Genomic DNA, 55707 nt, shown 5'->3' with positions numbered 1-55707 from the left:
CGAGGCGTCGTACCGGGTGACCGATGAGATGATCTCCGACGTCCGTGCCGCGACCGGGTCCGATCGGGCTGCGTTCGAGGTCGTGATGTCGGCGAGCATCGGAGCGGCCCTGCGACGTTGGGACGCCGCGCTCGCCGCGATCGAGGAGGCCTCAGATGCGGCTCGCTGAGGTCGAGCGCGGTGACACCCTCGCGCATCGCCTGCTGATCCGGATGATCTCGCGGATGGCCGGGTACCGGCTTCCGGATGCGGCGCGCGTCGCGTTCTACGACAAGGCGTTCGCCGGTCCCGCCCTCGGCCGCTGGACGCAGCGCGCCATGCGCGGACCGAGTCCGTGGTCGGTGGCGGAGCGGGAGCTGATGGCCGCGATGGTCGCCTCGTGGAACACCTGCCCGTTCTGCGTCGGCGCGCATCGCGCGATCGCGGTGCGGGGCATGGATCCGGCGCTGGCGGATGCCGTGCTCGCCGACTACCGCACGGCGCCGGTCGGTGAACGGTTGCGCGCCGCGCTGGAATTTCTGGAGCGCATGACCACCGATCCCGACGGACTCACCCCCGCCGACGCGCGCGCCGCGCTCGACGCCGGGCTCACCCCCGCGGAACTCGAGGACGCTGCCGCTGTCGGTGCCGTGTTCGCGGTCATCACCCGAAACGCCAACGCCCTCGACTTCGAGATCCCGTCCGAGGCGGACTTCGACAGCGCCGCGGTCATGCTGCTGCGCCGCGGGTACGCCTGATCCCGGCATCCGGATCGGGGTACCGCGCCGCGCGCTGCGCGCCTACGCTCGGGCACGAGGACAGGGAGACTCCGATGCAGAGACTGACGATCGACTTCATCATCTCGCTCGACGGCTACGGCTCCGCGAAGGGCTGGCCGGGCTGGTGGGGCCTGGAGGGGCCCGAGTACCTGGGGTGGCTCGAGGAGCTGCCCGAGCAGGATCATCCGGTGCTCATGGGTGCGAACACCTATCGCGTGATGTCCGCGCTCACCGCCGGCGGCGAACCGGGCACCGACGCGCTGAACGACGTGCAGAAGTACGTGTTCTCGTCGACCCTCGCAGAGCCGCTCGGCTGGCAGAACTCCACACTGGTCCGCACGGATGCCGTGGAGTACGTGCGCCGGCTGAAGGAGGAGTCCGACAGGCCGCTTCGCACGCTCGGCAGCGTCTCACTGTGCCGGTCGCTGCTGAAGGCGGGCCTGGCCGATCGCTTCCGGGTCGTGGTGTTCCCTGTGATCACCGGTGCCACCGGGAGCGAGCGCATCTTCGACGGATACCCCGACGTGCGCCTCGAGCTGGTCGAGGCGCGCACCTTCGACAACCGCAGTCAGCTTCTGGAGTACGTGCCCACCGTGATCGCTGCCCCGCCTCAGGTCTGATACCTGAGACGGCGCCGAACAGTCAATCGAGTTTGAGCAGCTGCTCCAGCTTCTCTACGGGTGAGATGTCGTTGATTCGCCCGGCGAAGCGGAGCGTCACGTGATCAAGCTTTCCGGTGAAGGCGAACTTCCCGCTGTCCGCCGGGTAGCGGTCGCTGACCGGCGACAGTGTGAAGCGTCCGACGTCCATGCATCCCCCGCCGAATCTGGCGCGATTCTGGTGAGCGATCTCGCCTTCGGCGATCAGACTGTCGTCGACGTACAGCCGGATCCTCGCTCCGCCCCCCGGAACCGTACTCGTGTTCTCGAAAGCGAGCTGAAGCAGGTGATCTCCACGAGGGACGGGCTCCGCGGAGACGATCTCGGTGCGCTCGATGTCGAACCAGTTGTAGTGGTAGACCAGGTGACCGTCCTGGAGATGGAATGACCATCCTCCAGCGTCGCCACCTACGCAGATCAGCACACCCTCGGCTCCCTCATCCGGAATCTCGACCATCGCGGAGACCGTGTGGTCGACGTTCGTCGTCTTGGGCGCGCTGCCCTCCGGCAGGCGCACCATCCCTGGTCGGAACGTGACGGTGTCCCGCCCGAAGAAGTAGCTGGGGCGCAGGCGCGGATCGCCTCGCTCGATGAACCGGTCGTCCAGCGGGAAGACGTTGTGCTTCGCGGCCTCCTGCATGAAGATGTCCTGCAGCTCCCGGAGCTTGGCAGGGTGCTGGCCGGCGAGGTCGACGCCCTGACTGAAGTCGTTGCGCAGGTCGTACAGTTCCCAGGAGTCGTCGTCGAACGACGCCGAGCCGATATTCACCCAGGGCAGTCGTCCGTGGCGGCAGGAGGCGATCCAGCCGTCGTGATACAGCGCGCGATGCCCGAACATCTCGAAGTACTGGGTGATGCGCGTCGTCGGAGCACTCGCGGCATCGGCGGCGAAGGTGTACGCCATGCTTGTGCCTTCGACCGGCTTCTGGGCGACTCCGTCGATGGAGGACGGCTGCGCGATGCCGGCGACCTCGAGGATGGTCGGCATGACGTCGATCACGTGGTGGAACTGCGCGCGAAGCGTGCCATGGTCCTTGATGTGAGCGGGCCACGAGATCAGCATGCCGTTGCGAGTTCCGCCGAAGTGCGACGCGATCTGCTTCGTCCACTGGAAGGGGGTGTCCCCCGCCCATGCCCAGCCCACCGCGTAGTGGGGCGCCGTGCCCGGCAGCCCCCACCTGTCGATCTCGGGTAGCAGCTGCGCGAAGTCACCAGCGTTCCCGTCGAGGCCGACCATCTCATTCAGGAGACCGGTGAGAGTGCCTTCCGCACTCGATCCGTTGTCACCGATGATGTAGATGATCAGAGTGTTCTCGAGCTGATCGAGGGCCTCGAACGCGTCCACGACGCGACCCACCTCATGGTCGGCGTGCTCGAGGAAGTCGGCATAGTTCTCGGCCTGACGCGCGAGAAGAGCCTTCTGTTCGTCGGTGTGATCGTCCCAAGCGGGGATCTCGTCGGGGCGCGGCGTGAGCTTGGTCCCCTCAGGAAGGATGCCGTCGGCGAGCTGCTGGCGCCAGACCTGCTCGCGGTAGGCGTCCCAGCCCATGTCGAACCGTCCGGTGTTGCGTCCCCGCCAGTCCAGCGGAGGTTGGTGCGGTGCGTGTGCGGCACCGGGGGCGAAGTACGCGAACACCGGCCGATCGGGTGCGATCGACTTCTGTCGGTTGATCCACGAGATGCAGTCGTCGGCGAGGTCTCGGGTGAGCTGGTACCCGTCCTCCGCGGTGCCGGGGATGTCCACTGGTGTGGTCCCACGATAGAGCGAGGGGAAGAACTGATTGGTCTCGCCCGCGATGAATCCGTAGAAGTAGTCGAAGCCCATCTGCGTGGGCCAGTTCGTGAACGGTCCCGCGTCGCTGGTCATGTTGTCCGGCACGTTGTGGTTCTTGCCGAACCACGCGGTGGCGTAACCGTTGTCACTCAGAGTCTTTGCGACGGTGCCGCAGCTCTTCGGGATGATCCCGTCGTAACCGGGGAAGCCCGTGGCGAGCTCGCCGATGTTGCCCGTGTGCGCGGTGTGATGGTTGCGCCCGGTGAGGAGGGCAGCACGGGTGGGCGAGCACAGCGCGGTGGTATGGAACTGGTTGTACTTCAGTCCCTGCGCGGCGACGCGCTCCGCCGTCGGCATCCGCACCATTCCGCCGAAGGCGCTCGACCAGCCGAAACCGACGTCGTCCAGTAGCACGAGGAGCACGTTCGGCGCGCCGTCCGGCGCAGCGTCGGGCGGTGGGAAGTCGGCAATCGAGTCCGCATACGTCGTCGAGATCCGTCCGTGGGGATAGGTCCATGCCGGCCGGGGGTAAGTTTCCCGATCCACGACCTCGGGAAACACCCTCTCCGCGTTCTGCTCTGACATGCATGCTCCCATCATCGGGTCGCCGGCGCCGACACGCCTGCCTGCGGTCAGCGTAGTCCACGGAAGCCTGCAGGTATCAGGCCAGCCGCACTGTCTGCTGCAGCCGGGTGCGCACGTCGAACAGTTCCTTGCCGCCGATCACCCGCGTGCCCGGGATGCCGGTGCGCAGCACCGTGCGCAGCACGCTGCGCCGCACCACCACGACCGGCACTCCGCGCACGGAGCCGAGCGGCACGGCGGCCTCGGCGAGATCGTCGTCGGGGAAGACGAAGATCGCGGCGCTGAACCGCACCCGCGCGGCGCGCGAGATCAGCCGGATGCGGGCGAGCAGATCCGCGACCGGCGCATCCCGCCCAGCGATCTCGCCACTGCGGAACCGCACGTCCGTGCCGAGATCGGCCGACATCACGCCGTAGAGGCCCGACGGACCGAGAACCACGTGGTCGACCTTGCCGTCGTCCCCTGGACCCGCCGGGGCGGCGACGTCATGCCACACCGTGAAGCCCATGCCGAGGTCGGCGAGGATGCGCGACGTCGCCTCCTCGGCGAGGGCGTTGGCCAGCAGCATCCGCAGCTCGACCGGGATCGTGCGCACGAACGCCGGGTCGTAGGGATCGGCGGCATCCGGCGCGAGATCGCGCACCCGCGCGACGTACTGCCGGCGCAGCCATCCGCCCGCCTCACCGTGGAACCGCGCGCGCGGCCGGGTGTCGGTGCGCACGGGTTCGCGCCATCCGCTCCATCCCGAGTCGCCGGCGAAGCCGTGCCCGCGGTCGTACGCGGCGCGGTCGGCAGGAGTGCCGACCAGCTCCCAGGCGCGCTGCACCCGGATGAACACGGCGGCGTCGCCGCCCGTGTCGGGGTGCGTGCGCCGCAGCTGAAGCCGGAACGCGCGGCGCAGGTCGTCGTCGGATGCGTCGGGTGCGACTCCGAGCACCTCGTACGCCGACGCGGAGAGCGGGCTGTCGAACATGCTTCTCCTCGGGTCGGCGGGGGGGGTGTGGAGACGGACACATCAGGCTAACCGGCGGCGCCGTCTAGATTGGAACGGTGAACAAGACCAGCATCTGGACCGTGCTCGGAGTGATCGTCGCCGTGGTGATCGCCTGGTGGATCGTGAGTGCGCTGTTCTCCGTGCTCTGGTTCATCGCGAAGCTCGCGGTGGTCGCCGTCGTCGCGGTGATCGTGTTCCTCGTGCTGCGCAGCCTCACCCGCTCGAGCGGCGACTGATCAGCCGAGCCCGCCGGTCAGCAGCACGACGAACAGCACCAGCCCGAACGCGACGATCGACCAGCGCAGGGGAGTGGGCGGGATGCGCCGGCCGACTCCGGCGCCGATCCAGCCGCCGACCAGACCACTGATCGCCATGATGATCGCCGCCGGCCAGGCCACGGTCGCGAATGCGACGAAGAAGATCAGCGAGACCACGCTCGCGACCGCCGACATCACGCTCTTGAGGGCGTTCAGCCGCTGGATGCCGTCGTTCAGCGTCATCCCCATCACGCCCAGCATCATGATGCCGAGGCCGGCGTTGAAGTAGCCGCCGTAGACGCCGACGCCGAGCTGCCCGAGGCTCGCCCAGGTCAGCCGCTCCGGGCCATCCGATCGCTTCGTCGTGAGGCACGCGATCGCCGGCTGCACGGCCAGCAGCAGCGTGGAGGCGAGGATCAGCCACGGCACGACCGCCGTGAACGTCCCCTCGGAGCCGAGCAGCAGGAGCGCCGAGCCCGCCACTGCGCCCACGGCCGTGACGATCGCCAGGGGCAGGATGCGACGGCGCTGACCGCGCAGCTCGGCGCGGTACCCCCACGCGCCGCCGACGTAGCCGGGGAATGCCGCGACCGTATTGGTGACGTTCGCGAGCACGGGCGGATAGCCCAGCGCGAGGAGCGTGGGGAAGGTCACGAGCGAGCCGCCGCCGGCGAGGGCGTTGATCGCGCCTGCCGCGGTTCCGGCTCCCGCGATCAGCACGCCCTCGAGCACGTCCATATGCCACCACTATTTCATCTCGTGCGGTACACCTGAGGAGACGGGTCCGATCGGGAGAGGGGCGAGTGTGCACACCACGTTTCGCGACAGAGTGCGGATGGAGTCGGTCGCCACCCGCTGGGCGGTCTCGGCGTTCGCGATCTCGGCGACCCTGACGATCGTCGTGATGTGGGGCGATCACTGGCCGCTCGCCGTCGAGACGAAGTCGGTCGGCAACCTCGGGGCGTGGGTCGCCTCCGCCTTCGCGGGCATCGCGTTCGGCACCTCCTTCATCATCGAGTCACGGCGTGGCTACGACTCGTGGCGACAGCGGATGCCGTTGATCAAGCGCATCATCGACGTCGGCGCGATGACCGCCGCGATGGCGATGCTGTCGTACCTGGCGGTGCTTGCGGTGGCCAACCTCTTCCAGCAGGGGTTCCGCGGCATGTTCATCGACCCGCTCGGCGGCGGGGCGCTGGTCGGCGCGGCAACAGCCGCGTTCACCTACGCCGCGTTCCTGTCCGGTTCGCGGGTCACCGCCGACGGCCTGGCCATGCTCGCCACGCTGGTACTGTTCACCGGCACGATGGCCAGCATGCTCAGCACGCCGGACGCGTCCTGGTGGCAGCTGCACTTCTCGCAGCTCGGCAACAGCAGCCAGAGCGCCGGCTACAAGTTCAACCTCGCGCTCATCTTCACCGGCCTGGTGGTCACGGTGCTCGCCAACTACGTCGGCCGTGACGTCGAGCTCGGGCTGATCGCCCGCGGCGCCGACCCGAAGACGCGCACCAGGCAGTTGTCCTGGCTGTTCGCCGGCATCGGCATCTGCCTGATGATCGCCGGACTGGTGCCCGACGCGGTGAGCTTCCCGATCCACGTCGGCGCGGCATCCGGCATGGTCGTGCTGTTCGGGGTGTTCGTGCTCTGCGCGCTGCGCTTCCTGCCCGGACTGCCGAAGGAGGTCTCGGGCTTCTCGCTCCTGGTGATCATCGGGATCGTCGTGGCCATCGCGCTGTGGATCCCGATCGGCTACTACAACCTCACCGGCATGGAGTTCATCGCTGCCGGTCTGCTGTTCGCCTGGCTGCTGTACTTCGTGCGGGCGATCGGCGTGTACGCCAGGACGGATGCCCCGACCGTCGCTCGCAGCGACGCCGGGGCCACGGCGGGGCGCTGACCGCGCCGACCTCACCGGTCGTCCGGATCCTCGCCCTCGGCCTGCGACGGATGCCCTTCGGTGTCCGGGTCGCGCCCGTGCTCCTCCTCGGGATCCTCGCCCTCCGCCTGCGACGGGTGGCCCTGCTGGGCGCGCGCAGCCACCTCCTGGTCGGTGCGCGGCCAGCGCAGGACGGCGATCGGCGGTGCGGCGGTCCGGTCCGGCCGCTCCTCGGCATCCGCCAGATCCTCCTCATCGAACAGCACCCGCGCGCCGGTCATGATGGCGGCGCGGGCGAGCGCCTCCGTGGAGGCCACACGTGTGCCCTCCACATCGAAGTCCTCCGCGCTCGAGAGGGCGATCCACGGCTCGGAGGTCAGCGCGATCAGCTCGGTCCCGGATTCCGTCATGCGGGGATCAAGGACCATGACCTCCACCCGCCCCTGCTGCAGCGCCTCGACGACCTCGGCGACGCCGGTGGCGCCGTCCCGGCCGCCACCGGCGGCGCTGCGATCGCGTGCATCGACTATCAGCTGCCGGCCCGCATCGGCCACGCTCTCGTCGATCGCGCGATCCAGCGCCGTGTCGTCGGAGCCCGCCGCCAGGGTGTCGGCGTCGACCTCGACGATGCGCTCCGGATCGGTCACGTGAAGGTCGCCGATCAGCATCGTGCGCGCCCGTACATCGCCCGTCACGAAGATGCGGTCGGGGCGGCGCTCCTCGATCAACTGGTTCGCGGCGTCGGCCACCTCTGACTGGTTGCGCCGCCACACCTCCTCAGCGTGCCGCTGGTAGCCGGCGTGCGACCAGCCGCCGGCCTGCACCTTCGTGATCTGGGCCGTCTCGCCGTCGACGACCTCCGCGGTGCGGCGGTCTGCGCGGCCGACCTGCTCGGTGCTCAGGCGCGCACCGGCCCGCTCGGTCTCGATGATGAGGATGCGACGCTCGGTGGACAGGTGCCGCAGCAGCGGGGCGACCTCGGGGAAGGCGCCCTGCACCACCCGCTCAGGACCGAGGCGCGCTCCGGTGAACGAGGCCGCCGCCTCCACCCGTCCGTCCCGCACCGCGAGCCACCGCGACGAGGGGAAGGCGGGCGTGTCGCCGTCCGTGCCGAGCGCCGAGGCGATCACCCTCCTGTCGGCCTCCGGCGCACCGGCGTCCTCCAGGCGCCGTTCCAGAGCATCCATCCGCTGCTCGACCGTGCCAGGCGGTTCTCCTGCAGGGCCGTCGATGTACACCGTCGTCCACGTGTCCGGCCGGTGCAGCACGAACTCCAGGTCATCGATGCGCACCCCGCCACGCTGCTGGTCGTTCATGGCGTTCTCCTCCTGCTCGTCGTCTCGTCCTCTGTGTCGTCGGCGACGTTAGGAGGGTGGCGTTCAGGAGCACACCGGGTTGACCGCCCGCCATCCGCTCGCTAGGCGGTGATCCTGCCCGTACCCCTGGCGATTCCCCGAATCGATTCGATACAATCGTTTCACCGGCGCCGTGACCCTTTTCGCGGTGCCGGTGTCGTCTTCCGGCATCCGTCCCCGCAGCCCGCCTCCCTCTCCTCCTGGATCCCGCATGTCCACCACCCTCACCACGGGACGCCCCTGGCGCGTCATCCTGGCCTTCTCCGTGCCCCTGCTGATCGGCAACGTCGTGCAGCAGCTGTACCAGTTCACGGACGCCGTCGTCGTCGGCCGGCATCTCGGGGTGAACTCGCTCGCAGCAGTGGGGGCGACGGGCAGCCTGATCTTCCTGCTGATGGGCTTCGCCTGGGGCATGTCGAGCGGCTTCGCGATTCCGACGGCCCAGGCGTTCGGCGCCAAGGATCATGCCGGCGTCCGCCGATCGGTGGCGACGGGCACGCTGCTCACGGCGGCGGCGAGCATCCTGCTCACGATCGCGGGTCCGCTGATCGCCGAACCCCTGCTGGTGCTGATGCAGACGCCGCCCGAGCTGCTCGCCGAGGCGACGGTGTTCACCCAGGTCACGCTGCTCACCGGCAGCGCGGTGATGTTCTTCAACTACCTGTCGGCCATAATCCGCGCCATCGGCGACTCCCGCACCCCGCTCATCTTCCTCATCGTCTCGTGCGCGCTGAACGTGGGCCTGGTCATCCTCATGGTCGGCACGCTGGGCTGGGGTGTCGCCGGCGCGGCCTGGGCGACCGCGGTCGCCCAGGCGATCTCGGTGCTGGCCTGTCTCGAGTACGCTCGCCGCCGGCTCCCCGCGCTGCACGTCCACCGCGCGGACTGGCGGATCAGGAAGGCGGATGCCAAGGAGCACCTGCGACTCGGCCTGCCGATGGGCTTCCAGGCGTCGATCATCGCGATCGGCCTGCTCATCGTGCAGGTCGCACTGAACACCATCGGCCCTGATGCCGTCGCCGCGTACACCGTGTTCGCCCGGATCGGCAGCCTGGCCAGCGCCCTGCTGGCATCACTGGGACTGGCCACCTCGATGTACGTCGCGCAGAACCTCGGCGCGCGCCGGCCCGACCGCATCCGCCGTGGCGTGACCCAGGCGATCTGGATGTCCATCGGCGCCTCCGTCGTCCTCGGCGCGATCCTGATCGCCTTCGGCGAGCCGGTGGTGCGGGTGTTCGTCGGGGAGGGCTCCGAGGAGGTGGTCCGGATGGCGCACCTCATGCTTGTCGTCAACGGCGTCTCCTACTCGATCCTCGGCGTGCTGTTCGTGCTGCGCGGTGCGCTGCAGGGCCTAGGCCAGGCGCTCATCCCGACGGTCACCGGAGTGCTCGAGCTGGTCATGCGAGTGGTCGCGGCGATCGTGCTGGGTCAGCTGTGGGGCTTCATCGGCGTCGCGCTGAGCGACCCGCTCGCCTGGCTCGGCGCGGTCGTGATCCTCGTGCCGGCGTACATCAGCGCGCACCGCCGTCTGAAGGCCCTTCCGGTCAACCCGGAGTTCGCCACCGAGACGTCGGCGCTGGCCGTCGTCGGCCCGCACGAGGCCGCCAACGCGGTGGACATGGTGGTCACCGGATCCATCCCCGTGGTCACGGCGAAGCCGAAGCGCCGGAGGGCACGCACCCGTAACTGACCCGACACGCATCGTTCTCGGGACTGATATCGAATCGTTCTGAAGGAGGATGCCGCACGCGCCGCGAAATGCGTACGCTTTATACCAGAGGCGCACGGGGGTGCGCACGAGGACACGGGGGGTCGTGTTATGTCGTCGTTGGCCGTTTCACACACACTGGCATCGATTTTCGTGCCGATCGGGATCGGCGGAGCCGTTCTGGCCGTGATCTGCGCGATCGTCGCGGGCGTTGCACTCGCCAGCGGCGCCGCGGGCGTCTTCGGCGGCGCCCTGGGCGTCTGGATCGTCGGAATGCTGCTCAGCCTGGCGGCATCCTTCGCCAGCGTGTGGGCTCCGGTGATCGTGTCGGGTGCTGCGCTGGTCGTCGCGCTCGTGCTCGGAGGGATCGTCCACGCCGTGATGCTCTCGGCTCCGGCGCGGATGCCGGTCGCTGAGACGGTCGAGGCAGAGGTCGACGCCGCGCCCGCCCCGGTCGCGAAGCCCCGGGCCGTCGGCGTGCAGACCTCTTCGGTTCCCGCCGTCGCATCCTGACCCGGCAGTCAGCGCTGGGTCGCTGAGCCTGTCGAAGCGCTGCGACGCCGCACGATCCGGATCTCGCTGGCGAGCGTGCCGAGCACGACCAGCGCCCCGCCGATGAGCGCGGTCAGAGGCAGGCGTTCTCCGGCGAGCCGTCCGACCACGGCCGCCCACACCGGTTCGCCGGCGTAGATGATCGTGGCGCGCGTGGGTGAGACCTGCTTCTGCGCCCAGTTCATCGTCAGCTGGATGACGCAGCTCGCCGCGCCGAGACCGAGCGCCGCGCCCAGCCAGATCCACGAGAACGACGGCAGTGCCTCGCCCACGATCGGCATGGTCGCGAGTCCCAGCAGCCCGGCGGTGAGCAGCTGCACGACCGTGATGCGACCCAGGTCGATGCGGCTCGCGAACACGCTGATCAGGATGATCTCGCCGGCGATCGGCAGGGTGCTGATCATGGTCGCGATCTCGCCCGCGCCCAGCGTGAGCGAGAAGGCGTCGGGGCCGGCGATGAGGACGAGTCCCGCGAATGCGAGTCCCGCTCCGACGAACGCCATCGCCGGTGGGCGGTGCCGGAACACCGCCCATTGCAGCAGCGGCACGAGCGGCACGTACAGCGCGGTGATGAACGCTGACGTGCTCGACTCGATCGTCTGCAGGCCGAAGGTCTGCAGACCGTAGCCGCCGTAGATCATCACCCCGATCGCGGCTCCTGCGCCGACGTCGATCCAGCGGATGCCGCGCAGCGCGCGCCGGAAGATCGCGGCGCTGATCGCCGCGGCGACCAGGAACCGGATGCCGACGAAGAACCAGGGCCCCGCGTGCTCGACGGCCCAGTGCACGAGCAGGAAGGTTCCGCCCCACACCGCAGTAATGGCGATGAGGGCGAGCTCCTGCGGGCGCAGGCGCAGGAAGCGGAGTCGGGTGGATGTCATGTGAGGCTCTTCAGGTCGCAGTTCTCGTCGGAATCAGCACGCGCGCCTCATCCAGGTCGCAATTCTCGTCGCTGCTCGGTCGCCATTCCGACACATTCTGCGACCCGGATGCTGCGCAGGGCGGCATCCGGCTGGGGGAGCGATCGCGCCGAGCTCGTCAGCGGTGGTCTCGGTCGTGGTGCTGGCCGGCGGGATCCCCGGCCGCGACGCGCTCCGCCTCGCGGGCACGCAGCTCGACGCGGCGGATCTTGCCCGAGATCGTCTTCGGCAACTCCGGCACGAACTCGATGATCCGCACCCAGAGGTGCGAGGACAGCCGCTCGCGCGAGTACGCGAAGATCGCGGATGCCGCGGCCACGGGATCCTCCTGCGCCGCGGCCGTCAGACACACGTAGGCCTTCGGCACGGCGAGGCGGGTCGGGTCGGGGCTGGGCACGACCGCCGCCTCGACGACGTCGTCATGCTCGAGCAGCACGGACTCGAGCTCGAACGGCGAGACCTTGTAGTCCGAGGCCTTGAACACGTCGTCCGCGCGGCCGATGTAGGTGAGGTAGCCGTCCTCGTCGCGCACGGCGATGTCGCCGGTGTGGTGGTAGCCGCCCTCGCGCGATTCGGCGGTCTTCTCGGGATCCTCGTAGTAGCCGGTCATGAGGCCCAGCGGCGCTTGCGACAGGTCGAGGCAGATCTCGCCTTCGCGCTCGGCGACCTCTCCGGTCGCCGGGTCGACGAGCACCACCGGGTAGCCCGGTGTCGGGCGCCCCATCGAGCCGTCCTTGACGGGCTGGCCGGGGGAGTTGCCCACGCAGCAGGTCATCTCGGTCTGGCCGTAGCCGTCGCGGATCGTGCCGCCCCAGGCATCCCGCACCCGGCTGATCACCTCGGGGTTCAGCGGCTCGCCGGCGCCGACCAGCTCGCGCGGAGGGTGGGTCAGGCGCGAGAGGTCGGCCTGGATCAGCATCCGCCACACCGTCGGCGGCGCGCAGAAGGAGCTGACGTGGTGCGTGTCCATCACCTGCATCAGGGTGTCGGCGTCGAACCGGTCGTAGTTGAACACGAACACGGTCGCCTCGGCGAGGAACGGAGAGTAGAAGTTCGACCAGGCGTGCTTCGCCCAGCCGGGGGAGGAGATGTTCAGGTGCACGTCGTCCGGGCGCACTCCCAGCCACCACATGGTCGACAGGTGCCCGATCGGGTAGGAGGCGTGCGTGTGCTGCACGAGCTTCGGCCGGCTGGTCGTGCCGGACGTGAAGTACAGCAGGCAGGTGTCGGATGCCGGGGTCGCGGCATCCGGCTCGAAATCGTCGGATGCCGCGGACGCGTCGGCGAACGCGAGCCAGCCGTCCGGCACCGCGGCGCCGACGCCGATCCGCAGGACATCGTCCGGGATGCCGGAGAGCCGGCCCTCGAGGTCGGGGGTGGTGACCACGGCGCGGGCGCGGCCGTGGGCCGCCCGGTAGGCGAGGTCGTCTGCGCTGAGCAGCGTGGAGGTGGGGATGGCGACCGCGCCGATCTTCGTGATCGCGAGCATGGTCTCCCACAGCTCGATGGTGTTGCCGAGCATCACGATGATGTGGTCGCCGCGACGGATGCCGCTGCTGCGCAGCCAGTTCGCGACCTGATCCGAGCGGCGCGAGAGCTCGCCGTAGGTCCAGCTCCTGCTGCTGAGGTCGGCGGAGACGATCTGCACGGCAGGGCGCTCGGGGTTCTCCGTCGCGATCACGTCGAACCACTCCAGCGCGAAGTTGAACTCCGCGGGGTCGGGCCAGCGGAAGCCGGCGCGTGCGCCTTCGTAGTCCGTGCCGTGCTGGAACAGGAAGTCGCGCATCTCGCGGACGGCGGCGGTGGCAGAGGTGGCGGGGCGTGTGCTCATCGGGACTCCTTCGTCGTGTTCCATCTTGCTCCCGAAATCTTTGTTGACTCGCGGTCAACAGCATTTGTGGCGTCTCTACAAGGAACTGAAGTCCGCACTCTGCGGAACTTGGTTCCAGGCGGCAAAGGTCGGGGGAGGTGCGAGCGGCGCCCATACGATCGCCCGAGGCAACGACGCCCCTTCCCTCCAGGAGTTTCTCAATGACGAGTGCACAGCCCCACGCGCATGGACTTGGCATGCGCATCGCCGTGATCGTGCTCAGCATCCTGCTGGCCGCGATGGTGATCCTGTTCTTCCTCACCACCGGCAAGATCGCGGCCGGCGCCGCAGAGCTCGCCGGCGGCACGACCACGGCCAAGGACGGCTCGACCCAGGTCGCCGCGGGCGCCACCACGCTCTCCGACGGCACCGGGGAGCTCGCCTCCGGCGCCGGAGCGCTCGCCGACGGCGCTTCCTCCGCCGAAGCGGGCGCATCGAAGCTCGCAGCCGGTGCAACCAGGGCCGCGGCTGGAGCGACCACGCTGTCGGAGGGCGCAAGCAGCCTCGCCACGGGTGCATCGAGCGCCGCCGACGGCGCAAGCCGGCTGGACGCCGGCGCGCAGACCGCACTGAGCGGCGCGCAGGACCTGCAGGCCGGTGCGGCCAGGGCGGATGACGGTGCGGAGAAGCTCGTGGCCGGCGCTCAGACTCTGCGCGGAGGTAACGCCACAGTGGATGCCGGCGCAGAAGAGCTCGTGGCGGGATCGCAGACCCTGCGCCTCGGCGCGTTCCTCGTGGATGCCGGAGCCGAGGTGGCTCGATCCGGTGCGACCACCCTCGCCGAGAAGATGGCCCTGGCGGCAGCCGGTGCGCAGCAGGCGGCCGGCGGAGCGGAGGAGCTGGCGACCGGCGCGCAGTCGGCCGCAGCCGGTGCGACCGCTCTTGATGAAGGCGTGCAGCAGGTGGCCGCCGGCGCGAAGTCCGTCGACCTCGGAGCCCAGCAGGCCATCGCCGGAGCATCCGATCTCGCCGGAGGTGCCGCGACGCTCGACAGCGGTGCCGCGCAGCTTGTCGCCGGGGCGAAGTCCCTCGCCGCCGGGGTCGACGGCGCGCACCAGATCGCCGGCAAGGTGAAGGCGGGCGCCGACGCGCTCAGCTCCGCACTGGGTGCGGCCGTCACTCCGCAGCTGCAGGCCCTGGCCGACAACGGAGCGGCCATCACGGGTGCCGCGCAGGGCGCACCCGGCAACTCGCAGAAGCTCGCCGATGCGCTCGCCCAGCTCGCCGCCGCCGACCCGGCCAACGCTCAGCTGCAGAACCTCGCGGCGCTGGCCGCCGGTCTGGACCAGCAGGTGGACGGCATCGCCGGCGCAGCCGCGGCCGCACCGCGGCTGGCCCAGGGCACCCTGCAGGCCGCCGCCGGTGCGCAGTCGGTCGCGGCAGGCTCGAACGTCCTCGTGAACGGCGACGCCGCTCAGGGATGGCCGGGCACGGTCGTCCTGGCCGATGCGAAGACCGGCGCATCCGCCTTCGCGGCGGGGGTGCAGACCCTCAAAGAGGGCACGGCCCAGGTCGCGGCGGGAGCCTCGCAGGTGACCACGGGACTGCAGACGCTGCGCACCGAAGGCACCGCGAAGGTGTCGGCGGGGGCGGCGAAGCTCGCCGAGAAGGCGCCGCTGCTCGCGGGCGGGGCCGCACAGGTCGCGGCCGGTGCGCAGAAGCTCTCCGCGGGTCTCGTCCCGCTCGCAGAGGGCACGTCGCTGCTGTCCGCCGGTGCGACCGACTTGGCGGGCGGCCTCGTCGAGCTGGAGTCCGGCACGACGCAGGTGTTCGACGGATCCACCGCGGTCACCGCCGGCCTCCTGCGACTGGAGTCCGGTACCAGCGACCTGTCCGCCGGCGCCACGAGGCTCGCCGGCAAGCTCGGCGAGCTCGAGGCCGGGACCAGCAGGCTGAGCGCCGGGTCGACGAAGCTCGCCGGCGGCCTCGAGACGCTGTCGGCCGGTGCCACATCGCTGCACGCCGGCACCATCCGTCTGGATTCCGGAGCTACTCGCCTCGACACCGGTGCGACCTCGCTGGCAGAGGGAACCGCGACGCTGCAGTCGGGAGCGACCTCGCTGTCCACCGGTCTCGGCGAATTGTCCGAGGGCGCGACTGCTCTCGCAGACGGAACCGAGAAGCTGGTCAGTGGTGGGGACAAGCTCGAGGCCGGCGCCGTGGCCCTCGCCGAGGGCAATGGCAAGATCGCAGCGGGCTCCGGCACGCTGGCTTCCGCGACAGCGGGTGCGGCTCCGTCGATGCTGCCCTGGATGCTGCTGATCGCGCTGGCCGGCCTCATCGCGATCGGCTTCTGGATCGGCCATCGCATCAGTCACAAGCGGGTGCTCGCCGCAGGCTGACGTTCCCTTCCCCCGACTGCTCCGGTCGCTCAGATGCACAGTGTGCGTACTTTCGCACTGGTCATCCGAGCGACCGGAGCAGTTCTTCGTGGATCTGCTGGGGGCAGATCTGCTGAAGGCGGATTCGAGTGCCGGGGGCAGCGGTCGCGACGCATGCTGAACTCATGACCGATGAGAAAGCAGTACCGCAGTTCGGGCCGGATGCCCGCCGGGCGCTGTATCACGAGCGCGTCCTCGTGCTCGATGGCGTGCTCGACGACGACAACGGCGCCCTGCTGATGACCCAGTTCCTCGCGCTCGCCGCAGAGGACCCCGTGACCGACATCGCGCTGTGGATCCACTCGCCCGGCGGCTCGGTGCCGTCGATGCTCGCGATCCGCGACATCATGCGCACCATCCCGAACGACGTCTCGACCGTCGCCCTCGGGCTCGCCTGCAGCGCCGGGCAGTTCCTGCTCTCGGCAGGCACGAAAGGCAAGCGCAAGGCGCTTCCGCACGCCCGCATCCTGCTGCATCAGGGATCCTCCGGCATCGGCGGCTCCGCCGTCGAGATCGAGGTGCAGGCCGACGACCTGCGGCACATGCGCGACACCGTGCTGGGGATCATCTCGGACGACACAGGCCAACCGGTGGAGAGGGTGTTCGAGGACTCGCTGCACGACCACTGGTACACCGTCGACGAAGCCCTGGAGTACGGATTCATCGACGACATCGTGGCATCCGTCGGCGACGTCTACCCGCGCAAGCGGTCACGGATCGGGCTTGGGGCGGAGGTGGCGGCATGAGCGGCTACACGATCCCCAACGTGATCTCCCAGAACCCCCGCGGCGACCGGATCATGGACGTCTACTCGAACCTGCTCGCCGAGCGGATCGTCTACCTCGGCACCGAGATCGACGCCGGCGTCGCGAACACGATCATCGCGCAGCTGCTGCATCTGGATTCGGCATCGCCCGACACCGACGTGCAGTTCACGATCAACTGCGCGGGCGGCGATCCGAGTGCGGCGCTGGCGATCTACGACACCATGCAGCACATCCGGCCGCGGGTCTCGACGACCTGCGTCGGCCAGGCGATCGGCCCCGGTGCGATCCTGCTCGCCGCCGGGGCGCCCGGATTGCGCTCGGCGCTACCGCACGCGCGGATGGTGCTGCATCAGCCCGCCGCGCAGACCCGGGGCGCGGTGCCCGACCTGATCCTCGCGGCCGACGAGGTGGTGCGGGTGCGCAGCGAGATGGAGACCGTCCTCGCCGAGCACACCGGCCGCACCGTCGCTGAGCTGCGCGCCGACACCGACCGCGACCGGGTGCTCACCGCCGCAGCCGCGATCGAGTACGGCCTCATCGACCAGGTGCTCGGCCCGCGGTAGATGTCTTGCACGTGGCGGATCGATCTGCAGGCGGCGGCGGACACGACGCGTGCGGCTCCGCCGTCCGTCGGATCGTCCGCCGTCTGCAAGTGTTGGGATGCCGCGTTTCAGGTGAGCTCGGATGCCGGGACTGCGGCGGGTCTTGCAGGTGGCGGATCGATCTGCAGGCGGCGGCGGACACGCCGCGTGTGGCTCCGCCGTCCGTCGGATCGTCCGCCGTCTGCAAGTGTTCGGATGCCGCGGCTCAGGCCGCGAGGGCGAAGGCGCTGGGTTGCTGTCGAGCCGGTGCAGCGACGGGGGCCAGCCCCTCGGCGACAGCGCTGGTGAGATCGAGCAGGCTGAGGTCGAGGGCGCCGGCGACGGCCGCCATCATCTCGCTGGACGGATCCTTCATCCCGCGCTCGATCTCGGACAGGTACTGCGGGGAGATGCCTGCGGCATCCGCCGTCTCGGTGAGCGTGTCGCCGCGCTCATGCCGTCGTCGGCGCAGCTCCGCGCCGACGAGCTGCCGCCAGAGCGGCTCCGGATCGCGCGGTGCGCGGGGCTGGGGGAACGGGACGATCTCGGCCATGCCTCACGGTACGACGCCGACCTCGCCGGGCTCCACGTTTTCCGCTCTGAGCAGAAGCCCTGCGATGCGAAAAGCGGGTGCCGGGGTCCGGCATCCGGGCCGGGCTGGCCCATAGGGTCCGCGGCGTAGACTGGTAAGGACTTTCGGAGGACCGTCATGCCCGCCCCTACGCGCACGTTCGGAGTGCGTCACCTGCAGCTGTTCCGTGCCGCTCTCGCGGCGGTCGCGGCTCTCATGGTGACGTTCTCGAACGACCACTCCGCACAGGTCGGCCTCGCGATCTTCTCGGGCTTCGCGATCTCCTCCTCCCTCGTGCTCGTCCTCGCCGCCGGGCTGGTCTACCCCGAGGGCAAGCGCTGGTGGGTCCTCACCGTCGGCGCCTTCGACTTCATCGCCGGCATGGCCGCCGGCATCCCGTCGATTCGCAGCGACGACATGTTCTTCGTCGTACTCATCTCGTGGGCGCTGATCACCGGCGCGTTCGAGCTCGGCGCCGGCTTCCGGCTCAAGGGATACGACGGCGCCCGCGACCAGATCATCACCGGCGGCCTGGGCATCCTGCTCGGCATGCTGCTGCTGATCATCCCCGCGGGGTTCCTGCAGAGCTACACCATCGCCGAAGCCGGAACCTTCCAGCTCACCGGCATCATCATCGGCGTCGGGCTGTTCGGCGGCTACGCCGCCATCGTCGCGGTGCTGCTCGGCATCGCCGGGCTCACACCGCGCCCCGCGGATGCCGAGACCCCGGCCTCCGTCACCGAGGCCGATCGCGGAGGAGTGTCATGACCGACCACAAGCCGACCCGTCGCGAGATCATGAAGCCGATGCAGCTGGTGGGCATCGCGCTCGTCGCCGGCGTGTTCGCCGGTATCGTCACCATGGTCTCCACCGGGGCGTTCACCGATCGCGTGAACCGCGCGATCTCGCAGGGCACCTATGAGGGGATGCCGCCGATCACGCTCGGTCTGGTCGTGGCCGGGGGCGCGTTCATCGTGACGCTGCTCGGCATCGCGCTGCTCATGCTCGCGGTCGACCCCGCCGACGTCGTCAAGCGTCACGACACCCCGGTGCTGTACGACCCCGAGACGCCGGACGAGCCGGCATCCGGCCCGCTGCGCAACGCCGACGGCTCCGAGGCGGACCCGTCGAAGCCGGAGACCCCCGCTCCCTGACTCTTCGTCACCCCGGCGAATCGCAGCTGCAGCAGCCTGTCGTCGCCGTCACGAGGGCTTCCACGCCCGTCAGTGTTGTTCGTGAGCAGCCAGACCATGCCATCCGGACCGGCGACCACATCGCGCAGGCGACCGTAGTCGCCGGGGAGCGTCGAGGACGCCTCGCCCTGCCCACCCGCCGGCACGACCCACAGCCTCTCGCCGCGCAGCCCCGCGACGAGGACGGTGCCGTCGATGACGGCGATCCCGCTGGGACTGGCCTCCTCAGGAGACCACTGCACCACCGGGTCGACGAACCCGTCCGCGCGCGCGATGCCCTCGTGCAGCGGCCACCCGTAGTTCTTGCCCTGTTCGATGCGGTTGAGCTCGTCCCAGGTGTTCTGTCCGAACTCGCTCGCCCACATCGTGCCGTCGGCATCCCAGGCGATTCCCTGCACGTTGCGATGTCCGAGCGAGTACACCGCGTTGCCGAAGGGGTTGCCCGGCGCTGGATCCCCATCGGGAGTGATCCGCAGGATCTTGCCGCCGAGGTAGTCCGGGTCCTGCGCGCGTTCGCGCTGTCCGGCATCCCCGGTGCCGATGTACAGCATCCCGTCCGGGCCGAACGCGATCCGGCCGCCGTCGTGGTTCGCGGCTCGCGGGATCCCGTCGAACACCGTCTCGGGTTCGTCGAGCCCTCGCGCGCCAGGCTCACCGGTGATCCGCATCCGCACCACCCGGTTGTCATCCGCGGTCGCGTGGTAGGCGTACAGCACCCCGTCGCGCACCGCCAGGCCGTTCAGACCCGCCTCGCCGCCGGAGACCACGCCCGGCACGGTGCCGGCGACGCGCTGCTGCCCCAGCGGCGACACCTCGATGATCTTCCCGTCGTCGCGCTGCGAGATCAGTGCGCTGCCGTCGTCCAGACGCACCACCGACCAGGGCGATTCGAGTCCCTGCGCGAGCGTCATCACCGTGGCCTTCGGCGTCTCCAGCACGACCGGGTTCGCCGGTTGCTCCGCCGTGCACCCGCTGAGGGCGAGCGCTGCCAGCACGGTTCCCGCGACGACCAAGCGGATGCTTCTCATGGCGGCCTCCCGGCATCCAGCATCCCTCTGCACCCGTGCCCGCGAGCGAACAGATATCCAGTCGTGACCTGGGTGCCGTGGGAGCGACGCTCACATACCGGCGTGCGTCAGCGCTCGGGCGGCGGCGTCGAGCGGGTCCCGCTCGGAGGCGTCCTCGCTGCCTCGCGCGTCGCGCCATGCCTCTTCGATCTTCACGATCGTGCGGCGCAGGGCGTCCTCGTCCGGCTCGTCCCCGCTGTCCACGGCGGCGGCGAGCCACTCGACCCATGCTGTCCAGCGTGGCAGGTAGAGATCGCGAATCAGCCCTGACCAGTGCCGTCCGGAGTAGTCATGCAGTCCGCTCGTCTGATGGCCCCACACCGAGAGCAGGCTTCGTGCGTCACGTTCCATGACGTCTCGTTCCGCCGGGGTGTCGCCCCACGATCTCGCTGCGGCGATCCACGTCGACACGCGGGAGTCCTTCCGCGTTGCGGCGAGCTCGTCGAGCGCGAGGAGGTCGTCGCGCAGGGCCTCGCCCTGCGCCCGCAACGCCGACGCATCCGCTGCGGCGAAGGCGGCCAGGATGCCGCGGATGCGGTGGCGCATGCTCTGCGCGAGCACGTGTCCGGCGAGTTCCGTGACGTCACGCTCCAGGGCCTCCCGCTGTGTGGCGCTGTCGCGCAGTCCGATCAGCAGGCGCCCCGCTTCGGCGATCGCCGGGAGCTCCTCGAGGACGGCGGGGTCGTTCTCCGCGTCGATGTTGGCGGACATCCGCGTCGACGCGGGAGGCAGGGCCTCGCCTGCGAGGCGCTGCCCTGCGAAGGGAGCGGCCGCACTCCAGGGCCGGGCGATCACCGGCGAGGGGATCGATCTGGTGCGCCCCGGTGCGTACAGGGTGTCGCCGAGCAGCTGCCAGGCCTCGGCCGCGCCGTACTCCTCGGTGCCGTACCTCTGGTGCGCGAACCGCGGCAGCCAGGCGTCGATGTCGATCGACTCCCAGGTCAGGTCGGCGGCGGCCTCGTAGAACACCGTGTTGTTCTCGATTGCCTCGGGAGCGACGCCGATGCCCTCCAGGCCCTCCGGCTGCAGCGAGGCGAGTTCTGCGATGTCGCGTGCCAGGCCGCGGAGGTCGCCGAAGAGCGCGAACCGGCCGCCGAAGTTGTGCACCGCGGTCCAGATCCACCGACGCCCGTGCATCCCGTCGCGCCACATCGGCGCGTGCTCGCCCCACAGGTCGATCAGCAGCAGACTCTCGTGCGGGATCTGCGACAGGTAGGCCGCCACCCTCTCCCGCGTCCAGAACTGACGATGGTAATGGAACGGCCAGCCCTGGAGCAGCCAGGTCGCCCGTGGGTGCACGGCGGCGACGGCGCGGTGCACCCCGGCGCCGGCGCCTGCGAGGGCGGCGAGGTCGCCCGACGGCGGCAGCGACTCGATGTAGGGGTCAACGGCGAACACCGGGGCGTCGCCGGGATCGCCGAGCAGCTCGCGCTGCACCTCGAGGAAGAGGCCGAGGAACCGGGCGTACTCGTCGGATGCCGGGTCGAGCATCGGCGTCCGCCAGCCCTGCCACTCGATCTCCGCAGCGTCCTCCCCGGCAAGCGACGAGGGCACATGCCCGCCGGGCAGCGGCAGCACCGGCGTCATACCGAGCGCTCGCGCCCTGGTCAGGATCCGGCGCGCCAGCGCGAGGCGCTTCTCCTCCCAGCGCTCCGGCAGCGGCCCGCCGAAGTCGTGCATGCCGCCCATCGACATCCAGGGGATGTGCGCGGCGCTCCCGATCCACGCACGCACGTCGGCGGGGGCGACTCCGGCGCGGCGCAGCGTTTCGGCGAGGACGGCCTCATAGCCGGTGAGGACGAGCGGATGCGTCACGCCATGCAGCGCCATCCAGTCGAGCTCCCGCTCCCACCTCGGCCAGTCCCAGAACGGCGTCGAGTATCCGTGCGTCACGACGTTCAGGTGATAGCGGATCGTGAATGGTGTCCGGATCCGGGTCATCGGGGCATCGGCCCAAGGGGCGGTGTCGATGACCGATGACTCCCAGGTGACACGCCGGCCCTGTCCCTGCAGGTACCGGGCCAGTGCGCTCGCCGCAGCCGTCGGGTCGGATCCGGACAGGGTGAGCATCCCGTCGCTCGCCTCGTAGGCCGCAGAGGCACCGGGCTCATCGATCTCATCGATCTGAATCCGCAGTCGATCAGCGTCCCCGCCGATCCTGCGCACGAGTCCGCGCAGGGCGGCCTCCGTCGTGCCGTCGTTCATGCGCTCGGCTCCGCGACCGGCACATCGAGCCGGGCCGACCATCCGGCGAAGTCGATCGGGTGCCCCGAAAGCCGGGACTCCTCGGCGCTGAACGCCATCAGGTGGCTGTCCAGTGCCGTCTCGAATGACAGCTCACCGGTTCCGACAGTCCCGTTCCGCACCGCCTCGACGAACTCCGACATCAGACCGGCATCGCCGCCGCCGTGTCCGGCATGGTCGCCGAGATCGGGGTTCGGGATCGCCACCCGGAGCGTGTGCCTCTCATGCCCCATCGGCGCCTTCCTGCTGATCTCGTGAGCCACCAGGGGCAGATGATCGGGCAGGGAGGCCTCCGGGGAGAACAGATCGACGACGATCTCGCCGCTCTCCATGTGGCCGGACAGCTGCCCCGCCGATCCCGTGATCGTCACGTTGCGGGTGTTCTCGGCCGTGAACGCCGACGCCGTCAGGGTGGCCGTGAGGCCGCCCGGGAACATCATCGTGGTCTGCTGGTGATCGGCCACGTCGTTGTCGCTGCGGTACACGCAGCGTCCGTACTCTCCTGAGCGCAGCGCCGCCATCCGCCCCGCCGGCGAGGAGTCGGCACCGAGCAGGTGCACCGGATGCCCTGTGACATCGGCGAGCGCGTCCACGTAGTAGCGCGGTGCGAAGAACGGACAGCTGTCGGCCACCGGGCAGCCCTGCACGCAGAACTCCGGGGCACCTGCGGGGGCGTTCTCCGGGCGGAACCAGGTCAGTTCACCGATGCTGTACACCGACTCGGGGGCTCGCCCTGCGAGCCAGCGGATCAGGTCGAGGTCATGCGAGGTCTTCGTCAGCACCATCGCTCCGGATGTCTCGCTGCGGCGCCAGTTGCCGCGCACATAGGAGTGCACGAAATGCCAGAAGCCGATGTTCTCGCGGATCTCGATCGTCATGGCGCGGCCGATCGCACCAGAGTCCACGATCCGCTTCACCGTGCGCCAGAACGGGGTGAAGCGCAGCACATGTCCGATGGCGAGCGCCGACGACCTGTCCCTGGCGTGGCGGGCGAGTCGCTGCAGCTCGGCGATGGTCGGCGCGGCCGGCTTCTCCAGAAGGAAGGGGAGTCCTGCATCGGCGACCGCGATCGCCACGTCGACGTGCAGCGCATCCGGAACGGCGATGATCACCGCATCCGCCTTCAGCGCTGCGAGATCGGCGACCGCTCCCTCCCAGTCGTCGTACTCGGCCGCTCCGCCGGCTGCATTCGCCAGAGCGGTGCGGCGGGCGGCGTCGGGGTCGGCCACGGCGACCACGCGCGCGCGGTCGGGGTGCTCGATCGCCCACCGGCCGTAGGCGTCGCGGCCTCGGCCGCCCGCGCCGATCACGACGATGCGCTGCGGATGCGCGGATGCGCTCATTTCTCGGCTCCTGCCGTCAGTCCCTCGACGAGGTAGCGCTGCGCGAGGAAGAAGAGGATGACGATCGGGACGGTCACGGCGATCGCGCCCGACAGCAGCACGGTCACCGGCACGTTGAAGTCGGCCAGCTGCGAGATGCCGAGTGGCGCAGTCCACAGCGCGCGGTCCTGCACGAGGAACAGCAGCGCGTAGAAGTACTCGTTCCACGCGATCATGAAGACGTAGATGGCTGTGGCGACGACGCCGGGCAGTGCGATCGGCAGCACGACGCTGCGCAGCATCTGCGGCAGTGAGGCGCCGTCGACGATCGCGGCCTCCTCGACGCTCTCGGGGAGCGCCTGGAAGTAGTTCCGCAGCATGTAGATCGACACCGGGACGGTCGCGGCCACGTAGACCAGGAACAGACCGACGAGCGAACCTGTCAGCCCCGCCTTCGCGAGCAGCACGAACAGCGGCACCGAGAGCACGATCCCGGGGAACAGGTACACCCCGAGGATGATCGCGTTCACACCGCCGCGACCGCGATAGCGCAGCCGTGCGGCGGCGTACGCGCCCAGGATCGACACCAGGATGGACAGCGCGACCGTGCCGAGCCCGACCAGCAGCGAGTTGATCACGAACCGGCCGAGGCCGAAGCCTCCCTGCGCCGGATCGAGCATCGCGGTGGTGTAGCCGGAGAAGTCCAGCTCGCTCAACGCGGGGATGAGGTTCAGCGGCTCGCGCACGATCGCGGAGTACGGCCGCACGGACAGCACGAAGCCGTACAGCACAGGGCCGATCGCGAAGATCAGTGCGAGCGCGATGAAGACGACCCGGCCGGCGGTGGCGGCCGGGCGGGGGCGGAGCGGGGAGCGGCGGCGGGTCATTCGGTCTCCACCTTCCTGCGTGAGAGCACGACGTAGACGGCCAGCAGGGCGATGAGCACGACCGACATGAGCAGGCCATATGCGGCGGCACTGCCGATGTCGGCACGGGTGACGAGCTCGGTGTACACCTTCAGCGCCATCAGCTGGGTGCCGCCGGCGCCTTCCGTGAGCAGGTACACCTCGCTGAAGCTCTGGAAGGTCCAGATGAACCGCAGCAGGCAGAGGAGCAGGATGACGCCCTTCAACTGGGGCATCACGATGCGCCAGAGGATCTGCCTGCCGTTGGCGCCGTCGAGCGCAGCGGCCTCCTCGATGCTCGGCGACACGCCCTGCAACCGGGCGGTGATGAACAGGAACGACAGCGGTGCGGACGTCCAGATCTCGAACGCGACGACGACGAGCAGCGAGAGCGGCACGCTGATGCCGAACACCTCGGCTGAGGCCGTGTTCAGGAATCCGATCGAGCGCTCCCAGCCGAGCACCTCGCGGCCGAACGCGTTCACGATGCCGTACTGGGGGTTGAGCATCGTCTGCCAGATGGTGACGGCGGCGATCAGCGGGAGCACATAGGGCACCAGCAGGAGCGCCCGCACGATGCCTCGTCCGGGGAACGGGCGCCGCAGCGCAAGAGCGAGTGCGAGACCCAGCCCGACCGATCCGACCATGGTCAGGACCGAGTACAGCAGCGTCGTGCCGAGCGCCCGCCAGAACGCCGGGTTGCTCAGTGCCCGCCGGAAGTTGTCCAGCGACCACTCGATCGGCTCGGTGCCGAGGCGCGGGATGTCGACCAGCCTGATCTCGCTGAAGGCGAAGACGATCACCATGATCAGCGGGATGATCGAGGCCAGCAGGATGACGAGGAAGGTCGGCGCTGTCAGCAGCAGGCCGTTGCGGTTGTCCCGCCGGGAGCGGCTGTTCGGCCGCCCCCGGCGCAGACGTGGCGATGCGGTGGTCACAGGCCTGCCTGGACCTCCTCGACCGCCTGCTTCATGGCGTCGGTGACCTCCTCGGGCGACGAGCCGTTGTAGAGCTGTTCGATCTGATTCGACAGCACCCCTTGGGTGAAGACGAGTCCGGCGAGCGTGGCGTCGTCCGTTCCCATGCCCCACAGGTAGACGGCGTTGATGCCGTCTGCCATGCCCGTGACGAAGTCGTCGCCGTAGATCTCGGCGGAGGTCTTCTCGTGGGCCGGGCCGATGCCGAGACCGCCCCAGGCGTCGAGGAACTCCGTCGGCTCGTCTGAGGTGCCGTTGCGCAGCGGGATGCGCCCCTCGGTCGCGACGGCGAGCGTGTCCTCGTAGCCCTCGCCCAGCACGTACTCGATGTACTGCTGGGCGGCGTCGGTGTGCGCACCGGTGGGGATGCCGTAGCCGAGGATCGCGCCGTACTGGCGAGGCTCGTCCTCGTCGAGCACGGTGATGAACTTGGTGTTGTCGGAGAGGAACGTCGGGGTCGCCGCGCACTCCGGGCACGTCGCCGGCGTGGCCGGGTCGAGGCCGGCCAGCTCGTCGAGGATGTGCGTGGAGAACAGCAGCATGGCCGCGTCGCCGTTCATGTAGGCGGCGCGAGCGCTGGTGACGTCGAAGTCGCCCGCGGTCGACGAGTTGCGCAGCCGCAGGAATTGTTCGGCCGCGTCATCGCAGGCATCCGAATCGATCGTGATCTTGCCGTCCGTGACGAGTTCGCAGCCGGCGCTCTGGAACAGAGACTGGATGCCTTCAGTCGCCGACGCCGTACCGGCCTGGGTGCCGAACGCCAGGCCGGTGATACCGAGCTTCTCCTTGATCGTGGTGGCGGCGTCAGCCAGCTCGGTCACATCTGTCGGCACGTCGACGCCCGCCTTCTCGAGCAGGTCGGTGCGGTAGGCGACCACATGAGTCCAGCCGTCGCTGGGCACGGCGGAGATCTGGTCGTCGATCGTCACGGCCTTCACCGCGTTCTGATTGAACGTGTCCTGACCGAGCGATTTGACCGTGTCGGCTGCGGCGTCGGTGTCGAGCAGACCCTGCGACGTCCAGGCGCCGGTCTGTGTCGACGCGTGCAGGATGACGTCGGGCACATCTCCGCTCGCAGCACCGGTGACGAGTGCCTGATCCTGATCGGCTCCGGCCATCGGCACGACATCCACCTTGATGCCGGTCTTCTCGGTGAAGCCCTCGGCGACCTTCTCCTGCGCGGCGAGTCGCTCCGGGGTCGTCTGCGGAGTCCAGAACACGATCTTGTCGGGCTTCTCGGTCGATCCGTCGCCGTCGCCGCCGGCGGTGCAACCGGCGAGGAGGGTCAACGCGGCGAATGCCGCGATCGGCGCCGCGATGCGCTGCGCGGAGGTTCGGGTCATGGTGCATCACTCCTCTTGTCGTGGCGCCGTGCGCCGGGGTGGGAGATCCGATGCGGCGTCGATGCCCATCGGTGGTGCGATCCTCCCGCGAAGCGAGCGATCATAATGAGATCGCACGTATCAATGCAAGAAATCCGCCTTGTAGAGGCTATCGATGAGGGTATGGTGCATGCTGTGGACGATCTCGACCGACGCATCACCGGCGCGCTCCTGGCCAGTCCGCGCGCGACCAACGCGCAGATCGCCGAAGCCGTGTTCACGTCGGAGGCGACCGCATCGCGCCGGGTGGCCCGTCTGATCCGTGAGGGGTCGGTACGCGTGATCGGCGTGCTCGACAGGGAGGCCACCGGCAGGGAGCGCTCGTTGTTCGTGCGCCTGCGCTGCCGCCCCGGTGATGCGAATCGCTCCGCGCAGCAGCTGGCCAGTTGGCCCGAGTGCGGTTCGGTGAAGCTGGTCACCGGCAGCGTGGACTGCATCGCCGAGATCAGCTACACGTCGAACGCCCATCTGCTGGCGATCACGCTCGAGCGGCTGCCGGCACTGGACGGGGTGCTGGCGGTGTGGAGCAATCAGGTGATGCGTCGGTTCGCGACGCCGCACAGCTGGCTGCCCGAGCTGCTCCCGCGCGACGTCGTCGAGCAGCTGCGGGCACAGCGCCTCGACCCGTGGAGCGATCCGCTGCCCGATGAACGGGTGCAGGTCGATCCGCTCGATCAGCGCATCGCCGCGGCGATGGCGCTGGACGGCCGCCTGGGATGGCAGCAGCTCGCGGGGCTCTGCGAGATCAGCCCTGTCACGGTGCGCCGCCGCGCGGAGGCGATGATGTCGTCCGGCGCGCTGCGGATGCGCACTGTCGTCGAGCCGGAGCGCATCGGCCTGCCGGTGAATGCGTTCGTGTCGCTGAGCGTCAACCCTACGCAGCTCGGAAAGGCGGGCGAGATGCTCGCGGAGCATCCGTCCATGCTCATGATCGCAGCGACGACGGGGGACAGGAACCTCTGCGGCGAGGTCGCGCTCGCCTCCGATCGCGAGCTGTACGAGTTCATCTCCGCGACGATCGGAGGGCTGCCGGGGCTGCAGCATGCGGATGTCGCGGTGGCGCTGCATTCCGTGAAGCGCGCGGGCCTGGCCCGCGACCTCGCGCCGGTGGTCTGAGCACCGGCGCGAGGCGGAGGTCAGATCGTCAGCCCGCGGAGGACACCGTCCTGTGCGGCGACGATCAGCTGCCCGTTCACGACGACGGGCGTCGAAAAGGTGTTCGCGGCGAACAGTTGCTGGTCGACCGTGACAGCGCCGTCGGAGGTGTCGACCGCGGCGAGCAGCCCGCCCACGGAGACCAGCCACGCCGTGCCGGTACGCGGATCGAGCACGGGGCCGGCGTTCACCACCCGCGGCACGACCTGCGAACTCCAGCGAGCCGCTCCCGTCGCCGGGTCGAGCACGGTGGCGACACCCCACTCCGTCACCATCAGCACCCCGCCGTCGTCGAGGGCGATGCTCGGGGCGAAGATGTAACTGCCGGTCGCGCGCCACAGCTCCTGGCCCGTGATCGGGTCGACGGCGATGCCGTCGGTGACCGTGCTGAACAGCACCGCGCCACCGGGCAACACCTCGATCCAGTCATCCCAGGGTCCGTAGATCAGCTGCCGGTACTTGTCGGGCCGGTCGGTGGTGAGCACCGACCACAGGGTCTTCCCGGTGCGCAGATCGTAGGCGTACCCGCGTCCGTCTCCGGCGCCGACGTACACGCGCGTACCATCGGATGCCGCGCGGCCGGCCGTGCGCACCGGAACCGAGGCCTCCCAGAGTGTGGCGCCGGTGGCGTCGAGGCAGCGCAGCCGATCCTCGGCGGTCACGAGGATACGGTCGCCGGCGTCCGAGGGCGCGACCAGGGGAGTGGTGAGCACGGGCTTGTCGAAGCGGCTGGTCCACCGGGTGCGTCCGGTTCGGGCATCCAGGGCGTACAGCCGGTGATCGGCGCTGGGAACGATCACCAGATCGCCCTCCGAAGTGAACGCGGCGCCGCGATGGACCGGCCCGAGCTGCGCGCTCCAGAGCGTCTGCGGACGTCGCCTGCGGGTCGCGGCATCGACAGCGACCACGCGACCGGAAGTCGACCCGCTCACCACGACCGATCCGTGCGCCGCGAGAGCCCCTTGCAACTGACCTCCGACCTCGATCTCCCAGGACGGCCGGGCGCGAGTGGACCCCGACTTCTCGATCGCCGCAGTCTCGTAACGGTGACCGCCGTCGGCGTCCTTCGCCCGCACCTGCACGCGGTGGTGGCCGGGCGCGAGCGCGCTCGCATCCAGTGCTCCGTGCCAGGAACCTCCCCGTTTCGTGAGCGGTGTCCAAGCCCCTGTGTCGGCGAGACCGAATACGCTCTGCGGATAGACACGGGCTTCCACCGCTGCGACCTGTCCGCGGGGCACGGCGGTCAGCGCCACGGCGGCGGATGACGACCGCGCCGCCACGTTCATGCGCTCCGCGCCGGATGCCGCCGTGTCCAGCGCGATGGTCGCCAGCTGCTGCACCGTGGGCTGTTCGGCTTCGGTCGCGCCGAGCGTCACCTGTTCGACGACCAGGGCTCGGCCCCGCGGAGTGCTGCTCTCGGTGACGCGCAGGTAGTACGGGCCGAGTCGCGAGGCGATCGCCGCCACCTGGGTGAGCCCGTTGAATGCGGTCACCTCGTTGCGGTGGATGTGACCCGCGAAGATGCCGCGCACGGGGTACGGATCGATTGCGCGCAGGAAGTCCTCGGTGTCGTTCGCGTAGTAGTTGCTCCCGCCGAGGGGGTAGTGCAGGAACATGATCGACGGGGTCTCTCCCGCGGCGTCGAGGTCGTCGCGGATCGTCTCCAGGTCCTCGGCGAACAGAGCAGGCTCCTGCAGCAGCTGGGTGGGATCAAGAGCCATGAAGTGGACGCCCCCGGCGTCGAAGCTGTAGCTGGTCGGACCGAACCAGCGCTGGAAGCGCTCGCGGCCGCTGGTGTCCCAGCGGATCTCGTGGTTGCCCGGTGCGTGCCTGATGCGATCCCACAGCGTGTCCGGGATCAGCCCGCGGTAGGTCTCGAAGCCGGCGTCGCTGCCGTAGTCGGTGATGTCTCCGCAGTGCAGCACGAACTGCGGGTCCTCCGCCTCGATAGCCGTGAAGATGCGACGCAGGTTGACCAGACGTGCCGTCTCCTCCTCGTTCGCGTGCGTGTCGGTGAGGACCGCGAAGCGCAGACCGCCGTCTGCCGCGCGCGCCGTCTCGACCGCCGCCCCTGGCCAGGGGCCCCGCGCTGCGCCGGAGAGGCCGACCCCCAGGCCGACCGCAGACAGGCCGAGGAAACCTCGTCTGCTCAGGGGGGTGCGCTCCGGCATCCGCGCGTGTGTTCCATCCGTCATGACCGCTCCTTTGCTCGTAGGGAACTCTGTAACGCACCCAACCGGGAGGCGGGGCGCACGCCAAGCACGCCCGTCGGGAATGCGAGGGAATGACATGCGCGTCGGGCGTCGCGCAAGAAAGCGGTCACCCGAGGATGGCCGAATCTCTCAGCCCACTCGACATCAGAGGCGATTCCTTGCACGGTTGGCGGCGAGTGTTGTCCTGCTCGTCGTCCGGCGGCCAGCGTCGTTCGAGACCGGTCGTTGTCGACCGGCTCTCGCGCAGACAGCTGGAGGAGTCCATGAGCATGCATCCGTCGAACCGCTTCCGCCGCGCCTCTGTGATCGCGGGCGGCGCCCTGGCGTCGCTGGGAGTCGCCGTATCGGTGGCGACCCCGGCATCCGGTGCGCCGCCGGCGGCCCATCCGGCGCCCGCCGAGCACGTCGTGCTGATCGCCCTGGACGGACTCGACGTCGACTACCTCGACGGAGGTGCGATGCCCAACCTCCGGGCGCTCGCAGGTCACGGGAGCCTCAGCACGTCCACCGGGGTGATGACCTCGATCACCAACCCGTCCTGGTCGTCGATCGCCACCGGTGCCTGGCCCTCGACGCACGGCAACACCGCCTACTGGTACGACCCCGTCGCCGGCGCGGCGGTCGGGCAGCAGCGCGATCTGGCGGTGCCCACGATCGCGGAGTCGATCCGCGATCAGGGTGGCACCGTGCTGTCATCCCAGTGGTTCATCGTGCAGAATCACGGCGCGGCCTTCGGCGACCCGAAGGGGCTGTACACCCAGCCCGGCGGCGACTGCTCGCGGCGCGCTGACGACGCCGTCGCTGTGATCAACGGCGAACCGGTGATGAGCGCGGGGAAGTCCGTGCAGATGGACGGGATCCCCGATCTGATCGCGGTGTACTGCGACCGGCTCGACGCGCTCGGACATGCCGACGGCGACCGCGCTCCGGACATGCCCGCCGCCGTCGCCGAGGTCGACGCGCAGATCGGAAGGCTCGTCCAGGCCACGAAGGATGCCGGCATCTACGGGCGCACGGCGTTCGTGGTGACCGGCGACCACGGCATGGAGACGTTCACGAAAGGCATGCGCGACGACTTCCTCGCCGCGATCTCGGATGCCGGATATCAGGCCGAGATGCTGAACGCCGGGCAGTCGCCGCAGCCGGGCACCGACGTGGTGGTCGTGGTGGGCGGGGTCGGATCGCTGCACCTGGTCGGCGAGGCCGCGGACGACCCGGACGCGGCGGCGCGGATCGAAGCCGCGGTCTCGTCCCTGCCGCACATCTCGGCGGTCTACGACAAGGCCGAGCAGGAGGCGATGCACATGTCGCCGAAGTACGGTGAGCTGATCGTGGAGCCGGAGGAGGGATGGAGCCTGGGCGCCGACCCGTCCGACGGCGTCTCCGGCCTGCACGGCACGTCCCGCGAGGCGCGCACCGCGCTCGTCATCGCAGGGTCCGGCGTGCGCTCGCACGTCGCGCCCGAGAACCCGCGGCACATCGATCTGGCACCGACGATCGCCGCGCTGCTCGGCATGGACGGCCCGTCCGGAGCAGACGGGCGTGTGCTCGGCGAGGTGGTGCGCACGCGCTGATGCTGGTCGAGCGGATGCCGCACGGGAATACCGCCCCGCGGCATCCGCTTGTCACCAGGGTGACAGTCTCTTCGGACCGCGCGTCGGTCGGCCTGCGTTCCGAGCGCGGGCCCATCCTCGGCGCCCTGATGCTGTCCACCGGACTCATCGCGATCGACGCGACCATCCTCGCCACCGCTGTGCCCAGCATCGTGCGCGACCTGGGCAGCTATCAGCAGTTCCCCTGGCTGTTCTCGGTCTACCTGCTCGCCCAGGCGGTGAGCGTGCCGATCTACTCGCGGTTCGCCGACACGATCGGGCGCAAGCCCATCATCATGATCGGCATCGGGCTGTTCCTGGTGGGGTCTGTGCTCTGCGGCTTCGCGTGGAGCATGACCGCGCTGATCGTGTTCCGTGTCGTGCAGGGTCTCGGTGCGGGCGCGGTCGCTCCGATGTCGATGACGATCGTCGGAGACATCTACACCGTCGCCGAGCGGGCGAAGGTGCAGGGCTACATCGCAAGCGTGTGGGCCGTGTCCTCGGTCGTCGGGCCGGCGCTCGGCGGTCTGTTCGCCCAACTGGACGCCTGGCGGTGGATCTTCTTCGTGAACATCCCGCTGTGCGCGCTCGCCGGATGGATGCTGCTGCGGCGGTACCACGAGCAGACCGAGAAGCGTCAGCACCGCATCGATGTCGCCGGCGCTGTGCTGCTCACTGTGGGGCTCACCGGCATGATCCTCGGGCTTCTCGAGGGTGGGAACGCCTGGGCATGGTTCTCGGCCCCGAGCCTGCTGTGCTTCGGCCTCGGCGCGGTCGCGCTGATCGCATTCGCCCTGGTGGAGCGCCGTGCCGCCGAGCCCATCATCGACTTCACGCTGTTCTCGCGCCGGCTGATCCTGACGACCACGGTGGTCTCGCTCGGTGTCGGCGCGCTGATGATCGGCGTGACGAGCTTCGCGCCGGCCTACCTTGAGGGATCGATCGGCATCGCTCCGCTGCTGTCAGGTCTGGCCGTCGCCGCGCTGACTTTGGGCTGGCCTATCGCCGCGGCCAACGTCGGCCGGCTGTATCTGCGGATCGGCTTCCGGCGCACGGCGGTGATCGGGCTCTCGATCGCCTCGGTCGGCGCGATCGCCCTGGCCCTCGTGGCACGCTGGCCGAATCCCTTCTCGATCGCCGCTATTGCGTTCGTGCTCGGCTTCGGCCTCGGTTGGAGCGCCGCGCCGACGCTGATCGCCGCACAGGCATCGGTCGGCTGGGGCGAGCGCGGTGCTGTCACCGGCATGAACGCCTTCGCCCGCTCCGCCGGCAGTGCGGTCGGCGTCGCCGTCTTCGGTGCGATCTCGAACGCGGTGATCGCCCGCGGCGCCGGACCACAGGATCCGGCCACGATCGTGTCGGCGTCGACCTGGGTGTTCATCGCCGCGGCGATCGTCGCCGTGCTGACGCTGGTCGCGGCGTCGTTCATGCCGCGCGACGGTGCGATGACCGGCGACGGGAGGCCCGTCGCGGCCGAGTGATCCGGATGCTCCGAATCAGAGCGCCCCGGTCAGCAGCATCACGATGTAGACGCCGCCGAGGATGAACGACAGGACGCCCAGGATCTTGACGACTCGGAAGCTCAGCGGATCGCGGGGCGCGTCGCGCGTCGTGGCCGTATCCGGCCCGGCATCAGGTTCGTGCCCGCGCAGCTGCACAGCGATCTTGTCGAGCAGGTCGTCGACGGCATCCGCGTCATAGCCGACCATGCCGAGACCGGCGGCAGGAAACTCTTTCAGCACGATGTCGTCGGCCTTCAGCGCTGCAGGGGTGCCGCCCTCCCAGGAGCGCAGTGCAACCGCGCACTCATCCAGGAAGGCATCGACGGGTTCGACCTTGTACCGGCTTCCTGTGCGGCGCTCCGGAAGAGTGGTGGCGACGACTCCAGCGCTGTTCACGGGGCGAGCCTATCGCCGGACGCCGCCCCCCGCGGCGTCCGGCGAAGATGCTCAGGCGAGCCAGCCGAAGCGCTGCACCAGCGGGGTGGACCGCCACCAGCGGCCGAGCCCCAGACGGTCGCCGGAGGGTGAGAACGCCAGAAGCAGGGCGGCGGCGACGGCGAAGAGGTGCTCGTCGAGGAACGGGTTGTTGGCCAGCGGGAACGACGACACCCAGAGCAGCAGCATGAACGTGGCCGCACCGAGCCCCGCGACGCGCACGCCGACGCCGAGCAGCAGGGCGATCCCGGCGCCGAGGGTTCCGAGCAGGTACAGCGCGTCGACGACCGGGTGGCCGGCGAGCGGATGCAGCGCGCCGTAGGCGATGCCAGCGGGGTCGAGCCCGAACTCCAGATACCCGCGGGTGGGCGAGAACCCGTTGATCAGGGCCTTACCGGGCTCGGTGGCCAGTCCCAGTCCGAAGACCTTGTCCAGTCCGGCCCAGAGAAGCTGCCATCCCAGCGCGATGCGCAGCACGCCCAGCAGGATGCCGGGCACCTGAGCGCGGGAGCGCTCTGTGCGGGGTGTGGTGTGCGCCGCGTCCGTGGGCGCGATGGTGACGTCCGTCATGTGTCCTCCGGTTGGTTAGGGTTACCTAACCAACGTAGGTGAGGACGTGAACCGCCTCCGAATATGACGGAAAGCGACGATGACCGGGCGCGTCAGAAGTTGCGCTCGTACTCCGCCAGCTGCGCGGCGACGCCGTCGAGGAAGTCGTCTACCGTCTTCGCGTCGTAGCCGGAGATGAAGCTGCGAGTGCGGGGGATCTCCCGCACCACGACATCCTTCGCCCGCAGCGAGGCCTCCTCGCCGCGTTCCCAGGACTCCAGCGCCGCCTGGCAGTCGTCGAGCAGTTCGTCGACCCCTTCCACGGCGTACACCGGCGTCTGCGCGGTGGCGAACAGGGTGTGCGGCAGCTGGATCGCGGCGACGTCGGTGCTGTGCACCGCCTTCATCGGGCGAGCTGCTCGGCGAGACCCGTGTAGGTCGCCGGGGTCAGCGCCAGCAGGCGCTGCTTCGCGGCATCCCCGATCTCGAGGCCCTCGACGAACGCCGCCAGCTCGGCCGCTCCGACGCGGTGGCCGCGGGTGAGCTCCTTGAGCAGCGCGTATGGGTCCTCGATCGTGGAGCGCCCGGCGACGACCTCGGCGCGGATCACGGTCTGGATCGCCTCGGCCAGCACCTCCCAGTTGGCGTCGAGATCGGCCAGCAGCACCTCGCGCGAGAGCGAGACCTCGTTCAGGCCGCGGCGCAGGTTGTCGAGAGCGAGCAGCGAGTGCCCGAGCGCGACGCCGATGTTGCGCTGCGTGGTCGAGTCGGTCAGGTCGCGCTGCATCCGGCTGGTGACCAGCGTCTGCGAGAGCGAGCCGAGCAGCGCGGCAGAGAGTTCGAGGTTCGCCTCGGCGTTCTCGAACCGGATCGGGTTGATCTTGTGCGGCATGGTCGACGAGCCGGTCGCGCCCGCGACCGGGATCTGCGCGAAATAGCCCATCGAGATGTAGGTCCACATGTCGGTGGCGAGGTTGTGCAGGATGCCGCCGGCGTGACGGATGCGGTCGTACAGCTCGACCTGCCAGTCGTGCGACTCGATCTGCGTGGTCAGCACGTTGAAGCCGATGCCCATGCCCTCGATGTACTCGCGGGCGACGGTCGGCCAGTCCACGTCGGGCTCGGCCGAGAGGTGCGCCGACCAGGTGCCGGTCGCGCCGGAGAACTTGGCGAGGTAGTCGGATGCTGCGATCTGGCCGCGCACCCGCTCCAGACGCCACGCGAAGACGGCGAGCTCCTTGCCCATGGTCGACGGCGTGGCCGGCTGACCGTGGGTGTGCGACAGCATCGGAGCATCCGCGTGCTCCACGGCCAGCTCGCGCAGCTTGGCGATCACGGCGTCGAGGGCCGGCAGCCAGACCTCTTCCACCGCGCGCTTGACGGTGAGCGCGTACGAGGCGGAGTTGACGTCCTCACTGGTGCACGCGAAGTGCGTGAGCTCAGCGATCGCGTCCAGGCCGAGCGTCGAGAGCCGGTCGCGCACCAGGTACTCGACGGCCTTGACGTCGTGACGGGTGACGGCCTCCTTGGCGGCGAGCCAGTCGATCTCGTCCTGCCCGAAGTCCAGGTAGAGCGCGCGCAGCTGCTCCTTCTGGGCGTCCGCCAGGGGGGAGGTACCGAAGATCGAGCGGTCGGTGAGCGCGATGATCCACTCCACCTCGACCTCGACCCGTGCGCGGTTCAGGCCCGCCTCGGAGAGGTAGTCGGCGAGGCCGGTCGTGGCGGCGCGGTAGCGTCCGTCGAGCGGGCTGAGCGGCTGGGCGGGAAGCTGCGTGGACAGGGGAGTACCTCCGGTAGTCAGGCCCGCGCGCGCGGAAGTCGCAGCGCCGGTTCGAGCTGTCGGAACAGGCCGCGGGTCGCGATCTCAATCATATCGAGCACCGAGTCGAACATCTCGGGGCCGGCGTAGTACGGATCCGGTACGTCCATGCTGGACGCGTGCGAATCGAAGGAGCGCAGCAGTGTGACCTTGCCCTCGTCGTCGTCGGTGCGCGCCCATTCGCGCAGGATGCGCTCGTGGGTGCGGTCCAGCGCGATCACCAGGTCGTTCTCGCGCCAGGATGCCGCGGAGAACTGCTTCGCCCGGTGCAGGGACCCGTCGTATCCGTGCCGGTCGAGGGCATCGAGGGTGCGCTGGTCGGCGCGCTCGCCGAGGTGCCAGTCGCCGGTGCCCGCGCTGCGGGACACCAGGCGCGAACCCAGCCCGTGCTCGTCGGCGAGGGCGCGCAGGACGACCTCGGCCATCGGCGAGCGGCAGATGTTGCCCGTGCACACGAAGATGACGCGGAAGGGCTCCGGGTCTGTCATCGTTCCATTCTGCTCTCCAGGCCGGTGCGGTGGGGGGCGCGACCCGCATCCCACAGGCGGAGTTCATCTCGAGTTCTGCACAGCGCCGCGCGGATCACGGGTCGGCCCGAAGAGCGGATGCCGCGACCCGAGCATCCTGGTGGGCATGATCGACATCACCGCCGCCGACGGGGCAGCACAGCAGGACGCCTGGGCGTGGGTGGTCGCGTCAGCGGCGCTGGAGGAGGCCGTGAACGGGCTGTACACGACGGGGCTTCTTCTCGATGCTCTCGCCGACACGACGGACTGGCAGGTGACAGCCGGTCAGCTCGTTCACGCACGGATCCTCGGGTTCCGGCAGCAGGTGCAGCAGGGCATCGTCGCGGTGCGTGAGCTGCACAGTCGGCTCGAGGGGGTGATGTCGTGATGGCGGGCCGGGCCGATCCCGATCTGAGAGGCGGCGCCGCCGGCTTCGACGTGCCACCGATGACCGAGCGCGCCGGCGCGGTCACGCCACACGAGGTGATCGCGGAACGCGCCGAGCTGCAGATCTTCTCGGGTGGTGCGATCGCCGTCGACACCCAGGACATGCGGGTGGTGGCAGTGCAGCTGGACGCCGTCAGCAGCGCGCTCGGGGCAGCGGTGGCCGCTCTCCGCCGGGCCTGGGCGTCGGTCGCTGACGCACCCTCGCTGCGAACCAGGGCCGACGCCGGTGCGCTCTGGGACAGCGTGGCGCGTCTTGACCGGACGCACTCGGACGCACAGGAACATGCGATGCGAGTCAGGCTCATGGCCGACGCCTTCGAGTATGCGGATCTGCGTGCGCGGCAGGAGGCAGCCGGGGCTGACTTCCCCGTCGATCTGAGGAGACGGCTGGACATGCTGGCATCCGACCCGCGCGTCGCAGAAGAAGCGGGTGCATGGCTGCGGGCCTGGGAAGGCAACAGGTACAGCGGCTCAGAGATCGCGGCGGACACCGCAAGCTGGGCCTGGTGGCTGTTCCCCATGGTCCTCGGCGGACCGCTCGGGTTCCTGACGGCCGGCGCAGTGACGGGCGGGCTGGGCTGGGGCTCCGAGTATGCGAAGCAGCGAGGCCTGGGAACGATCGAGCCGGGTGAGCGACTCACCGGCCGGGCTCCCACTGTCGCGCTGGAGCGGATCGTGACACTGGACCCGACGGCAGCGTCGGTCCGGCCGCCCAAGGGTACGAAGGAGGCCTTCCGGCGGCTCCGCGACAACGGGGAGGATCAGCAGGTCAGGATCGACAGGTACACGATGCCGGACGGCACCGCGCAGTACCAGGTGTTCATCGACGGGACGGATGACGGGCTGAACCTGAACGACAGCCCGTGGGACATGAAGTCGAATGTCGACATGTACCTCCACCGCCATATGAGCGCGTCCTACGAGGCGGTGCGGCAGGCGATGGCCGACGCCGGAATCAAGTCCGGCGACACCATCGACATCGTCGGGTACTCCCAGGGCGGGCTGATCGGCACGTTCCTCGCGGCGGAGGGCGACTTCGACGTCAGGACGTTGACGACCTACGGCAGCCCGACGACGGTGGCGCTGGGCGCACGCACGCTCGTGGCCGAACTGCGGAACACGAACGAGGTGGTCGGAGGCGCACTCTCATCCAACGGGTCCGCCGGCATGACCGGCTCGAAGGACAGCTTCATCGCGATGCGCGACACGGCGTCGTCCACTGTGGTCGGCGGACACCTGCCGAGTTCGTACGAGCACACGGCGGAACTCGTGGACGATTCCGGCGATCCCCGTGTCGAGGCCCTGCGGGAGCGCTGGGGTGAGCTCGACGCCGCGACGAAGGTCGAGTCCTTCGCGTATCGTGCGCACGAGAAGGACTGAGGTGACTCAGTGCCGCTCGGCCGCCTTGCGCTGCGGGCGCAGGATGATCGAGAAGATCCAGTTGATCAGCGAGATCACGATCGCCGCGACGACTCCCCACCAGAACGAGTTCACCTCGAGGCCCCAGCCGAAGAAGTGCGTGATCCAGGCGGTCAGCCAGAGCAGGAACCCGTTGATGATCAGGCCGATCAGCCCGAGCGTGAGGATGTACAGCGGGAACGCGATGACCTTGATCACCGTCCCGACGATGGTGTTCACCAGCGCGAAGATCAGCGCGATGCCGAGCAGCGTGATGATCATCTGCAGGTCGCGACCGGGTGGGAACGGGCGCACGCTCACCTGGAGCACCGGCATGAGGGTGACGACCCAGATGGCGAAGGCGTTGACGACGACGCGGACGAGGAATCGCATGCTCCGAGTCTGACAGCCGAACGGCCGTCAGCGCATCAGCCACGCGTGTTGCTCCGTGAGTCTGCGGCATCCTTCGCCCACGGCGGACGTGGAAGACTCGGAGCATGGCCTACGACTTCGAGACGGTGATCGACCGCACCGGCACCGGTGCCGCCAAGTGGGAGGAGATGCGCGAGGCGAACCCCGACGTTCCGCCGGGCATCTCACCCTTCTCGGTCGCCGACCTCGACCTGGCGATCGCACCCGAGATCATCGACGGACTGCGCGAGCACCTCCGCACCGCCGTGCTCGGCTACACGATCGCGACCGACGACTACTGGGACGCGGTGACCGGCTGGTTCCAGCGCCGGCACGGCTGGACCGTCGACCGCGAGCAGATCTCGCTCGCCCCCGGCATCGTGCCCGCCTTCTTCACCGCCATCCGCGCGTTCACCGAGCAGGGCGACGGCGTGATCGTGCAGACCCCGGCGTACTACCCGTTCTACCGTGGCATCCTCTCCAACGGCCGCACGGTCGTCGGCAACCCGCTGGTACTGCGCGACGGGCGGTGGCGTCTCGATCTCGAAGACCTCGAGGCCAAGGCGAAGGACCCGCGCAACAAGGTGCTGCTGTTCTGCAGCCCGCACAACCCCACCGGCCGGGTCTGGGAGCGCGACGAGCTCGAGGCTGTGGCGCGCATCGCGCTCGAGAACGACCTCATCGTGATCAGCGACGAGATCCATTTCGACCTGGTCCTTCCCGGCAGCACGCACACCGTGTTCTCCACGCTCAGCCCCGAGATCGCCGCGCGCACCGTCGTGTGCACCGCGCCGAGCAAGACCTTCAACCTCGCCGGCATGCAGACCAGCAACATCGTCATCACCGACCCCGTGCTGCGCGAGACCTACAACGACGAGCGCACCCGCACCGGCTTCTTCACGCTGAACGCGCTCGGCTTCGAGGCATGCCGTCTCGCGTACACCGAGGCGGAACCCTGGTTGGAGCACCTCATCGAGCTGGTCGCCTCGAACCACGCGCTGGTGCGTGCGTTCATGGCCGAGCGGATGCCGGAGGTCACCGTCTTCGACCTGGAGGGCACCTATCTGCAGTGGATGGACTTCCGCGCCTTCGGCCACGACGCCGAGGAGCTCAAGCGCATCAACGAGCAGGAGGCGCACGTCTTCTTCGATGAGGGGTCGATCTTCGGGCCCGAGGGTGAGGGCTTCGAGCGGATGAACCTCGCCGCCCCCGCCCACGCGATCACCGCGGCCCTGGAGCGCCTCGCCGCTGCCTACGGCCGCTGACGCCCCGGTCGCCCCGCGAGGGAGCTTGCGACCGAGACGAAACGGTCTCAGGCGGCCAGAAGGTGTCGTTCTCTCATCGCCGCACGTGCGCGGCGAAGCGTGCCGCGATCTCGGGCAGCTCCAGTCTGCTCTGCGCGACATCCAGGACGAGGTTGAACGCCTCGTCCTGCGCGAATGTCACCTCGTACCCGTTGATCTTCAGGAAGGCGAAGGTCAGGAACAGCGACAGCCTCTTGTTCCCGTCGAAAAGTGAGTGATTCTGCGCGATCGAGCTGATGAGTGCGGCGGCCTTCTCCTCGATCGTCGGATATGCGTCGACGCCGAACATGCTGGCCGCAGGTCGAGCGAGTGCGGAGAAGAGCAGTCCCTGGTCGCGGACATGCAGGCCGAGTCGAGCCACGACGGCAAGCGCCTGCTCGGGATCGATGTACTCGATCGTCATGCGTCTTCGAGTCGAGTGATCGTCTCGGCGTACTGGTCGGCGATCTCGTCGACGGCGCTGAGAACCCTGGCCGTCTTCGCCTCGCTGGACGCGAACCGCTCGGCCGCTTCGATGATCACGGCGTGCTTCGACACATGTCGGGCACGCGCGATGTCCTCGAGCTGCGCATCGAGTTCCGCAGGGAGTCGAACCGTCATAGCCATACCAAAATGGTACCACTCGGGCCATCCGCCCGGCCGATCTCGTTGGAGATCACAGACCGTACGTCCGCCGTTCGGTGTGCCGGCCACTCGGGTCGCAGAACGCGCCGCGGCCCGCGCATCCGGTCCGTGATTTCCCGCAGGATGCCCGGGATTCCACCGATCTGCCCGGCCTCTTAGACTCGTACCGTGACTGAGCCGATCCTGCCCCGCATCCGTCCCGAGATCGCGGCGCTGCCGCCGTATCGCCAGGGCAAGCAGGCGGGTGCCGACGCGTTCAAGCTGTCCAGCAACGAGAACCCGTTCGAGCCGCTGCCGTCGGTCGTCGAGGCGCTGCAGCACACGACCCCGGTGAATCGCTACCCGGATGCCACGGCCGGCGCCCTGCGGGCCCGGCTGGGGGAGAAGTACGGCGTCGCGCCGGACGCCGTGCACGTCGCCGCCGGCTCGGTGTCGATCCTGCACCAGCTCGTGCTCGGCACCTCGAGCGTGGGCGACGAGGTCGTCTACGCGTGGCGCTCCTTCGAGGCCTACCCGAGCCTGCCTCTGGTCGCGGGGGCCACCGGCGTGCAGGTGCCGCTCGCACCGGGCGCGCGGCACGACCTCGACGCCATGGCCGACGCCATCACTGACCGCACCCGCGTCGTCATCGTGTGCACCCCGAACAACCCGACCGGCCCGATCATCACCAGTGCCGAGTTCGCCGCCTTCATCGCCCGCGTCCCGCAGGACGTGCTCGTCGTCCTCGACGAGGCCTACGCCGAGTTCGTGACCGACCCCGAGGCCGTGGACGGTCTGAAGGAGCGCGTCTTCGAGAAGCATCCGAACGTCGTCGTGCTGCGGACGTTCTCCAAGGCGTACGGCCTCGCAGGGCTCCGCGTCGGGTACGCGATCGGGCATCCGCGGGTGCTCGACGCGGCCCGCACCACCGGCATTCCGCTGTCGGTCACCAGCGCCGCCGAGAACGCCGCCATCGCCAGCCTGGATGCCGAGGACGAGCTGATGGAGCGCGTGGCCGTGATCGTCGAGCGGCGCGACCGTCTCGTCGCGGCCCTGCGCGAGCTGGGCTGGAAGGTGCCGGACTCGCAGTCCAACTTCGTGTGGCTGCGCACCAAGGAGCGCACCGACGAGATCGCCGAGGCGTTCGTCGCCGCCGGCCTGATCGTCCGCCCGTTCTCGGGCGACGGCATCCGCATCTCGGTCGGCGAGGAGGAGTCGCTCTCGCGCATCCTCGAGGTCGCTGCCGCCGTCCGCTGACCGCTGACCCCCGGGTCATGGGCGAGCGGAGCGAGACGAAGGGCGCTCCGGCGTTTCGTCTCAGTCGCTGCGCTCCCTCGCTCAACGACCGGTGGGTTTCCGAGCAAGTACTAGGGCCCCCGAACTATGCGTGACCGGGCATGCGGGCGCGGGTACCGTGGAGCGGGTGACCTCTTCTGAGACCCCCCTCGTCCGCGTCCTGGACGCCGACGGACGGTTCGCTCCGACGGATGCCGCAGAGCAGTACCTGCCCCTGATCGAGGCGCTCACCGACGCCGAGCTCGAGCAGTTCTACCGCGACATGGTCGTCATCCGCGCGATCGACACCCAGGCCACCAACCTGCAGCGTCAGGGCCAACTGGCCCTTTGGCCGCCGAGCCGCGGGCAGGAGGCCGCGCAGGTCGGCTCGGCCCATGCCGCCCGCCCGCAGGACACGATCTTCCCGTCCTACCGCGAGCACGTCGTCACCCGGATCCGCGGCGTCGACCCCGTCGACATCATCAAGCTGATGCGCGGTGTCTCCCACGGCGGCTGGGACCCCACCGACCCGAAGAACGGCAACACCCGGCTCTACACGCTGGTGCTCGGCTCGCAGACGCTGCACGCGGCCGGCTTCGGCATGGGCCTCGCGTTCGATGGCAGGTGCGGCAGCGGCGACCCCGAGCGCGACGAGGCCGTCGTGGTCTACTACGGCGACGGCGCCTCCAGCCAGGGCGACGTGCACGAGGCGATGGTCTTCGCCGCGAGCTACAACGCTCCCGTGCTGTTCTTCCTGCAGAACAACCACTGGGCCATCTCGGTGCCCGTCGCCACGCAGTCGAAGGTCCCGCTGGTGGGACGCAGTGCCGGCTACGGCATCCCGTCGGTGCGTGTGGACGGCAACGACGTCCTCGCCAGCTACGCCGTCTCACGCAGGCAGCTCGACGAGGCGCGCGCCGGCGGCGGCCCCCGCGCGATCGAGGCGGTCACCTACCGAATGGGCGCGCACACCACGAGCGACGACCCCACGAAGTACCGCGGCAACGCCGAGGAGCAGGAGTGGGCGCTGCGCGACCCGATTGCGCGCATGCGAACCTACCTTCTCGGAAGGGGAGCATCGGAAGCTCTCTTCGCCGACGTGGACGCCGAGGCGGCGGATGCCGCGGAGGACCTGCGCTCCCGCAGCGTCGCGCTGCCCGAGCCCGGACCCGACGCGATCTTCCGGCACGTGTACAGCGAGCCGCATCCGCTGATGGCCGAGCAGGAGAAGTGGCTCGCCGACTACGAGGCATCCTTCGAGGAGGGCGCACAGTGACCATCGAGACCATGCCCCTCGCGAAGGCGCTGAACGCCGGCCTGCGCAAGGCCATGCAGGACGACCCGCGCGTCCTGCTCATGGGTGAGGACATCGGCCCGCTCGGCGGTGTCTTCCGCGTCACCGAGCACCTGCAGGCGGAGTTCGGCGACCGACGCGTACTGGACACCCCGCTCGCCGAGTCCGGCATCGTCGGCTCCGCGATCGGCCTCGCGATGGCCGGATTCCGTCCGGTCTGCGAGATCCAGTTCGACGGCTTCGTGTTCCCCGCGTTCGACCAGATCACGACGCAGCTCGCGAAGCTGACCAATCGGCACGAGGGCTCGCTGTCGCTGCCGGTCGTCATCCGCATCCCCTACGGCGGGCACATCGGTGCGATCGAGCACCACCAGGAGAGCCCGGAGGCGTACTTCACGCACACTCCCGGCCTGCGCGTGGTCAGCCCCTCGACGCCGAACGACGCGTACTGGATGATCCAGGAGGCGATCGCCTCGAACGACCCGGTGATCTTCCTCGAGCCGAAGAGCAAGTACTGGCAGAAGGGCGAGGTCGAGCTGGACGCCTCGGCCGCTCCGCTGCACGCGACCCGCGTCGTGCGCCGCGGCACCGACGTCACCCTCGTCGGCCATGGCGCCATGGTCACGACCCTGCTGCAGGCCGCGGCGCTCGCCGAGGCCGAGGGCACCAGCTGTGAGGTCATCGACGTGCGCTCGCTGTCGCCGGTGGACTACGGGCCCATCCTCGACTCCGTGCGCTCCACCGGGCGGATGGTCTACGCGCAGGAGGCCCCGCAGCACACCAGCGTCGGCAGCGAGATCGCTGCGACCGTGATGGAGCGCGCGTTCTACGCGCTCGAGGCTCCCGTGCTGCGCGTCTCGGGCTTCGACACCCCGTTCCCGCCGGCGAAGCTCGAGGGCGCCTACCTGCCCGACGCGGACCGCGTCCTCGAAGCCGTCGACCGCTCCCTCGCCTACTGATCCGAAGGAACCTCACATGAGCACTCAGACCTTCACCCTCCCCGACGTCGGCGAGGGCCTCACCGAGGCCGAGATCGTCAGCTGGAAGGTCGCCCCTGGCGACACCGTCGCGGTCAACGACGTCATCTGCGAGATCGAGACGGCGAAGTCGCTCGTCGAGCTGCCCTCGCCGCACGCCGGCGTGGTCGGTGAGGTGCTCGTCGAGGAGGGGAAGACGATCGACGTCGGCACCCCGATCATCAGGTTCGTCACCGAGACGGCGGATGCTGCGGCTCCTGAGCGAGCGAAGCGAGACGAAGGGCCGGCACCGGCCGCCGAGGGCGGCGGCGCCGTGCTGGTCGGCTACGGCACCGGGGGAGGAGCGACCTCGCGGCGCCGGAAGCCGGCCGAGCGCCCGGTGCGTTCGTCCGTCGGGGTGATCGCGAAGCCCCCGATCCGCAAGCTCGCCCGCGACCTGGGCGTGGATCTGGCATCCGTTACGCCGACCGGTGCCGACGGCGAGGTGACTCGCGACGACGTCATGAAGCACGCCTCGCAGGCCAGCGTCTTCCGCAACATCGAGACCCCGGAGTGGGGCGATGTGCGCGAGGAGGTCGTCCCGGCGCCGGCACCCGCGCCGGTGGGCCTCGCCCGCGGGCTGAATCCTGTTCCTGAGCGAGCGCAGCGAGACGAAGGACGCACCGAGGCGATCCCGGTGAAGGGCGTGCGCAAGGCGAGCGCCAACGCGATGGTGCAGAGTGCCTACTCGGCCCCGCATGTCACGGTGTGGAAAGAGATCGACGCCACCCGCACGATGGAGCTCGTCAAGCGGCTGAAGGCCTCGCCCGACTTCGCCGACATCAAGGTGTCGCCCCTGCTGATCATGGCGCGCGCCGTGATCTGGGCGCTGCGCCGCACTCCGATGGTCAACGCCGCCTGGGTCGACACGGCCGACGGCGCCGAGATCGCCGTGCGGCACTACGTGAACCTCGGCATCGCCGCGGCGACGCCGCGCGGGCTGATCGTGCCGAACATCAAGGATGCCCAGACGCTCGGAATGAAGGATCTCGCCCGCGCGCTGAACCGCCTGACGCTCACCGCCCGCGAGGGCAAGACCGCTCCGGCCGATCAGCAGGGCGGCACGTTCACGATCACGAACATCGGCGTCTTCGGAATGGATGCCGGCACGCCGATCATCAACCCGGGCGAGGCCGGCATCGTCGCGATGGGCACGATCGCCCAGAAGCCCTGGGTCGTCGACGGCGAGGTGCGCCCGCGCTGGGTCACCACGGTCGCCGGCTCGTTCGACCACCGCGTGATCGACGGCGACGGCATGAGCCGCTTCATCGCCGACGTCGCCGCGATCCTCGAGGAGCCCGCGCTGCTGGTGGACTGAGTCCGCTCTGCCCTTGCAGGTGGCGGACGTTTCTGCGTCCGGCGGGCGACTCGCCGCGGTCGGATCCGCCATCCGGAGTTCGGTCCGCCATCTGCAGGCGGAAGTGGATGCTGGTCTGCTGCCGGGTGCGGCGTTGGGGTTGCCACACTTGCAGGTGGCGGACGTATTTGCGTCCGGCGGGCGACTCACCGCGGTGCACTCCGCCATCCGTCATTCGGTCCGCCATCTGCAGGCGGAAGTGGATGCTGGTCTGCTGCCGGGTGCGGCGTTGGGGTTGCCACACTTGCAGGTGGCGGACGTATTTGCGTCCGGCGGGCGACTCACCGCGGTGCACTCCGCCATCCGTCATCTGGTCCGCCATCTGCGGATCAGACCTCGCGCGAGCTCAGGCCTGTAGCCGCCGCTGCGCGATCGCCGGCACAGCACGGGTGCGCGCGGCATCACGGGCGGTCGCGACCGCGCCCAGTGACACGACATCGGCGCCGAGGGCCGAGGCGATCAGCTCCGGCGCGGGCAGGTGCAGCTGCGACGGCAGGCTGCGCCGGGCCGCCGCCAGCACCGGCTCGATGCTGTCGGCGACCGCACCGCACACGATCACTCGCAACGGGTCGAAGGTGCTGCCGAGCACGCCGATGATGATGGCGACGGTCTCGCCGACCCGATCGGCGATCACTGCGGCATCCGCATCGCCGCCGGCGGCGAGCTCGAGCACGGTGCGCGGGTCGATGTCCTTGCCGTCAGCGAGCACGCCGACCGCGCCAGAGCCGGCGAAGTCGCCGGCGGCGACGGCGGCGCGCACCTCGCGTTCGATCGCGTAGCGCAGTCCGTACGCGGTACCGACACCGACGACGTGGTCGAACACGACGCCTTCACCGACGCCGCCGTGCGCGCCGTGCAGCAGATGGCCGTCGACGACGACGCCGGCGCCGAAGCGCTCGCCGGCGAGCAGGGCGACGTAGTCCTGGCATCCGATCGCGGCGCCGCCGGCGCCCTCGGCGGCGGCGGCGAGGGATGCGTCGTTCTTGACGTCGACGACGGGCGCCCAGTCGCCGAGCAGATCCGCGAGGTCGGGGTTGGTGCGTTCCCAGAACCCGTCGGGGTGCGGGGGAGAGATGCCGTCACGGTTGACCGGGGCTGCGACGCCCGCGCAGAGCGCGAGCACGCTGTCGCGCTCGACGCCGGCCTCGCCGAGCGCCGCGTCGAGCAGGCCGCCGAGCGTGCGCCGACGGGCACCCGCCGACGCGGTGCGCGGCACCTCGATGCGCCGATGCGCGAGGACCGTCTCGAACGGGTCGGCGACGGTGACCGCGAGATGCGAGAGACCGGAGTCGATCCCGATCACGACGCCGAGGTCGTCGGCGATCTCGAACCGCCGGGCGGGCCTTCCGCCGCGGTACTCCCCGGCGGAGCGGGCGTTCGGCAGTTCACGGAGGATGCCGATGCCGGCCAGCGTGTCGATCGCCTCGATCACCGTCGACCGGGTCAGGGCGGTCGACGTCATCGCGTCGGTCGCGGTGAACGCGCCCGCACTCCAGGCGAAGTCGAGGACGGCTGCGACGCTCGCGCGGCCCGCGGCGGAAATCGTCATGGGTCTTGACCCTCCTCCCACACAGAGAGTACCGTCTTGACAAGTTGATTTGGTGACTAGATTTAATCGAAGGATCTAGCACGACGGAAGGACGACGGTGTCTCGACGATTGACACGGATGCGGCGCCTGGTCGCTGCCGGGGCGGTGATGGTCCTCGGTGGGGCCCTGCTCGCCGGCTGCTCGGCCGACGGCCGCGAGACGATCCGCTTCACATTCAGCAAGCGCGAGGCGATCGCGTTCATGACCGACCTGGTGGCGAAGTACAACTCCTCGCAGGACAAGGTCCGGGTCGTGATCGACACCTCCGGCGTCGACGTGGTCTCGGCCAGTTTCGTGCGCGGGAATCCGCCGGACATCATGCTGGCGAACTACAACATGGAGGTCTCGCGCTTCGTCGAGCGCTGCGCGCTGAGCGACCTCGGCGACACCGATGCGGCATCCGAGATCAAGGACGACTACCAGCCGCTGCTCGACCAGTACGGGGTGTGCGCAGGACGCACCAGCGCCCTGCCGTACTCCGTGATGGCGGCGTCGGTGATCTACAACAAGCAGATCTTCGCCGACAACGGCATCGACGTGCCGACCACGTGGGACGAGCTGCTCGCCGCGTGCGAAGCGCTGAAGGCCGCCGGTGTCACGCCCTTCGAGGCCACGCTCAAGGACGACTGGACCGTCGGACAGGGCTGGTTCGACTACACCGTTGGCGGTTCGCTCGACGTGATCGACTTCTTCGACGCCCTCAAGGTCGAGGGCGCCGACGTCGGGCCGAGCTCCGAGACCTCGTTCTCGAAGGACTTCGCCGAGCCGATGGACCGGATGCAGCAGCTGCTGAAGTCGTACATCAACGAGGACGCCCCGAGCCGCGGCTACAACGACGGCAACCTCGCCTTCGCCCAGGGCAAGGCGGCGATGTACCTGCAGGGACCGTGGGCCTTCAGCGAGATCGCCAAGACCGCGCCCGACCTCGAACTCGGAACCTTCCCGCTGCCGATGACCGACAGCGAGGACGACCTCGCCGTGCGCGTCAACCTCGACCTCGCCGCGATGATCCCCGAGGGATCCCGGCACAAGGAGGCTGCACGCGACTTCCTGGAGTACCTGTACGAACCCGAGAACATCGAGGAGTACAACGCCTCGCAGCTCGGCTTCACGCCGACCGAGAGCGCCCCCGCGCCGGACGACCCCCGCATCGAGGGAATGATCGAGTACGTCGACTCCGGGCGCATCTACCAGGGGCCATCGGTGCTCGTGCCCAAGACCATCCCGGTCTTCAACTACGCACAGGCGATGGCGCTCGGCGCCGATCCGGCATCCGTCCTGGCGACCATGGACGCCGACTGGGCGCGCGTGGCGTTCCGTGCTCCGGTGCTGAAGAGCGAGACGAAGGAGTCCGCGAAATGACCACCACGACGACGATCGTCACCGCGGGCGACCGCACGATCCGACGGAGCAGCCGCCGGGTCGAGCCGATCTACTTCCTGTTCCTGCTGCCCAGCCTCGTGCTGTTCACGCTCGCGATCACGGTGCCCGGGGTCATCGGCATCTTCTTCAGCTTCACCGACTCCATCGGCATCGGCGACTGGAGCTTCAACGGGCTCACCAACTACATCGCCCTGTTCAGTGATCCGGCCATCCTGCAGAGCTACCTGTTCACGTTCGGCTTCTCGATCGCCACGGTCGTCGTCGTGAACGTGATCGCGTTCCTGCTCGCGGTCGGGCTCACCTCCCGCATCCGGATGAAGACCGGGCTCCGTGCGGTGTTCGTGATCCCGATGGTGATCTCGGGCATCATCATCGCCTACGTCTTCAACTTCCTGTTCTCGAACTCCCTGCCGGCCCTCGGCTCGGCGCTCGGGATCGAGTGGCTGCAGACCAGTCTGCTGGCCAATGCTGATCTGGCCTGGACGGCGATCGTCGCCGTCACCGCCTGGCAGGCGATCCCCGGCACGCTGCTGATCTACATCGCCGGGCTTCTGTCGGTGCCGGGCGACGTCTACGAGGCGGCTGACATCGACGGCGCCTCGAAGCCGCAGCAACTCGTCCGCATCACGCTGCCGCTGGTCGCCGGCTACGTCGTCATCAACGTGATCCTCGGATTCAAGGGCTTCCTGAACGCCTACGACATCATCGTCGGTCTGACCAACGGCGGGCCGGGCACCGCCACCCGCAGCATCGCGATGACCATCATCACCGGCTTCAACGGCGGCGACTACGCCTACCAGATGGCCAACGCGACGATCTTCTTCATCGTCGCCGTCCTCATCTCCCTCCTTCAGCTCTCGCTGACCCGCGGAAGGAACGCACTCTGATGTCAACGCAGACACTCATCGCCGTCGAGGCGGAGGCCGCCCGCGAGGGCCGAGCCGGCCGCAAGGGCCGTGCACCCCGCATCCGGATGGAGCGGGTGAACTGGTCGGCCACGATCATCCTCATCCTGTGCGCCGTCACCGTGCTGCTCCCGCTGTACGTCACCATCTCGATGGCGTTCAAGACGACGAACCAGGCCGTCGACGGCAACGCGTTCTCGCTGCCGGCGCCGTTCTCGATCGACGGGTTCGTGCAGGCCTGGAACCTCACGAAGTTCCCGGTCGGGGCGGGCATCTCGCTCCTCGTCACGGCCGGGACCGTCGTGGCGACCATCATCCTCGCCGCCTTCGCGTCCTACGCGATCGTGCGCAACTGGGACCGCCGGCTGTTCCGCTGGTCGTTCTTCTACCTGCTCGCGGCGATGTTCATCCCGTTCCCCGTCGTGGCGCTGCCGCAGATCCAGCTCACCGGCCGCGTGGGGCTGGACAACCCGTTCGGCGTGATCATCCTCGCGACCATGTTCCAGCTCAGCTTCAGCGTGCTGCTGTTCACCGCGTTCCTGCGGTCGATCCCGCTCGAGCTCGAGGAGAGCGCCCGCATCGACGGTGCGAGCACGTGGCAGACGTTCTGGCGGATCATCTTCCCGCTGCTCGGGCCGATGAGCGCCACGGTCGGGATCTTCGCCTTCCTGTACGCCTGGAACGACTTCATGATGCCGTCGCTGATCATCTCCGATCCCGCGCTGCAGACGCTGCCCGTGCGGCAGAACCTCTTCCAGACCCAGTTCAGCAACAACTACAACGTCTCGTTCGCCTCCTACCTCATGGCGATGGCCCCGGCCATCGTGGCCTACCTCTTCACGCAGCGCTGGGTGATGGAGGGCGTCACGCAGGGCGCTGTCAAGGGCTGACCACCGAACGTTCACCACGACCGACACCGAAGAGAACACGAAGGAGCCTCACCTCTCATGACCGATGCGCTCGTCATCGACACCCCCGAAGACCAGCGGACACCCGCATGGTGGCGCCAGGCCGTCGTCTACCAGATCTATCCGCGCAGCTTCGCCGACGCGAACGGCGACGGGATCGGTGACATCCCCGGCATCCTGTCGCGCGCCGACTACCTCGCCGATCTCGGGATCGACGCAGTGTGGCTGAGCCCGTTCTATCCCTCCGCGCTGGCCGACGGCGGATACGACGTCGCCGACTATCGCGACGTCGATCCGCGGCTCGGCACGCTCGCGGACTTCGACGCCATGGTCGCCGCGCTGCACGCGCGAGGGATCAAGGTCGTGGTGGACATCGTGCCGAACCACACCTCGAACCTGCACGCCTGGTTCCAGGAGGCGCTCGCTGCGGGGCGCGGATCCGCCGCGCGCGAGCGGTACATCTTCCGGGACGGCAGCGGCCCCGACGGGGCGGAGCCGCCGACGGACTGGCAGTCGACGTTCGGCGGGGGAGCCTGGGAGCGGGTGGATGACGGGCAGTGGTACTTCCACCACTTCGCCGTCGAGCAGCCCGACCTCAACTGGGCGAACCCCGAGGTGCGCGCGGACTTCGTGAAGACGCTGCGCTTCTGGTCGGACCGCGGGGTCGACGGCTTCCGCATCGACGTCGCGCACATGCTGACGAAGGATCTCACCGAGCCGCTGCCCTCCACCGCCGAACTGGCGGCGATCCCGCGCGACGGCAACCACCCGCTGTTCGACCGCGACGACGTGCACGAGGTGTACGCCGAGTGGCGCGAGGTCTTCGACTCGTACGACCCGCCGCGCACGGCGGTGGCGGAAGCGTGGGTGGAGACTCCGGAGCGCCGCGCGAAGTACGCATCGGCGGAGGGGCTGGGTCAGGCGTTCAACTTCGACCTGCTCGTCGCCGACTTCGACGCCGCGCAGTTCCGCACGATCATCGCGGACAACCTCGCGCAGGCCCGGACGACCGGATCGTCGACGACGTGGGTGCTGTCGAACCACGACGTGACCCGGCACGCCACCCGCTACGGGCTGCCCGCGCTGAACGGTCGCGCGGTCAAACAGGGCACGGAATGGGTGGCGGCAGGCGGGCCGGAGGAGCTCCTCGACCGTGAGGGCGGCGCGCGCCGGGCGCGCGCCGCGACCCTGCTGCTGCTCGGGCTTCCCGGCAGCACGTACCTCTACCAGGGTGAGGAGCTCGGCCTGCACGAGGTCGCCGCGATCACGCCGGAGCAGCGGCAGGATCCCGCGTTCTTCCGCGGTGGCGAGTTCGACGGCCTGGGCAGGGACGGATGCCGCGTGCCGCTGCCCTGGACAGCATCCGGATCGTCGTTCGGGTTCGGCGCCGACGGCGCCCACCTGCCGCAGCCTGCCTGGTTCTCGGAGTACGCCGTGGACGCCGAGGCGGCCGATGCCGAGTCGACCCTGAACCTGTACCGTGAGGCGCTGCGTCTGCGGCACGAGCTGCAGACCGGTGAGGAACTCGAATGGATCGAGACCGGTCGCGACGACGTGCTGCGCTTCGTCCGGCCGAACGGCTGGCAGGTCGTGACGAACTTCGGCATCGAGCCGTATCCGCTGGACGGTGAGGTCGTACTTGCCAGCAGGCCGATCGAACCCGGCATCCTGCCGGCGGAGACCACCGTCTGGCTCGCACCGACCGATCGTTGAGGGCGTCCTTCGTCACTTCGACTCGCTTCGCTCGCTCAGTACGGCGCTCGCTCCGCTCGCTCAGGACCCGGAGCTCCGGGTCCTGAGCGAGGAGCGCCAGCGACGAGACGAAGAGCGAGGCGGCGTTCCGCTTTTGAGAATGATTCTCATATCCGTTAGTGTCGTACTCATGAAGAAGACGGCATGGGTGGTTCTGGCGGCAGCGACGACGATCGGCGCGCTCGCGCTGAGCGGATGCTCGTCGCCGGCGACATCCGACGACGGCCGCGTGCAGGTCGTCGCCTCGACCAACGTCTACGGAGACATCGCCGCGACCATCGGCGGCGTCCGGGTCGACGTCACGAGCATCATCGACGACGCCGCGAAGGACCCGCACTCCTACGAGGCATCCGCCCGCGACCGGCTCTCCGTCAGCAAGGCCGATCTCGTGATCGAGAACGGCGGCGGCTACGACGCCTTCATGGAGTCGCTCCGTGACGGATCGGATGCCACGGTGATCACCGCCGTCGAGTTCTCGCATGACTTCCCCGGGGCGGAGGAGGAGCACGAGGACCACGCCGCCGACCACGACGGCGAGGAGGGCCACGAGGGCCACGACCACATCGAGGGCTTCAACGAGCACGTGTGGTTCGACGTGCACACCATGATCCACGTCGTCGAGCACGTCTCCGAGGATCTCACCGAGCTCGACCCGAAGGGTGAGTCCGAGTACGCGAAGAACGCCGAGAAGCTCGTCGCCGAGCTCGAGGCCTTCGAGAAGGAGCTCGGCACGCTGCACGAGGCGAACGAGGGGCGCCCGATCTTCATGACCGAGCCTCTGCCGGGCTACCTCGCAGCGGCGATGGGCCTCGACGACGTCACACCCGACGGCTTCTCCGAGGCTGTCGAGGAGGGCAACGACGTCGCCCCGGCGACCCTGCTCGCCGCGCGGAAGCTGATCGACTCCCGTCAGGTCGATGCGGTGCTCACCACCGTGCAGACCTCGGGGGGCGAGACCGGCGAGGTCACCGGCGCCGCCGAGAAGGTCGGCATCCCCGTGGTGCCGTTCAGCGAGCTGCTCGCCGCGGATCAGTCGTACGCTGAGTGGATGCACGACGCGATCCAGAGCCTCGCCGACGCGCTCGACCGGTGAGCGGCGCTGCGCGCCGGCGGGTTCCCGGGTCTCCCATCGACCGCCCGCCCATCCTCGAGATCCGCGGTGCCGCTCTGCGCCGTGAGGACCGCGAGCTCTGGTCGGGCCTCGATCTCGATGTGCACCCCGGCGAGCTGATCGCGGTGCTCGGCCCGTCCGGTTCCGGCAAGACGACCCTGCTGCGCGCCGTCCTCGGCCTGCAGGCGCTCTCAGCCGGCGACATCCGCTTCGAGGGCGAGCCGATCCACACCGGGAACAGGCGCGTCGGCTACATCCCGCAGCAGCATCCGTTCCCCGTCGACACGTCGATGCGTGCGCGCGACCTCGTGGCGCTGGGCGTGCACGGCACGCGCTTCGGGCTGCCGATCCCGCGCCGCGGCGAACGCGAGCGCGTCGACGAGCTGCTCGCGGCCGTCGGCGCGACCGACTTCGCCGATCGGCCGGTCGGCCTGCTGTCCGGCGGCGAGCAGCAGCGGCTGCGCGTCGGCCAGGCCCTCGCCGACGACCCCGCGTTGCTGCTCTGCGACGAGCCGCTGTCGAACCTCGACCTGGCGAACCAGCGCGCGGTGATCGACATCATCGATCGTCAGCGTCGCGAGAAGGATGCGGCGGTGCTGCTGGTCACGCACGACATCAACCCGCTGCTGGGCAAGGTCGACCGCATCCTCTACATCGCCTCTGGCCGGTTCGTGCTCGGACGCCCGCAGGAGGTGCTGCGCAGCGATGTGCTCACCGACCTGTACGGCACCGCCGTCTTCGTGCTGCGGGCCGGTGACCGCCTCGTGGTGGTCGGGGCGCCGGATGCCGAGACGCGGCATGAGCACGAGCACGATCACGAGCATGAGATCGGCGACGTGCCAGGAGGTTTCGCATGATCCCCCTCGCGCTCGGCTGGAGCGACATCTTCTCGTTCCAGGACTACGGCGAGCTGGTCGCGCTGCTGTCGAACTCGATCATCGCCGGAGCGGTGCTCGGCCTGGTCGGAGGTCTCATCGGCGTGTTCGTGATGCAGCGCGATCTCGCGTTCGCGGTGCACGGCATCAGCGAGCTCTCCTTCGCCGGCGCCGCCGCCGCGCTGCTGTTCGGCGGCAGCGTCGTGGCCGGATCGATCGGCGGCGCACTGGTCGCGGCCATCGTGATCGGCCTGCTCGGCACCCGCGCCAGAGAGCGCAACTCCCTGGTCGGAGTGCTGATGCCGTTCGGCCTCGGCCTCGGCATCCTGTTCCTGTCTCTCTACGACGGCCGCAGTGCCAACCGATTCACGCTGCTGACCGGGCAGATCGTCGCGGTGTCGAGTCCCGACCTCGGTTGGCTGATCGGCATCGGCGTCGTGGTGCTCGCGGGACTGCTGCTGATGTGGCGGCCGCTGCGCTTCGACTCGCTCGACCCGGTGTCCGCGGCTGCTCGCGGCGTACCGACCCGCGTCGTCGGGCTGCTGTTCATGGTGCTGCTCGGCCTGATCGTGGCGGTGGCGGTGCACATCATCGGCGCACTGCTGGTGATGGCGCTGCTGGTCACGCCGGCCGCCGCCGCGATGCGCGTCAGCGCCGGGCCGATCGCGGTGCCGCTGCTGGCCGCGCTGTTCGGATTCGTCGCCGCCGTCGGCGGCATCCTGCTGGCGCTCGCCGGCACCCTGCCGGTGAGCCCCTACATCACGACGATCTCGTTCCTCATCTACCTCGGATGCTGGGCCGTGCAGCGCATCCGCGGACGCGTGCGCCGGACGGCCTGAGCTTTCACGCGGCCGGATCGCCGTAGCGCTCGGCGATGTCCTTCGACGACGGCCAGCCCTCGTAGGTCGCATGCTGCGGCCAGCCCTCGGGTACGTCCTGCCACTCCTCCTGGCGGCCATAGGGCAGCACGTCGGCGATGGCGAAGCTGAGCATGAACTGCTCGGCGCCGCGGCCGGTGGTGTGCCAGGTGCGGTAGACGTCATCGCCGTCGCGCAGGAACACGTTGTAGGCGAAGCCCTCGCCCGGACCTGCGTCCACGTCGGCGCCGAACGGGCTGCCGGCCGACGAGAACCAGGTCATCTGATTGCCGACCCGCTTCTTGTAGGCGAGGATCTCGTCCATCGGCCCGTTCGTGACCGCGACGAAGCGGACGTCGAGCGGCTCGACGATGTCGGGGCGGGCGAACTGTGCAGTTCCTCCGGTGCAGCCGGAGCACTGCCATGTCGCCCCGTCCGTCCACATGTGGTTGTAGACGACGAGCTGGCTGTGTCCGTCGAACATGTCGGCGAGCGTGACGGTCGATCCGTCCTCGGCGGTGAGCCGGTACTCCGGCATCTTCACGGCCGGCAGCCGGCGGCGTGCGGCGGCGATAGCGTCGAGCTCGCGCGTGGCGGCCTTCTCGCGCACACGCAGCTCGGCCAGCGCGTCGCGCCAGGTCTGCTCGTCGACGACAGGGGGAAGCGCGGTCATGATCACTCCTATGTTCACGGCGTCCACATCTGATATGTTCACACCGTACACATCGGCGGGCGGGAGGGCAAGAGGGTGGC

At 69.4% G+C, this 55707-nt stretch carries 54 protein-coding genes (2 of these 54 running past the window's edge); 30 read left to right on the top strand and 24 right to left on the bottom strand.

Features of this window, described 5'->3' with window-relative positions; translation table 11 throughout:
- The 3 genes from GON06_RS17650 to GON06_RS17640 form a co-directional block, all read left to right on the top strand.
- Window positions 1-169 carry the 3' portion of a hypothetical protein gene (locus tag GON06_RS17650; RefSeq protein WP_157313607.1) on the top strand. Its footprint begins 164 nt before the window's first position, so only the last 169 of its 333 coding nucleotides appear in the window; its start codon lies off the left edge, out of view; it ends in the stop codon at window positions 167-169.
- Entirely contained in the window at window positions 156-737 is a 582-nt protein-coding gene (locus tag GON06_RS17645; RefSeq protein ID WP_198346755.1) for a carboxymuconolactone decarboxylase family protein, read from the top strand. The genes GON06_RS17650 and GON06_RS17645 overlap by 14 nt, the downstream gene beginning before the upstream one ends.
- Window positions 738-811: 74 nt before the next feature.
- Window positions 812-1378 carry a dihydrofolate reductase family protein gene (locus tag GON06_RS17640; RefSeq protein WP_157313605.1) on the top strand — a complete coding sequence of 189 codons (567 nt, stop codon included), beginning with the start codon at window positions 812-814 and terminating at the stop codon, window positions 1376-1378.
- A gap of 22 nt (window positions 1379-1400) precedes the next feature.
- Here GON06_RS17640 and GON06_RS17635 read toward each other — a convergent pair whose 3' ends face one another.
- Window positions 1401-3776, bottom strand: a complete 2376-nt coding sequence (locus tag GON06_RS17635; protein WP_198346754.1) for an arylsulfatase — start codon at window positions 3774-3776, stop codon at window positions 1401-1403.
- A gap of 76 nt (window positions 3777-3852) precedes the next feature.
- On the bottom strand, window positions 3853-4749 hold the full coding sequence (locus tag GON06_RS17630; RefSeq protein ID WP_157313601.1) for a J domain-containing protein: 897 nt from the start codon (window positions 4747-4749) through the stop codon (window positions 3853-3855).
- A 77-nt stretch (window positions 4750-4826) separates the two neighbouring features.
- On the opposite strand from GON06_RS17630, the gene GON06_RS17625 reads away from it, so the two are divergent.
- Window positions 4827-5006: a hypothetical protein gene (locus tag GON06_RS17625; RefSeq protein ID WP_157313600.1), complete on the top strand. Its 180-nt coding sequence runs from the start codon at window positions 4827-4829 to the stop codon at window positions 5004-5006.
- On the opposite strand, the gene GON06_RS17620 is transcribed toward GON06_RS17625, so the two are convergent.
- A complete protein-coding gene (locus GON06_RS17620; RefSeq protein WP_157313598.1) occupies window positions 5007-5765 on the bottom strand; it encodes a sulfite exporter TauE/SafE family protein in 759 nt (252 codons plus the stop codon).
- 67 nt (window positions 5766-5832) lie between these two features.
- Between GON06_RS17620 and GON06_RS19135 the strand changes: the two genes are divergently transcribed.
- Entirely contained in the window at window positions 5833-6924 is a 1092-nt protein-coding gene (locus GON06_RS19135; protein ID WP_157313596.1) for a DUF998 domain-containing protein, read from the top strand.
- An 11-nt stretch (window positions 6925-6935) separates the two neighbouring features.
- Here GON06_RS19135 and GON06_RS17610 read toward each other — a convergent pair whose 3' ends face one another.
- Window positions 6936-8219: a baeRF2 domain-containing protein gene (locus GON06_RS17610; protein ID WP_157313594.1), complete on the bottom strand. Its 1284-nt coding sequence runs from the start codon at window positions 8217-8219 to the stop codon at window positions 6936-6938.
- A 250-nt stretch (window positions 8220-8469) separates the two neighbouring features.
- Here GON06_RS17610 and GON06_RS17605 point away from each other — a divergent pair, with 250 nt between their 5' ends.
- A complete protein-coding gene (locus GON06_RS17605; protein ID WP_157313592.1) occupies window positions 8470-9948 on the top strand; it encodes an MATE family efflux transporter in 1479 nt (492 codons plus the stop codon).
- A 171-nt stretch (window positions 9949-10119) separates the two neighbouring features.
- Complete coding sequence (locus GON06_RS17600; RefSeq protein WP_157313591.1) at window positions 10120-10479, top strand: hypothetical protein; 360 nt, start codon at window positions 10120-10122, stop codon at window positions 10477-10479.
- An 8-nt stretch (window positions 10480-10487) separates the two neighbouring features.
- Here GON06_RS17600 and GON06_RS17595 read toward each other — a convergent pair whose 3' ends face one another.
- Window positions 10488-11399: a DMT family transporter gene (locus GON06_RS17595; protein WP_157313589.1), complete on the bottom strand. Its 912-nt coding sequence runs from the start codon at window positions 11397-11399 to the stop codon at window positions 10488-10490.
- Window positions 11400-11556: 157 nt separating this feature from the next.
- Entirely contained in the window at window positions 11557-13269 is a 1713-nt protein-coding gene (locus tag GON06_RS17590; RefSeq protein WP_157313587.1) for an AMP-binding protein, read from the bottom strand.
- Window positions 13270-13505: 236 nt separating this feature from the next.
- Between GON06_RS17590 and GON06_RS17585 the strand changes: the two genes are divergently transcribed.
- The 3 genes from GON06_RS17585 to GON06_RS17575 all read left to right on the top strand — a co-directional run bounded on the left by GON06_RS17585 (window position 13506) and on the right by GON06_RS17575 (window position 17019).
- Window positions 13506-15650, top strand: a complete 2145-nt coding sequence (locus GON06_RS17585) for a hypothetical protein (protein ID WP_198346753.1) — start codon at window positions 13506-13508, stop codon at window positions 15648-15650.
- A gap of 164 nt (window positions 15651-15814) precedes the next feature.
- Window positions 15815-16435, top strand: a complete 621-nt coding sequence (locus GON06_RS17580) for a ClpP family protease (RefSeq protein ID WP_157313584.1) — start codon at window positions 15815-15817, stop codon at window positions 16433-16435.
- A complete protein-coding gene (locus GON06_RS17575) occupies window positions 16432-17019 on the top strand; it encodes a ClpP family protease (RefSeq protein ID WP_157313582.1) in 588 nt (195 codons plus the stop codon). The genes GON06_RS17580 and GON06_RS17575 overlap by 4 nt, the downstream gene beginning before the upstream one ends.
- Window positions 17020-17263: 244 nt before the next feature.
- Here GON06_RS17575 and GON06_RS17570 read toward each other — a convergent pair whose 3' ends face one another.
- Entirely contained in the window at window positions 17264-17590 is a 327-nt protein-coding gene (locus GON06_RS17570) for a helix-turn-helix domain-containing protein (protein WP_157313580.1), read from the bottom strand.
- A gap of 156 nt (window positions 17591-17746) precedes the next feature.
- On the opposite strand from GON06_RS17570, the gene GON06_RS17565 reads away from it, so the two are divergent.
- The gene (locus GON06_RS17565) at window positions 17747-18376 is read left to right on the top strand and encodes an acyl-CoA synthetase (protein ID WP_157313578.1); all 630 of its coding nucleotides are present in this window, start codon (window positions 17747-17749) and stop codon (window positions 18374-18376) included.
- The gene (locus tag GON06_RS17560) at window positions 18373-18762 is read left to right on the top strand and encodes a hypothetical protein (protein WP_198346752.1); all 390 of its coding nucleotides are present in this window, start codon (window positions 18373-18375) and stop codon (window positions 18760-18762) included. Before GON06_RS17565 ends, GON06_RS17560 begins: the two co-directional genes overlap by 4 nt.
- Here the strand turns inward: GON06_RS17560 and GON06_RS17555 are convergent.
- The 6 genes from GON06_RS17555 to GON06_RS17530 all read right to left on the bottom strand — a co-directional run bounded on the left by GON06_RS17555 (window position 18645) and on the right by GON06_RS17530 (window position 26659).
- Window positions 18645-19829, bottom strand: coding sequence for a PQQ-dependent sugar dehydrogenase (locus GON06_RS17555; protein ID WP_157313576.1), 1185 nt, complete (start codon window positions 19827-19829; stop codon window positions 18645-18647). The genes GON06_RS17560 and GON06_RS17555 overlap by 118 nt on opposite strands.
- A 90-nt stretch (window positions 19830-19919) precedes the next feature.
- Entirely contained in the window at window positions 19920-22073 is a 2154-nt protein-coding gene (locus GON06_RS17550) for an alpha-N-acetylglucosaminidase (RefSeq protein ID WP_198346751.1), read from the bottom strand.
- Window positions 22070-23455 (bottom strand): Gfo/Idh/MocA family protein, encoded by a 1386-nt coding sequence (locus GON06_RS17545; protein WP_157313572.1) that lies wholly within the window; start codon window positions 23453-23455, stop codon window positions 22070-22072. The genes GON06_RS17550 and GON06_RS17545 overlap by 4 nt, the downstream gene beginning before the upstream one ends.
- Window positions 23452-24321, bottom strand: coding sequence for a carbohydrate ABC transporter permease (locus tag GON06_RS17540; RefSeq protein ID WP_157313570.1), 870 nt, complete (start codon window positions 24319-24321; stop codon window positions 23452-23454). Before GON06_RS17540 ends, GON06_RS17545 begins: the two co-directional genes overlap by 4 nt.
- Window positions 24318-25277, bottom strand: a complete 960-nt coding sequence (locus tag GON06_RS17535; protein ID WP_332837685.1) for a carbohydrate ABC transporter permease — start codon at window positions 25275-25277, stop codon at window positions 24318-24320. The genes GON06_RS17540 and GON06_RS17535 overlap by 4 nt, the downstream gene beginning before the upstream one ends.
- Window positions 25274-26659 (bottom strand): ABC transporter substrate-binding protein, encoded by a 1386-nt coding sequence (locus GON06_RS17530; RefSeq protein WP_157313569.1) that lies wholly within the window; start codon window positions 26657-26659, stop codon window positions 25274-25276. The genes GON06_RS17535 and GON06_RS17530 overlap by 4 nt, the downstream gene beginning before the upstream one ends.
- 174 nt (window positions 26660-26833) lie before the next feature.
- Between GON06_RS17530 and GON06_RS17525 the strand changes: the two genes are divergently transcribed.
- Entirely contained in the window at window positions 26834-27814 is a 981-nt protein-coding gene (locus tag GON06_RS17525) for an Lrp/AsnC family transcriptional regulator (RefSeq protein ID WP_198346750.1), read from the top strand.
- Window positions 27815-27834: 20 nt separating this feature from the next.
- On the opposite strand, the gene GON06_RS17520 is transcribed toward GON06_RS17525, so the two are convergent.
- Window positions 27835-30048: an outer membrane protein assembly factor BamB family protein gene (locus GON06_RS17520; RefSeq protein WP_198346749.1), complete on the bottom strand. Its 2214-nt coding sequence runs from the start codon at window positions 30046-30048 to the stop codon at window positions 27835-27837.
- Window positions 30049-30329: 281 nt separating this feature from the next.
- Between GON06_RS17520 and GON06_RS17515 the strand changes: the two genes are divergently transcribed.
- Together GON06_RS17515 and GON06_RS17510 are read left to right on the top strand one after the other, a co-directional pair.
- Window positions 30330-31640: an alkaline phosphatase family protein gene (locus tag GON06_RS17515; RefSeq protein WP_157313566.1), complete on the top strand. Its 1311-nt coding sequence runs from the start codon at window positions 30330-30332 to the stop codon at window positions 31638-31640.
- Between the two features lie 59 nt (window positions 31641-31699).
- Window positions 31700-33139, top strand: a complete 1440-nt coding sequence (locus tag GON06_RS17510) for an MFS transporter (protein ID WP_332837684.1) — start codon at window positions 31700-31702, stop codon at window positions 33137-33139.
- Window positions 33140-33154: 15 nt separating this feature from the next.
- Here the strand turns inward: GON06_RS17510 and GON06_RS18865 are convergent, their stop codons facing one another.
- From GON06_RS18865 to GON06_RS17485, 5 genes are all read right to left on the bottom strand, one after another.
- Window positions 33155-33556, bottom strand: a complete 402-nt coding sequence (locus GON06_RS18865) for a DivIVA domain-containing protein (RefSeq protein ID WP_157313564.1) — start codon at window positions 33554-33556, stop codon at window positions 33155-33157.
- A gap of 51 nt (window positions 33557-33607) precedes the next feature.
- Window positions 33608-34165 carry a DoxX family membrane protein gene (locus GON06_RS17500; RefSeq protein WP_157313563.1) on the bottom strand — a complete coding sequence of 186 codons (558 nt, stop codon included), beginning with the start codon at window positions 34163-34165 and terminating at the stop codon, window positions 33608-33610.
- Window positions 34166-34257: 92 nt separating this feature from the next.
- A complete protein-coding gene (locus tag GON06_RS17495) occupies window positions 34258-34551 on the bottom strand; it encodes a hypothetical protein (RefSeq protein ID WP_157313562.1) in 294 nt (97 codons plus the stop codon).
- A complete protein-coding gene (gene purB / locus GON06_RS17490) occupies window positions 34548-35945 on the bottom strand; it encodes an adenylosuccinate lyase (RefSeq protein WP_378735393.1) in 1398 nt (465 codons plus the stop codon). The genes GON06_RS17495 and purB overlap by 4 nt, the downstream gene beginning before the upstream one ends.
- Window positions 35942-36451, bottom strand: coding sequence for a low molecular weight protein-tyrosine-phosphatase (locus GON06_RS17485; protein ID WP_157313561.1), 510 nt, complete (start codon window positions 36449-36451; stop codon window positions 35942-35944). The genes purB and GON06_RS17485 overlap by 4 nt, the downstream gene beginning before the upstream one ends.
- A 145-nt stretch (window positions 36452-36596) precedes the next feature.
- Between GON06_RS17485 and GON06_RS17480 the strand changes: the two genes are divergently transcribed.
- Window positions 36597-36857 carry a hypothetical protein gene (locus GON06_RS17480; protein WP_157313560.1) on the top strand — a complete coding sequence of 87 codons (261 nt, stop codon included), beginning with the start codon at window positions 36597-36599 and terminating at the stop codon, window positions 36855-36857.
- Window positions 36858-36916: 59 nt separating this feature from the next.
- Window positions 36917-38296: a hypothetical protein gene (locus GON06_RS17475; protein ID WP_157313559.1), complete on the top strand. Its 1380-nt coding sequence runs from the start codon at window positions 36917-36919 to the stop codon at window positions 38294-38296.
- A gap of 6 nt (window positions 38297-38302) precedes the next feature.
- Here GON06_RS17475 and GON06_RS17470 read toward each other — a convergent pair whose 3' ends face one another.
- Window positions 38303-38707, bottom strand: a complete 405-nt coding sequence (locus GON06_RS17470; RefSeq protein WP_157313558.1) for a phage holin family protein — start codon at window positions 38705-38707, stop codon at window positions 38303-38305.
- 104 nt (window positions 38708-38811) lie between these two features.
- On the opposite strand from GON06_RS17470, the gene GON06_RS17465 reads away from it, so the two are divergent.
- Window positions 38812-39990, top strand: a complete 1179-nt coding sequence (locus tag GON06_RS17465) for a MalY/PatB family protein (protein ID WP_157313557.1) — start codon at window positions 38812-38814, stop codon at window positions 39988-39990.
- 73 nt (window positions 39991-40063) lie between these two features.
- Here the strand turns inward: GON06_RS17465 and GON06_RS17460 are convergent, their stop codons facing one another.
- Window positions 40064-40432, bottom strand: coding sequence for a type II toxin-antitoxin system death-on-curing family toxin (locus GON06_RS17460; protein ID WP_157313556.1), 369 nt, complete (start codon window positions 40430-40432; stop codon window positions 40064-40066).
- Complete coding sequence (locus GON06_RS17455; protein WP_232528522.1) at window positions 40429-40629, bottom strand: ribbon-helix-helix protein, CopG family; 201 nt, start codon at window positions 40627-40629, stop codon at window positions 40429-40431. The genes GON06_RS17460 and GON06_RS17455 overlap by 4 nt, the downstream gene beginning before the upstream one ends.
- A 192-nt stretch (window positions 40630-40821) precedes the next feature.
- Between GON06_RS17455 and hisC the strand changes: the two genes are divergently transcribed.
- From hisC to GON06_RS17435, 4 genes are all read left to right on the top strand, one after another.
- Window positions 40822-41889: a histidinol-phosphate transaminase gene (gene hisC, locus GON06_RS17450; RefSeq protein WP_332837683.1), complete on the top strand. Its 1068-nt coding sequence runs from the start codon at window positions 40822-40824 to the stop codon at window positions 41887-41889.
- Window positions 41890-42055: 166 nt separating this feature from the next.
- Window positions 42056-43183, top strand: coding sequence for a thiamine pyrophosphate-dependent dehydrogenase E1 component subunit alpha (locus GON06_RS17445; protein ID WP_332837681.1), 1128 nt, complete (start codon window positions 42056-42058; stop codon window positions 43181-43183).
- Window positions 43184-43194: 11 nt separating this feature from the next.
- Window positions 43195-44160: an alpha-ketoacid dehydrogenase subunit beta gene (locus tag GON06_RS17440; RefSeq protein ID WP_157313836.1), complete on the top strand. Its 966-nt coding sequence runs from the start codon at window positions 43195-43197 to the stop codon at window positions 44158-44160.
- Window positions 44161-44176: 16 nt separating this feature from the next.
- Window positions 44177-45535, top strand: coding sequence for a dihydrolipoamide acetyltransferase family protein (locus tag GON06_RS17435; protein ID WP_157313554.1), 1359 nt, complete (start codon window positions 44177-44179; stop codon window positions 45533-45535).
- 385 nt (window positions 45536-45920) lie between these two features.
- On the opposite strand, the gene GON06_RS17430 is transcribed toward GON06_RS17435, so the two are convergent.
- Window positions 45921-47123 carry an ROK family protein gene (locus GON06_RS17430; protein WP_157313553.1) on the bottom strand — a complete coding sequence of 401 codons (1203 nt, stop codon included), beginning with the start codon at window positions 47121-47123 and terminating at the stop codon, window positions 45921-45923.
- Window positions 47124-47241: 118 nt separating this feature from the next.
- Between GON06_RS17430 and GON06_RS17425 the strand changes: the two genes are divergently transcribed.
- The 7 genes from GON06_RS17425 to GON06_RS17395 all read left to right on the top strand — a co-directional run bounded on the left by GON06_RS17425 (window position 47242) and on the right by GON06_RS17395 (window position 54936).
- Window positions 47242-48525 carry an ABC transporter substrate-binding protein gene (locus tag GON06_RS17425; RefSeq protein ID WP_157313835.1) on the top strand — a complete coding sequence of 428 codons (1284 nt, stop codon included), beginning with the start codon at window positions 47242-47244 and terminating at the stop codon, window positions 48523-48525.
- Window positions 48522-49433: a carbohydrate ABC transporter permease gene (locus GON06_RS17420; RefSeq protein ID WP_157313552.1), complete on the top strand. Its 912-nt coding sequence runs from the start codon at window positions 48522-48524 to the stop codon at window positions 49431-49433. Before GON06_RS17425 ends, GON06_RS17420 begins: the two co-directional genes overlap by 4 nt.
- On the top strand, window positions 49433-50341 hold the full coding sequence (locus tag GON06_RS17415) for a carbohydrate ABC transporter permease (protein WP_198346748.1): 909 nt from the start codon (window positions 49433-49435) through the stop codon (window positions 50339-50341). The genes GON06_RS17420 and GON06_RS17415 overlap by 1 nt, the downstream gene beginning before the upstream one ends.
- Before the next feature lie 57 nt (window positions 50342-50398).
- Window positions 50399-52072 carry a glycoside hydrolase family 13 protein gene (locus GON06_RS17410; protein ID WP_157313551.1) on the top strand — a complete coding sequence of 558 codons (1674 nt, stop codon included), beginning with the start codon at window positions 50399-50401 and terminating at the stop codon, window positions 52070-52072.
- Window positions 52073-52241: 169 nt separating this feature from the next.
- Window positions 52242-53204, top strand: a complete 963-nt coding sequence (locus tag GON06_RS17405; RefSeq protein WP_157313550.1) for a metal ABC transporter solute-binding protein, Zn/Mn family — start codon at window positions 52242-52244, stop codon at window positions 53202-53204.
- The gene (locus GON06_RS17400; RefSeq protein ID WP_378735255.1) at window positions 53201-54079 is read left to right on the top strand and encodes a metal ABC transporter ATP-binding protein; all 879 of its coding nucleotides are present in this window, start codon (window positions 53201-53203) and stop codon (window positions 54077-54079) included. Before GON06_RS17405 ends, GON06_RS17400 begins: the two co-directional genes overlap by 4 nt.
- Window positions 54076-54936, top strand: coding sequence for a metal ABC transporter permease (locus GON06_RS17395; protein ID WP_157313549.1), 861 nt, complete (start codon window positions 54076-54078; stop codon window positions 54934-54936). Before GON06_RS17400 ends, GON06_RS17395 begins: the two co-directional genes overlap by 4 nt.
- A gap of 4 nt (window positions 54937-54940) precedes the next feature.
- Here the strand turns inward: GON06_RS17395 and GON06_RS17390 are convergent, their stop codons facing one another.
- Window positions 54941-55627: a DUF899 family protein gene (locus GON06_RS17390; RefSeq protein WP_157313548.1), complete on the bottom strand. Its 687-nt coding sequence runs from the start codon at window positions 55625-55627 to the stop codon at window positions 54941-54943.
- A 75-nt stretch (window positions 55628-55702) separates the two neighbouring features.
- On the opposite strand from GON06_RS17390, the gene GON06_RS17385 reads away from it, so the two are divergent.
- Window positions 55703-55707, top strand: partial view of a TetR/AcrR family transcriptional regulator gene (locus tag GON06_RS17385; RefSeq protein WP_332837678.1) — the beginning only. The gene runs 568 nt beyond the window's last position; only the first 5 of its 573 coding nucleotides appear in the window; it begins with the start codon at window positions 55703-55705; its stop codon lies beyond the right edge, outside the window.

Source organism: Microbacterium sp. MAH-37 (assembly GCF_009758255.1).
Classification (GTDB): Bacteria; Actinomycetota; Actinomycetes; order Actinomycetales; family Microbacteriaceae; genus Microbacterium.
Note: the sequence above shows the minus strand (reverse complement) of the source record. Positions and strands in the feature narration are given on the sequence as shown.

Bases quoted from the DNA above. Each gene is read 5' to 3' on its own strand.
- GON06_RS17570 (WP_157313580.1), bottom strand. From the start codon at position 17,590: ATGGCCGAGATCGTCCCGTTCCCCCAGCCCCGCGCACCGCGCGATCCG.
- GON06_RS17580 (WP_157313584.1), top strand. From the start codon at position 15,815: ATGACCGATGAGAAAGCAGTACCGCAGTTCGGGCCGGATGCCCGCCGG.
- GON06_RS17435 (WP_157313554.1), top strand. From the start codon at position 44,177: ATGAGCACTCAGACCTTCACCCTCCCCGACGTCGGCGAGGGCCTCACC.
- GON06_RS17460 (WP_157313556.1), bottom strand. From the start codon at position 40,432: ATGACGATCGAGTACATCGATCCCGAGCAGGCGCTTGCCGTCGTGGCT.
- GON06_RS17605 (WP_157313592.1), top strand. From the start codon at position 8,470: ATGTCCACCACCCTCACCACGGGACGCCCCTGGCGCGTCATCCTGGCC.
- GON06_RS17595 (WP_157313589.1), bottom strand. From the start codon at position 11,399: ATGACATCCACCCGACTCCGCTTCCTGCGCCTGCGCCCGCAGGAGCTC.
- GON06_RS17645 (WP_198346755.1), top strand. From the start codon at position 156: ATGCGGCTCGCTGAGGTCGAGCGCGGTGACACCCTCGCGCATCGCCTG.
- GON06_RS17495 (WP_157313562.1), bottom strand. From the start codon at position 34,551: ATGAAGGCGGTGCACAGCACCGACGTCGCCGCGATCCAGCTGCCGCAC.
- GON06_RS17520 (WP_198346749.1), bottom strand. From the start codon at position 30,048: ATGACGGATGGAACACACGCGCGGATGCCGGAGCGCACCCCCCTGAGC.
- GON06_RS17415 (WP_198346748.1), top strand. From the start codon at position 49,433: ATGTCAACGCAGACACTCATCGCCGTCGAGGCGGAGGCCGCCCGCGAG.
- GON06_RS17425 (WP_157313835.1), top strand. From the start codon at position 47,242: ATGCGGCGCCTGGTCGCTGCCGGGGCGGTGATGGTCCTCGGTGGGGCC.
- GON06_RS17500 (WP_157313563.1), bottom strand. From the start codon at position 34,165: ATGACGGACGTCACCATCGCGCCCACGGACGCGGCGCACACCACACCC.
- GON06_RS17485 (WP_157313561.1), bottom strand. From the start codon at position 36,451: ATGACAGACCCGGAGCCCTTCCGCGTCATCTTCGTGTGCACGGGCAAC.
- GON06_RS17515 (WP_157313566.1), top strand. From the start codon at position 30,330: ATGAGCATGCATCCGTCGAACCGCTTCCGCCGCGCCTCTGTGATCGCG.
- GON06_RS17635 (WP_198346754.1), bottom strand. From the start codon at position 3,776: ATGTCAGAGCAGAACGCGGAGAGGGTGTTTCCCGAGGTCGTGGATCGG.
- GON06_RS17565 (WP_157313578.1), top strand. From the start codon at position 17,747: ATGCCCGCCCCTACGCGCACGTTCGGAGTGCGTCACCTGCAGCTGTTC.
- GON06_RS17620 (WP_157313598.1), bottom strand. From the start codon at position 5,765: ATGGACGTGCTCGAGGGCGTGCTGATCGCGGGAGCCGGAACCGCGGCA.
- GON06_RS17555 (WP_157313576.1), bottom strand. From the start codon at position 19,829: ATGAGAAGCATCCGCTTGGTCGTCGCGGGAACCGTGCTGGCAGCGCTC.
- GON06_RS17395 (WP_157313549.1), top strand. From the start codon at position 54,076: ATGATCCCCCTCGCGCTCGGCTGGAGCGACATCTTCTCGTTCCAGGAC.
- GON06_RS17585 (WP_198346753.1), top strand. From the start codon at position 13,506: ATGCGCATCGCCGTGATCGTGCTCAGCATCCTGCTGGCCGCGATGGTG.
- GON06_RS17560 (WP_198346752.1), top strand. From the start codon at position 18,373: ATGACCGACCACAAGCCGACCCGTCGCGAGATCATGAAGCCGATGCAG.
- GON06_RS17420 (WP_157313552.1), top strand. From the start codon at position 48,522: ATGACCACCACGACGACGATCGTCACCGCGGGCGACCGCACGATCCGA.
- GON06_RS17475 (WP_157313559.1), top strand. From the start codon at position 36,917: ATGACCGAGCGCGCCGGCGCGGTCACGCCACACGAGGTGATCGCGGAA.
- GON06_RS17640 (WP_157313605.1), top strand. From the start codon at position 812: ATGCAGAGACTGACGATCGACTTCATCATCTCGCTCGACGGCTACGGC.
- GON06_RS17550 (WP_198346751.1), bottom strand. From the start codon at position 22,073: ATGAACGACGGCACGACGGAGGCCGCCCTGCGCGGACTCGTGCGCAGG.
- GON06_RS17545 (WP_157313572.1), bottom strand. From the start codon at position 23,455: ATGAGCGCATCCGCGCATCCGCAGCGCATCGTCGTGATCGGCGCGGGC.
- GON06_RS17430 (WP_157313553.1), bottom strand. From the start codon at position 47,123: ATGACGATTTCCGCCGCGGGCCGCGCGAGCGTCGCAGCCGTCCTCGAC.
- GON06_RS17540 (WP_157313570.1), bottom strand. From the start codon at position 24,321: ATGACCCGCCGCCGCTCCCCGCTCCGCCCCCGCCCGGCCGCCACCGCC.
- GON06_RS17440 (WP_157313836.1), top strand. From the start codon at position 43,195: ATGCCCCTCGCGAAGGCGCTGAACGCCGGCCTGCGCAAGGCCATGCAG.
- GON06_RS17480 (WP_157313560.1), top strand. From the start codon at position 36,597: ATGATCGACATCACCGCCGCCGACGGGGCAGCACAGCAGGACGCCTGG.
- GON06_RS17405 (WP_157313550.1), top strand. From the start codon at position 52,242: ATGAAGAAGACGGCATGGGTGGTTCTGGCGGCAGCGACGACGATCGGC.
- GON06_RS17610 (WP_157313594.1), bottom strand. From the start codon at position 8,219: ATGAACGACCAGCAGCGTGGCGGGGTGCGCATCGATGACCTGGAGTTC.
- GON06_RS17465 (WP_157313557.1), top strand. From the start codon at position 38,812: ATGGCCTACGACTTCGAGACGGTGATCGACCGCACCGGCACCGGTGCC.
- GON06_RS17630 (WP_157313601.1), bottom strand. From the start codon at position 4,749: ATGTTCGACAGCCCGCTCTCCGCGTCGGCGTACGAGGTGCTCGGAGTC.
- GON06_RS17530 (WP_157313569.1), bottom strand. From the start codon at position 26,659: ATGACCCGAACCTCCGCGCAGCGCATCGCGGCGCCGATCGCGGCATTC.
- GON06_RS17575 (WP_157313582.1), top strand. From the start codon at position 16,432: ATGAGCGGCTACACGATCCCCAACGTGATCTCCCAGAACCCCCGCGGC.
- GON06_RS17590 (WP_157313587.1), bottom strand. From the start codon at position 13,269: ATGAGCACACGCCCCGCCACCTCTGCCACCGCCGCCGTCCGCGAGATG.
- GON06_RS17390 (WP_157313548.1), bottom strand. From the start codon at position 55,627: ATGACCGCGCTTCCCCCTGTCGTCGACGAGCAGACCTGGCGCGACGCG.
- GON06_RS17470 (WP_157313558.1), bottom strand. From the start codon at position 38,707: ATGCGATTCCTCGTCCGCGTCGTCGTCAACGCCTTCGCCATCTGGGTC.
- GON06_RS17455 (WP_232528522.1), bottom strand. From the start codon at position 40,629: ATGACGGTTCGACTCCCTGCGGAACTCGATGCGCAGCTCGAGGACATC.
- GON06_RS17410 (WP_157313551.1), top strand. From the start codon at position 50,399: ATGACCGATGCGCTCGTCATCGACACCCCCGAAGACCAGCGGACACCC.